Source organism: Phaeovulum sp. W22_SRMD_FR3, assembly GCF_052113705.1.
Taxonomy (GTDB): Bacteria; Pseudomonadota; Alphaproteobacteria; order Rhodobacterales; family Rhodobacteraceae; genus JBGQOG01.
Genome location: NZ_JBGQOG010000012.1, coordinates 1 through 57467, shown reverse-complemented (window position 1 = coordinate 57467; position 57467 = coordinate 1). Strand labels below are relative to the sequence as shown.

The following is a 57467-nucleotide window of genomic DNA, read 5'->3' as shown; positions in this document are numbered from 1 at the left end:
CGTTCTCCACCTGATCGCGCGCCACCACGAGGGCGGCGGCATAATCGCCATTGGTGATCAGCTTGCGGAATTTGGCCGAGCCGGTGACATTCGTGCGCTCGCCCACGTTCACAAAGGGGATCTCGGGCGTCAGGGTGAAGGGTTCGAGCCCCGACAGACGCATCTGTTTCGGCAGTTCCGGGATCGGGCGCGGCGGATATTTCGCCACCGCCTTCGCAATCGCGCGGATATGGTCGGGGGTCGAGCCGCAGCAACCGCCGACCACATTCACCAGACCTTCGCGGGCGAATTCCTCGATCTGCTCGGCCATGAACTCGGGACTTTCGTCATATTGCCCGAATTCATTCGGCAGCCCGGCATTCGGATAGGCGCAGATCAGCGTCTCGGCGACGCCGGAGAGTTCCGCCAGATGCGCGCGCATCGCATTGGCCCCGAGCGCGCAGTTCAGCCCGATGGTCACCGGGTTCGCATGGCGCAGCGAATACCAAAACGCGGTCGGGGTCTGCCCCGAGAGGGTGCGGCCCGAGAGATCGGTGATCGTGCCCGAGATCATCACCGGCATGCGGATGCCGGTACGCTCAAACGCCTCTTCGCAGGCGAAAATCGCCGCTTTCGCGTTCAGCGTGTCGAAGATCGTCTCGATCAGGATGATGTCGGCGCCGCCGTCGATCAGCCCGCGCAACTGCTCGCCATAGGCAATGCGCAGATCGTCAAAGCTGACGGCGCGGTAGCCGGGGTTGTTCACATCCGGGCTGATCGAGGCGGTGCGGTTGGTCGGCCCCAGCGCGCCCGCGACAAAACGCGGGCGGCCATCCTCGGCGGTGGCACGGTCGAGCGCCTGGCGCACAAGGCGCGCGCCGTGGAAGTTCAGGTCATAGACCTTGTCCTCCATGCCGTAATCGGCCTGGGCGATCGAGGTGGAGGAGAAAGTGTTGGTCTCGACGATATCCGCCCCCGCTATGGCATAGCGGTAGTGGATGTCTTCGATGGCCTCGGGCTGGGTCAGGATCAGCAGGTCATTATTGCCCTGCTGCGGATGCTCGGAATGGATGTGACAGCCGCAACCGCCGCCCTGCGCATGGCCATGGCTGTGTCCGGTAAAGTCATCCTCGGTCAGGGTGAGCGCCTGAATCTGCGTGCCCATCGCGCCATCCAGGATCAGGATCCGCTCGGCGGCGGCGGCCTTCAGCCGCTCGAACACCTCGGAAGGCACCAGTTTCGCGCGTTGTTCCACTGTCATCTCTCGGCTCTCCGGATCCGGTATGGCAAAGGCCCCGGCGCCCTGCCCGGCATCCCGATACCATTGCGGGGCGTCAGGTAAAACCCGTTCTGCCCGCTAAAACGCCGGAATTTCGCAGAGCAGCATTGGAAATGCTGCAACTGCATCTTGCACTATTGCGGCGGGGGCGTAGGCTGGGGTGAATCGTTTGCACAACGAGGTCAGTATGCCGCGCGACATCCATCGCAAGATTTATCTGACAGGCGCTGCCGGGGCGGGTGTGACCACCCTCGGCGCAGAGATTGCCCGCCACTATGGGCTGACCCACATCGATTGTGACACCTATTACTGGCAGCCAACGGACCCGCCCTATACCCATAAACGCCCGGTGGCCGAACGCTGCGCGCTGATTTCCGCGCGTCAGGCGCAGGGCGGATGGGTGCTCAGCGGGGCCTTTGATGGCTGGGGCGATCCGCTGATCGGGGATGTCGATCTGGTGGTTTATCTGCAAACGCCCACCCCGCTCCGCATCGCCCGCATCCGCGCCCGCGAGGCCGAGCGCTATGGCGCGCGCATCGAGCCTGGCGGCGATATGCACGGCATCCACCGCGCCTTTATCGCCTGGGCGGCCGAATACGACAATCCGCGCTTTGCCGGGCGCAACCGGCGGCGGCATGAGGAGTGGCTGGCGGTGCAACAGGCGCCTGTGCTGCGGCTGGAGGGTGACAGCCCATTGCCCGCACTCTTGTGGCAAGTGACGCAATCCATGATGACCGAGCTGCGCCCCGCCACCGGCTTTGGCGCGACGGCTGCGCGGCGCGTGGCGACCTCGCAGGCATAGGGGCAACAGGCACCGCGCAACGCTCTGCCCGCCCGGACCTGACCCCCAAAGCGGCGGCAATCCGCCGCCGCAATTTTGGTGCCGGAACCTTTGGAACTCCCCTGCATTACGCCCCTATGCAATTCGGAGGACAGTTCATGCCCGCATCGTCGGTTCCGTCGCCGTCTCATCCCCGCAACGATCTGCAGCCAGCCCCTAGCCGGGCATCGAGGGCGCGCGGCCGGCCGGAGGGCCAGCCCGCGCCCGTGGCCCTGATCGCAGGTGCAGGAGACACCGGTCTGGGCATCGCCCGCGTGCTGTTGCGGGCGGGCATGCGGGTGCAGCTGACCGACAACAGTGTGCTGCGTCTGAGCCACGCGGCGCGAAGCTTGCCCGGTCCCGTGGGCTGTCACCTCGCGGATTTGCGGCGCAATGCGCAGGTTGAATGCCTGGCCGAAGAGATTGTCGCGCAGGGCGGATGCGATCTGCTCATCCACACGCCCGCCAAAAGTCATGCCCCGCCGCGCAGCGGTTCCCGCGATCCGTTGCAACTCAGCGATGCCGATTGGCAGGAACCGTGGGAAAGCACCTTCATGTCGGCGATGCGGACGGCCCGGGCGCTGGTGCCGCACATGGTGCGCAATGGCGGCGGTCAGGTGGTTTTCATCACCGCGCCCGCAAGCAGCGCGCCCGTAAGTCCCATGTCCGAAGGAGCCGTGTCCGATGACAATCGCGCGGCGGACCGCACTGTCGAGAGCCAGACCGCGCAGGCCGCCGCCGGGGCGGCCCTGACGCATTTCAGTCAGGCCATCGCCGCGCATTACCTTGCGCGGGGCGTCCAGTTTTCCACCCTTGCGGGTCCCGAAGCTGGCGATGGTGACGGCTTTGCCGCCCTCGGCGCACAGATCCTTGCGCAAGGCGCCGCCCAGAATGCCGCCGCGACGGCGGTTCTCCGCCCAGTTTTGGGTTCCGGCGCAGGCCCGGACGAGAAACCTAATTTTTAGCGGAACTCTCCTGCCGGTTGCGGGTTGACTGACCAGCTGCGGCACACACACCGCGATTACCACTAACGGAGGATAATACCATGAAAAAGCTTATGATTTCTACCGCCATTCTCGGTGCTACCGCGTTCATGGCGCAGGCCCAGGCCGCGCCGGAACTGTTCCGCACCACCACGGATGCGACGGAGATTCATGCGTCGGATTTCATCGGTAAACGCGTCTATGCAAGCGATGCAGAGATGGCGAGCGCCGAGGTTGACGGCCAGCAAGACGGTTGGAACGACGTCGGTGAAATCAACGATGTCCTGCTGTCGCGCAATGGCACCGTTGACGCGGTCCTGGTCGACATCGGCGGTTTCCTCGGGATGGGCGAACATCAGGTTGCCGTGAACATGGGTTCGATCAAATTCGTGGCCGATGCCAGCACCCCGGATGATGCCAACGACTACTTCCTGGTGATGACCGCCAATGAGGAGGCACTGAAAGCCGCCCCGGCCTATGACGACAAGATGGCGGACGCAGCCGCGACCGACGCGCCGATGACGGATGCCGCGACGACCGACATGGCCCAAACCGATGCGCCGATGGCCACCGATCCGGCGGCAGAAGCGCCGGTTCCGGGGGACATGGCCAACGACAACGCGGCGACCACGATGCCGGACGCTTCGGCAACCACCACCGCGGATGCGACGGCCTCGACCGACATGACCGCGCCGGCAGCGGATGCGACCGGTTCGACGATGGCAATGACCCCGCCTGAGGGTTATGTGGCTGCAGCTCCGGAAGAAATGACCGCCGAGAACCTGACCGGCACCGCTGTTTACGGCAGCGACAATGCGAAAATCGGTGAGGTTGGCAAGCTCTTGCTGGATGGCAACGGTCAGATCACCGAAGCCGTGATCGACGTGGGTGGTTTCCTTGGCCTGGGCGAAAAGCCGGTGGCCCTGCCGATCGGTGACATCAACATCGTGAAAGCTGCCGAAGGTGACGAGCTGCGCGTCTATGTTGGTGACACCAAAGACCAGCTGAAAGCCATGCCGGAATACGAAGGCTGATACATTAAACCCGTGGCACGCAACTGACAGTGCCACATGAGAAGAGATCACCGGCCCCGCGCAGTGTCGCGGGGCCGGTTTTTCACGTTGCGCCATTGGGGCGCCTCTGGGCGCTTGCGGGGCGTCTCCGGGGGGCGCGGCGCCGACGCTTGTGGCTCCCCCGGCCTGTCGTTGCGGTGCCGTAAATTCCGCAACCGGCGTGGAACCCCGCGCGCCAGCATCGCGTTCTTTCGCTGACAGCTATGCAAAGGATAAAAAGATGCAGTTCAATATGTTCGGACTTTCGGGGCTTTGGGGCCTGCTCATCCTGGCACTCGACATTTGGGCGATCGTTTCGGTCGTCAATTCTTCGGCAAGCACCGGCGCGAAGGTCGGCTGGTCCCTGCTGATCCTGATCCTGCCGGTTCTGGGTCTGGTGATCTGGCTGATCGCAGGCCCGCGCGGAGCGGCCCGGCTGAACTGAATGCAGCCGGTGCTCACCTCAGGGCTTGGGCGACCAGCCGCGCAAAAGTTGCGCGGTGGTCTCGGCGATCTGGCGGCGTTGCGACATGATCAGCCGCTCGGCGCGTTGGTCCATCTCGTCCAGCGCCGTCAGAAACAAGCTCAGATGGCGTTCGGCGCGGCCGGTGACGTCAGGCGATTGCCGCATCGCGAACTGGGTGCCCAGCATATGCGGGGTGCCCGGTCCGCTGCCGCCGACCGGATGCAGAATCAACAGATTGTCAAATCTGGAACCGTCCTTGCGGTAGTTCCTGAGCACGACCTGCACCTCCTGTCCCGCATGCGTGGCGGCACGCAGTTCGGCGCGGCTATTGAAATTTTCGTCCGGCCGCCCCAAAAAGCGACAGTTGCGGCCGATAATCTCGCTGGCCTCATAGCCGGTCAAGGCGGTGAAAGCCGCATTGATCAGGATCAGCGGCTGGTCGGCGGCCTGTAAATCGACAAGGCTCAACGCGATGGGGGAGCGGCGGAAAATGGATCGGATCTTCTCTGATGGCATGGTGATGCTTTTCTTGCTTTTGCGCCGACAGGCCGATGATAGCGAACTGCACAGACTTCCGAAAGATTGACACATGGCTGACCCGACCTCCCCCATGGCCCCCGATACCGACCCCAAAGGCGACGGCGCGTTTGTCCTGCTGGGCGTGGGTGCTTCTGCGGGCGGGCTGGAGGCCTTCCAGACGCTGTTGGCGAGCCTGAATCCGGCCGATGATTTTGCGCTGATCCTGGTGCAGCACCTCGATCCTGACCATCAAAGCCTGTTGCCGGAGCTGCTGGGCCGTCACAGTTCCCTGCCCGTGCAGGTGATCACCGATGGCATGCGGGTCGAAAAAGGTCAGGTCTATCTGATCCCCCCCGCCTATGGTCTCGACCTTGAGGGGCTGCAGCTGCGCCTTGTGCCGTTTGAGGAGCCGCGGGGCCTGCGCCGCCCCATTGATGATTTTCTCGAAGCTTTGGCCCGCGAACACGGGCCCCGCTCGGCGGCAATCATCCTGTCGGGCACCGGCAGTGACGGCAGCCTCGGCGTGCGCTCGATCAAGGCGGCAGGTGGTCTGGTCTTCGCGCAAGAGCCTCGCGACGCCAAATATGACGGCATGCCCCGTGCCGCCCTCGCGGCGGGCGCGGTGGATATGGTGCTCCCGGCTGCCGAGATGATGCCGGTGCTGCGCGATTTTCACGACCGCTCGCAAAGTGTCGCGCCGGTCCTCGCCGAAGATCCGACCTTTGTCACCAAACTCGCCCGCACTCTGCGCCATCGTCTGGGACATGATTTCTCGGGCTACAAACCCGGAACCATCCGCCGCCGGGTGGCGCTGCGGATGTCGGTGCTGGGGATTGGCGATCCGCAGGAATATCTGCGGCTGTTGGTGCAGGATCAGGGCGAGGCGGAAAAGCTGCTCAACAACCTGCTGATCAACGTCACCCGCTTCTTCCGCGACCCCGGCGCCTTTGAAAGCCTGCGGCGCGAGGTGGTGCCCGCCATGCTGGAGGGGCGCGATCCAGAGGATGAATTGCGCATCTGGGTGGCAGGCTGCTCGACCGGGCAAGAGGCCTATTCGCTGGCGATGCTGTTTGATCAGGAGATGACCCGGCAGAATCTGCATTGCAAAATGGCGATTTTCGGCACCGATATTGACGAAGATGCCCTCGCCGTGGCGCGCCGCGGTCTCTATCCCAACACCATTGCCAGCGAAATCCCGGCGGACCTGCTCGAGCGGTATTTCAGCCCCACGACCCAGGGCTATGAGGTGCGCGCTGAACTGCGGGACGCGGTGCGCTTTTCCAACCAGAGCCTGATCAAGGATCCGCCCTTCGCAAAGCTTGACCTGATCAGTTGTCGGAATTTGCTGATCTATTTTGATGAAGCCCTTCAGGATCAGGCGTTGGGGATTTTCCACTATGCGCTGCGGCCGGGTGGCTGGCTCTTGCTGGGGCCATCGGAATCCGCCCGGATGGAAGGCGATCCGTTCCGCCCGATCAATGCCGAAAACCGGCTGTTTCAGCGCGACCGGGCCAGCGCGCGGGCCTTGTCCTTGCCGCGTGGCGGCCTGACCGCGGGCAGTTTCACCCGCGATCCGGCGCCGCAATCGCTGCCGGTGCCGCTTGATGTTTCCTTGCCGGTGGCGGCGGTGCTGCTCGCGCATCACACGCAGCCCTACCTCCTGCTCACCGAAAGCGAAACGGTGATGCATGTGGGTCCGGGCGCGGAAACCTATCTGCAACCGCAGCGGGGCCAGACAAGCCTGCATGTGCGCGACATGATCCTGCCGGACCTCAGCGCGCCGCTGCGCCGCCTGCTGACCGGGCTGGCGCTGTCTGACGGCAGTCTGCGCCGTCTCGAGGTGCAATCCCCGGCCGGCGCTGACCTGCCGGCCCGGCTGATGCTGGCGGGGGAATGTTTGCCTGACGGGCAACGGGTGATCACATTCTCGCCGCTCGACCGCGCCGCGGGGCCGGAAGCGCCGCTGTTGACCAAGCAGGATGAGGCCTATGTCGCACATTTGGAAACCGAGCTGGATCAGGCGCGCCAGACCATCCGCTCGACCGTCGAAGAGCTGGAAACCTCGAATGAAGAGCTGAAAAGCTCGAACGAGGAAATGATGTCGATGAACGAGGAGCTGCAATCGGCGAATGAAGAGCTCTCGACCACGAATGAGGAATTACAGGGCAAGCTGCGCGAATTGGCGGAAGTGAATGCCGATCTGGAAAACTTCATGGATTCGACGCAGATCGCCACGGTCTTCCTCGATCTCGATCTGAAGGTGCGCAATTTCACCACCGAATGCGTCAACTGGTTCCGCTTTATCGATCAGGACCGGGGTCGAAATCTGGCCGATATCGGCTCGCGGCTGGACATGGCGACGCTGATCAAGGCCTGCGAGCGGGTGATCCAGACCGGCACATCCGAAGAGATGACGCTGAAGGCCATTGATGGCAGCAGCGCCGAAGTCATGGTGCGCTTTGCGGTCTACCGCACGGCGAACCGCGCTGCGGCGGGCGTGGTGTTTTCGATCTTTGACGTCAGCGCGGTGGCCAATTACGCGCGGGCGGCCGAAGTGGCCCTGAGCGACGCGCGGGCCAATGCGGCCGAAATCGAAGAGATTTACCGCGGCAGCCCGGTCGCGATGGGTTTGCTGGACGCAAACGGGCGCTTCCTGCGGGTGAATGCCCGTCTGGCCGAACTGAGCGGTTTGGCACCCGAAGCCGTGCTCGGGCGGCGTCTGGAGGAGGCGCTTCCGGGGCTTGGCGTCGCGGCGACCCAATCGGTGCAATCGGTGCTCGAAAGCGGTCAGCCGCTCCTGCATCAGCGCATTCGCAGCATCGACCGCGAAGACCCCGACAAGGCGCAGATCTGGGACATCGACTGGTATCCGGTGCGCCATGACGGTGGCGTCAGCGCCGTGGGCTTCAACGTGGTCGATGTGACGCGTTTGCTCGGGCTGCAGGCGGATCTGCGGCGCATCATGCGCGAGCTGCAGCACCGTGTGAAGAACATGCTCTCGAATGTGATTGCCCTGGTGAACCGGGCGCAGCGCGACAAGGGGGACAGCTCCGAAATCCTGAACACGCTGGCGCAGCGGATCCGCGCGCTCGCCCATACGCACAACCTCCTGACGGCGGAAAACTGGTCCTCAACGGCATTGATCGACGTGCTGCAGCCCGAGCTCTCGGGCATCTACGGCGAGGACCGTGTGGCGCTGCGGGGCCCTGCCCTGCGGCTGAACGCGCGCTCGACCTTGGCAATCGGGATGGCGGTGCATGAGCTGGCGACCAATGCCGCAAAATACGGCGCCTTTTCGGTGCCCGATGGCCATGTTTCGGTGCGCTGGTCGCGCATCGACGAAGGCGACGGCGAGCAGTTTGTGCTGCGCTGGAAAGAGACCGGCGGCCCCGCCACCACCCCGCCCACCCACGAAGGTTTTGGCACGCAGTTGATCGGATCGATGATTGAGGGCACGCTGGAGGGGGAATTTGAATCTTTTTGGGAACCAGAAGGTCTGAGTGTCGTTATCACCTTACCTTGGAATACAGCGACCGAAGTGGATTACGATAGTGACGTGGACCCCCTCAGACATGCGGATCCTCTACCTTGAAGATGAGGCCATCATTGCGATGGAAACCGTAGAAGTTCTGAAAGACTTAGGATTCTCCAATATTTCAATGGCTTACTCATTGAAAATGGCAGAGCGGAAACTGGCGGACGGCGTGCCCGACCTCGCCTTGCTTGACATCAACGTCAGTCATGGCCGGACGTCCTTTGGTCTGGGCAAGGATTTGATCGCCCAAGGGGTGCCGATTGTCTTTGCCACGGGCTATCACAGTGCCTCGCTGCCGCAGGACATGCCCGCCGTGATCATCGAAAAGCCGTTCACTGCGCAGGTGCTGGAAAAAGCGCTTCGCCAGGCGATCAGCCGGCACGAGGATCCTGCGGCACAATCTGCGGGAATCTAGGCGTTTTTTCGGGCGCCGGATAAGCCACTCAGGCCGTAGAGTAGATTGCGTCGGGCGTGTTAATTTCTCTGGCCCGCTCCCCGATTTGATGGCAGCTATACGGAATGAATATCGGTCACGGGCTGCTGCTTGGCGGAGCCCAAGAGGGACGAAAAGATGTCCGACGGGGCGCATCGTTTTTTGGAGGGTGGCGGTCAGATGGGCGCTGCCATTGCTGCATTCGACTGGGGCAAAACATCTCTCGGGCCGATTGAAGGCTGGGGTGCCGCGCTGAAAATCACCGTCAGCACGATCATAAATTCAGCCTTTCCCAAATGTCTGTGCTGGGGAGAGGATCTGATCAGCATCTATAATGATGCTTTCGTGCCCATTCTGGGCAACAAGCATTTTTGTCTGGGCCAGAGCTTTCAAACCATCTGGGCAGAAGCCTGGAGCGAAATTGGCCCGATCAGCGCGCGGGCGATGGCGGGCGAGGCCACCTTTATCGAGGATTTCCCGCTGCGGCTGGAACGACACGGCCATGCGGAACTGGCGCATTTCACCTTTTGCTACAGCCCCGTACGGGACGAGACCGGCAAAGTCGTGGGCATGATCGACACGGTGATTGAGACCACCAATACCGTTAAGGCCAAGGAAGCCATTGATTTGCGCAACCATGAGCTGATGCATCGCTCGCGCAATACTTTCGCGCTGATTTCCGCATTGGTCAGCCAGACCCACCGCAATGCGGCCTCGCTGGAAGAGGCGCATATCAAGATCCAGAGCCGTCTCTCCTCGCTGAACAAGGCGCAAAACATCCTCGCCAGCAGTTTTGACGTTTCCGCCAGCATCGGGCAGGTGGTTGAAGGCGCGCTGGAGCCGTTTCGCCAAAACGTCGGGGCCATCCGCAGCGGCGGGCCCGAGATTGCGCTGGGGCGCGGACAGGTGGTTTCGCTGGCGATGGCGGTACATGAACTGGCGACCAATGCCGCGAAATACGGGGCGTTGAGCGTGCCGGGGGGAGAGCTGGAGGTGCGCTGGAGTCTCTGTCCGGCGGAGGCGGATTTCAAGCTTCATTGGTCAGAGCGTGGCGGACCGACCGTGCATGCGCCCGAACGGCGTGGGTTTGGCAGCTTCCTGATCGAGGAGGCATTGCCCGCTGAATTTGAGGGCGAGGTCACGCTGCAATATCTGCCCGAAGGTTTTCAGATGCAGCTGATTGCCCCGCTGGCCGAGATAGAGCGCGGGCAGGCGGCACTCTGAGCGCTGGTGCCCGAGCCGGAACCTGTTCCCGGACAGGGTAGCCTTCAGCGGGCTTCCCGACCTTATCCCCCGGCCAGAGCGCGTGCCTGTGCCACAGCGCCATCAAGAGCGCTGCCCTGTGATGGCAAGATCTGCCATGTCTCCTTCAGCAGTGCCGGAAAGATCGGTGCCAGCCCTCCGGTAAGGACCACGGGCAGCGGGACAGGTCCGGTCTGCAACAGACCGATGCTCGTCGACACTTCGGCCGCCGCCGCCATGAGGATCTTTCCGGCCGCCGGGTCATCTTCCGCATGTGCCGCGCAAATCTGCGGCACAAGGGCTGCAATCGCGGCGGGCGCGGCATGGCGGGCAAATTCCACGATGCCCGCGCCCCCCTGAAAATCGTGCAGCAACCGCTGCAACAGCGGCGTCTGCGGCGTATGGCCATCAAGGGCGCGCAGCGCTTGCATCAACGCAAGACGGCCCATCCAGGCGCCCGACCCCTCATCGCCCAGCAAAAAGCCCCAGCCTCCGATCTGCCGCACCCGGCCCGCGCGCTGACTGGCAAAGACCGACCCGGTTCCTAGCGCCGCCAGAATGCCGTCGCGCATGCCCAAGGCGCCGGTGAGCGCGGTAGAGACATCCGAAACCACCGCGAGGCGGGCGAAGGGCAGCGCCGCCGACAGGGCCGCGTGGGTGGCTTCTGCGGCGCCCGGAATATTGGCCCCGGCGACGCCGAAAACGGCGCAGACCTCGTGCGGCGGACAGTGCCCCGACAGGGCCGCCTGGGCGACCCTGGTCAGATTTTCCTGGGCACCGGCGGGATGGCTTGCGATATTGGCGGGGCCTGCCTCTGCCTGGCCCAGCGGCCGCCCGGTGGCATCCGTCAGGCAGGCCCGGCAGCCGCTGCCGCCGCCGTCAATTCCCAGATAATACATGCCGAATCCTTTGCCCTGCGCGCGGCCAGTTTGCGCCGAAACCGCAGCGGATGAGAAGAGCTGCACCAGTCCCCCCTGCTCAGGTCATGGGGCCGGCCGACACCGGGGGCGGGTTCCACGGGGCGGGAGGGGCAAAGGCCGCCGGGGTGCAAAGGGTTCAAGTCGGGCGCGCATCGCCGCCCGCAGGCCCAAGGCTCCAGGCCCGCGTCAGGCATGGATTTCAGCGATGCCGACAGCTTCGGCGGATGCTTCATTTTACAGCATTGACCGTAGGTCGGCAGGTGGGAACACAAGATATTGATCAAGACGTGTCATATTGGCGTCACCGCCCAGAAGGTTTTGCCATAGACGCGGCGTTTGTCATTTGAACTGACGGGTCAACACTATATCCTCTGATCAGGATGCAGGAAAAAATATGTCATTGCCACGCACTCACTTTCTTCATGCGTTTGGCGCCAGATTGCGCCTGCTGGGACTGTTGATCTCGGTTATCACCGTTTCTGCCTGCGAACTGGTGCCGGCTCCGCTGATGCGCGCGGCCCTTGAAACCGATCAGGTGACCCCGTTCACCGCGGTCGCCGTGTCGCAGGCCTGGGTGCCGGTGCGGCATCCGACGCTGGTGGTGGAGCGGCAGCTGAGCCAGTCGGTCGAACAACGGATCGGCCTGCGCAATGAAACGGCGATGGCAGGTGACAATTTCATGGCCTTGCGCGCCGAAGCCTTTGATGGCCGCTCCGCGGGGCGGCTGCGCTATGAGGATTTCATCGCGGCCGTGGGCGGGTTGCCTGCGCCGTTTGAGCAGCTCCGTCCCGGCGATCTGCTGAGTGGCGAGGATGACATCGGCACCTATCTGTGGGCCGAGGAACGCCGGGGGGACAGCCGCGTCTGTGTGCTGGCGCTGCGGCGGCTCGATGACGGGGTGCGGCAATTGCCCCGGGGGGCCTCGGCGCTGGACATCCTGTTGCGCAACTGCGTGAACGGCACCGCGGAAATGGCCCTGAGGCCGATCATGGCCGAGACGCTGCTCAGCGATGCCGCCATCGGGGCGTCGCCGTTGCGGGGAACGATCCAGATGTTGTCCCCGCTTGCGGGACCAACCCCGTAGAACGTATTTTCCGCGCCCGCATCCTGCGGTCGTGCCGGACGGGTGGTAAAAGGTGACTGTATGAAAAGGGAACATTTCGGCGGATATGGGCTGCTGTTGGCGTGGTTCGTGCTGATGGCGCCGATCTTGCTGGTGGCATCCGTGCCGTCGTCCACGGCGGCACAGGGGACATTGGGTCTGGCCGCCGTGGTGCTGGTCATCCTTCTCAAACCCTTTGCGCAGAACACCGTCGCCCGCTTCACGCTGATGTCGATCGGCAGCGTCATTGTCCTGCGGTACTGGATCTGGCGCCTGACCGAGACCTTGCCGCCGCCGGGGCTGACGCCTTCCTATGCCATGGGCCTGTTTCTGTTCCTGGTCGAAACCTATTCGATCATGGTCTTTTTCCTGAATGCGGTGATCACCGCAGACCCGACCGCACGGACCATGCCGCCGCGGGTGGATACCGATGACCTGCCCAGTGTCGATGTGCTTGTGCCCTCCTATAACGAGCCGATCGACATGCTGACCGTAACGCTGACCGCCGCGAAAAACATGGTTTATCCGGCGGATAAGCGCACGATCGTGCTCTGCGATGACGGCGGCACCGATCAGCGCTGCAATGCCGCGGATCCGCAACTGGCCGCGCAGGCGCGGGCGCGGCGGGCGGCCCTGCAGCAGCTTTGTGCCGAGCTGGGGGTGGTCTATTCGACCCGGGCCCGCAACGAGCACGCCAAAGCGGGCAACATGAGCGCCGCGCTGAAGTTGGTCAAAGGCGATCTGGTGGCGGTCTTTGACGCGGACCACGTCCCCACCCCGGATTTTCTGGTGCGGACCGTTGGCTATTTCGTGCAGGACCCCAAGCTTTTCCTGGTGCAAACGCCGCATTTTTTCATCAACCGCGATCCGATCGAGCGCAACCTGGGACTGACCTGCCCCCCCGAGAACGAGATGTTCTACAGCATGATCCACCGCGGGCTGGACCGCTGGGGCGGCGCCTTCTTTTGCGGCTCGGCGGCGGTGCTGCGGCGCAAGGCGCTCGACAGTGTTGGCGGTTTCGCGGGGGAGACCATCACCGAGGATGCCGAGACCGCGCTCGAGATCCACTCTCAGGGCTGGCGCAGCCTCTATCTGGACCGCGCGATGGTCGCCGGGCTGCAGCCGGAGACATTCGCCTCGTTCATCCAGCAGCGGGGCCGCTGGGCGTCGGGGATGATGCAGATGATGATGCTGAAGAACCCCCTGTTCCGCTCGGGGCTGACGCTGTTGCAGCGGCTGTGCTACTTCAATTCGATGTCCTTCTGGCTGTTTCCGCTGGTGCGGCTGACCTATCTGATCGCGCCGCTCAGCTATTTGTTCTTTGGTGTCGAAATCTTCGTCTCCACCCTGCGCGATGCCTGGGTCTATACGCTGAGCTATATGATGGTCAGCTTCCTGATCCAGAACGCGCTGTTTGCCCGCTACCGATGGCCGCTGATTTCAGAAGTCTATGAAGTTGCGCAGGCGCCCTATTTGCTCACCGCGATCATCCGCACCGTGTTCCGGCCGCGGGGGGCCACGTTCAATGTGACGGCCAAGGATGAGAACCTGACCGAAAACTTCATGTCGCCCATCTACAAGCCGTTGTTCTTCCTGTTCTTGCTCATGCTGGCGGGTGTTGCGGCGCTGATCATCCGCTGGTTTGCCTTTCCGGGGGACCGCAGCGTTCTGGGCGTGGTCGGGATTTGGTCGGTGTTGAACCTCTTGCTGACCTCGCTGTCGTTCAGCGCGGTGTTTGAGCGCCAGCAACGCCGCCTCTATCCGCGCGCGGACATGCAGGTTGCCACCACGCTGACCCTGGCCAATCAGCCCAACATGCCCCTGCGCGGCGAGGTGTTGAATGCCTCGGTCAAGGGCGCGCGGATCTGCATTGTCGATGAGCTGGCCGGGGCCTCGGTGTTGCAACGCTTTACCGAAGGTCAGGAGATCGCGCTGCGTCCGATTTTCCCGACAGCCCCGCATCTGGAGCGGCCGATCAAGGCAGTGGTGCGCACGGTGGCAGACAGCACCGAAGGGCCGGTCATGCGGTTGAGTTTCATGGCGGAGCAATCCCGCGAGGCGCGCGAGGCGATGGTCTATCTGATCTTTGGCTCGAGTGACATCTGGCAAAACCACCGGCAGCGGACGCATGTGAAGAAAGGTCTCGTGGCCGGGCTCGGGTATGTTTTCTGGCTCAGCCTTACCTCCTTGCCGTCGAATGTGCTCAGTCTGATGCGCGAACCGGGCCGCCGTTACCGGCTGGCACTGCGGGACAATCAGGCGGGCAAACTCGAAAGCATGATGGCCTTTGAGGCGCATTTTGAGGAAGATCCGCACGTGGCCGAGGTTGCCCTGCGCGCGGGTGCCGCTTTGCCGACGGGGGATGTGCGATGAACCGTTTGCGCTGTGCCGTTTCGCTTGTGCTGATGCTGGGCAGTGCGACACCATTGGTGGCGCAAACCCCGGGCGACGCACCGCAGATCGAGATCGAGCTGCCCCCCGCGCTTGGAACACCGCAGTTCCCCGCCGACAGCGCGATGCCCGTCCCGGCAACGCCCGTCCCAGCACCGGCCTCTCCCGGGGCATCGGCCGCAGCGCCTGAGGCGAATGTGCCGCAGATCGAGATTCCCGCGACGCCCTCCGGGGCTTCTGAGGCGGAGACCGGATTTTCCTATCGGGTGCATGGTGATACGCCGGTCACAGAAGCCGCCGACCCGAGGCAGGAATGGCTGATGACCTTGGTGCCCGCCGCGCGGCCGGTGCCGAGCACGGTGCAAATCGGCGGCAGCATGCCCGAGCCCGGGCATTTCCGTCTGAGCGGTGAGAATGCCAGCGCTGATTTTGTGCTGACCATTCCCGGAACGGCCGCCCTGCCCGACAATCTGCTGCTGTCCTTGCGCTCGAGCGTCAATGTCTTGCCGGACAATGCCGCGTTGCGGGTCTCGATCAATGGCATCGACGCGCCGGGGATCCGACTGGACAATTTCGGTGATTTCGCCCGGAAAACCATTCCCGGCCTCGGGTTGCGGCATGGCGACAACCTTGTCAGCATCACCGTCACCCAGCCCCACCGCATTTACTGTGGCCCGGAAGCCTCCTTTGCGGTCTGGACCGAGATTGACCTGCGCAACAGCGGCATCATGACCGATCCGGCGCAAATGCCGCTGAACGCCGAGTCCTTCATGGCGGCGATGCAGTCGCAAGTCGCGGAAACCGGCAGTCTTGACCTGCTGACCGATGGCAGCGCCGGTACCGAAACCATCCGCGATGTCGCGCATTGGATGATTGGCGCGCTGGGGGGGCTGCCAAAGATCCGGGAAGTGCCGTTTTATCAGATGCGCCGGGGCCCCGCGCCGAAGGCGCAGATCGCGCTGGTGGCCTCGGACAGCCCGATGGCGAGTTTTCGCCGCGGCGCCGAGGGCACGATCACCCTGCAAATCGAATATGCCGGTGCACGGTTGCCCGATCTGACCAAGCTCTTGCCGCAGCAGGCCGACGGTTGGGGCATCCCGCGGGTGGTTCCTGGCCAGCAAATCTCGCAAGAGCAATTGGGCTTCAAGCTGATCCGCGGCAACACGCATTATTTCCGCCAGGATGTGAGTTTCCTGTTGCCCGAAGACTGGCTGCTGCTGGCGTCGCAAAAGGTGAGGTTCACGCTGCATTATGGCCATTCGGCGGATCTGCCGAAAGGCGCGTTGCTGCTCTTCAAGGTGAACGGGCAGACGGTGCGCTTGCTGCCGCTGGACCGGGATGGCGGCAAGGTGCTGCCGCCGCTGGACATCACCTTCCGCGCCAATCGCCTGAACCCCGGCATCAACACGCTGACCTATGAGATGTCGATCCCCGGAGATCCGGCCGATCTGCCCTGCACACCGCGGAACACCGATATGCTGGTGGTGCTGGGCGATACGAATATGACGGTGCCGCCCTCGCCCAAGATGATCCAAACCGACATGTGGCGCAGCCTGGCGCGGCTCGGTGGCGATGACGTGGAGATCCCTGCGGAGATTGCAAGTCCCGGCAATGGCGACGATGCTCTCATCGCTTTTGGGGCATTGCTGCGCCCGCTGATTACCGATGGCGCGCCGTCAAAGCTGCATGTGGTCGGGCTGGATGGCGTTGGGCTGGTGCCAACCGGCGGCACCGGTGTGTCCCGCCGCATGCTGCAAAATGCCGTCTATCCGGCCGCTCAGTTTCCCGTTGTCCTGCCCGCTGAACCCGAGATGCCCGAGGCGACGGCCTTTGCGCTGGCGGATGCGACCGGCGCGGATCTGCCAAGCCCCAGCAAACCCACGCCAACATTGTGGGACAATCTGCGCGGATTTTTTGCCAAGGACGGCGTGGTGTTCAACTCGGTTGGCGGTGTCCGCGACATTGCCTTTCCGGCCACCGTCAGCCTGCCGGGCTGGCTCGTGGGCAAAACCGGCTCGGCAATGCTCTTGCAACTCGACCCCACGGACCCTGATGACATCTGGCTGATCGCCGGGCCGGATATTTCGATGACCGATCTGGCCCTGCAGGTTGACAAGTTCCGCCGCACCGGGCGCGGCGAGGTGCATGGGCAGGCCGCGATCCTGCAAGCGGACGGCGAATGGGTCACCTGGTCAGCGCGGCGGCGCCCGCAGCTGTTGGAACCGCTTTCGATCAGCAATATTCGCGCCGTTCTTGGCAATTACGCCTCATGGTCGCCCGTGATTTTTGCCAACCTCACCTTGTTCTTCGCGCTGCTTTCCGTGATCCCGGCGCTTTTGTTTGTGCTCGGCACCCGCCGTGCAGGGAGCCGTTCATGAACCGACGCCGTTTCCTGACCTCGATTGGTGCGGGCTGTGCCTTCGCCGCCAACGGATTGCCCGCCTTTGGCAAGGTCGGCCGGGGTCTGGCGGCCTCGATCCCGGCGGATCATCCGCTGCAAGCCGCCTGGCAGGCCTGGAAAGGCCTGTGCCTGATGCCTGAGGGCCGGGTGGTGGATGCTTTGCAAAACGCGGACAGCCATTCCGAGGGGCAGGGATATGGTCTCTGTCTTGCCGCCGCCTTTGACGACCTGGCGGCATTTGAGCTGATTTTTCAATGGAGCGAGGAAAATCTGGCCCTGCGGCCCGATGCCCTGCTGGCCTGGCGGTGGCGTCACGACCAGATGCCGCGGGTGCCCGACCGCAACAATGCCAGCGACGGGGATTTGTTCTACGCCTGGGCGCTCTCCGCGATGGCGGTGCGCCATGACCGGCCGGACTGGGGCAGACGCGCGCGGCTGATCGCCACCGATCTGGCATCGGTCTGCATTGTGGCACACCCTGATGGCAGCGGCAGAAAGTTGTTCCTGCCCGGGGCCAAGGGCTTTGAAATCGCCGGGGGGTATGTCATCAACCCCTCGTATTACATGCCGCGGGCGATGGAAGAACTGGCGGCCGCCAGCAGCGTTGATGCGCTGAGCCGTGCCGCCGAGGATGGGCGGGCGCTGATGGCCGCCATCGCCGAGACCGAACTTGTGCCCGACTGGATCATGGTCGATGCGGCGGGATGGCAGCCTGCGCCGCAGGGCTTTTCGGTCAATGCCGGGTATGAGTCGCTGCGCGTACCCCTGTTTGCGGCCTGGTCCGCCGATCCGCAGTTTCCGCCCGCACGCCGCTATGTTGCCGCGCTGGACGCCGCCCCCGGCGCCGGTGCCGTCACGGTTTTTGATCCACAATCGGGCGCGCCGCTGGAACGGAGCCCGCATCCGGGCTACCGGGCCCTGTCGGCTCTGGTGTCTTGTGCACAATCGGGTAGCGCTGCGGCGGCAATTCCGGCATTTTCCATTGACCAGCCCTATTACCCGGCAACGCTGCATCTGATGGCACTTGTCGCCCAAGCTGAAAATTATCCCCAATGCGTGCCACTATGAAACATCTGCTTGTGTCCGCCCTCCTGACCTCTGTCGCCCTGGCTGTGCCCGCGGGCGTCCGGGCGCAATCCGAGATCACCACCACGGCCGGGGCACCTTCGGCCACCGATCTGCAGGCGCTCAACTTCTATCTGCAACAGCAGGATCAGGATTCCGCCGATGCCGAGATGCGGCGCCTGCGTGCCAAATTTCCGGGCTGGACCCCGCCCACGGACCTGCGCAAGCTCAGCATCACCCAGCCCTCGACCGAAATTGATGCGATTTACCGGCAGATCGCCGCGGGACAGTTACAAGAGGCGCGCGGCAGCATCACCAGTACACAGGCGGAGTATCCGGGCTGGACGCCGCCTGCGGAAATGCTGCGCTTGCTGGAAACTGCCGAGGGGCAGCTGAAACTGGATTCCGCGCTCGATGCCGGGAATGCCAGCGAAGCGTTGCAAATCGCCAGTGCGACCGACGGGCTGTTGCGCTGCGACCGGGTGAACAACGCCTGGCGGATCGCCAAAGCGCAAGAAGCGCAGCAGGCGACGGCGGCGGCACTGGGCACCTACTCTGCCGTGATCGAGGCCTGCACCAACTTCCCCGACATCATCGCCACGCTGGAGAAATCGGACACCGTCACCTCGGTTGATGAGATGGCGGGGCTGTTTGCCCGGGCCGAGGCGCGGTTCCCCGATCAAACGGCGGATCTTGCCGCCTTGCAGGCCCGGCTGATGGCGGGCCGCGGGGCCGCTCCCGCGGCGATTGCCGTGGCGCCGCCGCAGGCGGATGAGCGCCCCCTGCCCCGCCCCGTGGCGCGTCCGGATGTGACGGCACGCGCGCCTGCTGCGGCCGGGCCGGCGCCCGCCTCTGCCCCGGCGTCTGGCTCTGCTCCGGCACCGGCGTCTGCGCCGGCTGCGGCAGCGCCGTCGCGTGCTGCCCGCGGGTCCGTGCCCCGGGATCCGGTGCAATGCCTGAGCGCGACCGAGGGCACCCAAGCTCCGGAACGTCTGGCCCAGCGGGGCTGGTGCGCCTATGATCTTGAGCGGCCGATGGAGGCGCTTGCGGCGTTTCAGCAGGCGCAAGCACGTTTGTCCGGTGCCAGCCGCCGCGATGCGCGCTTTGGTATGGCGCTGTCTTATCTGAAAATGAACATGACCGAGGAGGCGGCGCAATTGGCCGCCACCACCGACTTCACCCCGAAACAGCGGCTGGACAGCGAGAGCATCATCCTCGATCAGCGCGGTGTGCTGGCCTTTAAAAAGCGGCAGTACCGCAAGGCCATCGGCTATTTTGATGCGCTCGAGAGCATATCCGGCCATTTGCGCCGGGATCTGGCCATGTTGCGCGGCTATTCCTATCTGAACAGCGGCGACCGGGCACGGGCACGGGCACAGTTTGAACTGTTGAATGATCAATTGGCGACGGATGAAAGCCGCGCGGGGCTGGAGGCAAGCTATTAGGCGTTACCAGCGCTTTGCATCATAGTGAACGGAAAGGCTCACGTCATCATAGCTGAAAAAGCTGGCGGTGGAGCGGTTGCGCATCGCCCCCAGTTGCACCGTCAGCAGCGGATTGACCTCGTAGGAGAGATCAATGCCTTGGGCGCGGTCCGCGCGCGGCATGCCCAGGAAACGGCCGCCCGCCGCCCGCTGGTGCCACAGGGTCACCCCGATCAGCCGCTGATGCCAGAGCCATTGGACCCCCGCATTCACCCGATAATTCAACGCGATCTCATCGTCGATCGGCGCCGCTTTGGTCAGCGAAAGCCGCGTCACGCTGCGATCCCATACCGCAGCCCAGCTGAGGGTCAGCGAGGTCTGCCGCCCGCTCTCCCCTCGGGCAGAGGCCAGGGCAGCACCGATTTCGTGATTGGCGGTGGCGGTCGCAAAGATCTGGCTCAGGGCGGCGGAGGTCTGCGCGGAGTGCCGGCTTCCCAAGTCGCGTTCCTCGGCGGTCCCGCTCTGGCAGAGGTCAAAGAACTGCCATCCTGTCAGGTGGTTACGGGTGCACAGGCTGTAGTCAATGCTGCTGTGGGCGATCTGATGCTGCGGCGACCACGCCAGCGCCGCCTCGGCCCGCGCCTCGAGATAGCGCCCGTTGTCCCAGGCGTAGCGGGCGAGGCCACCCGCGGTCAGCCCGACGACCACACCGGCTTTGGCGCGGTAGGCGGGATCGGTTTCAAATACCAGACCACCGAAGTTGAAACGATCATGTAGTGAGCCGCCGTTGATGTTGCCATCATAGCCAAACAGGCCGTTGGCCCAGCCCTGTGCCGCGATCAGGCCCCCTTGCGGCGCATCGGTGTAATAGCCCTGCCGCATCAGATCTTGCTTCATCTGCACCACAGCACCCCGCGGCGCCGCGCCGGTATCGAGCAGTTTGCCCAGCGAGAAAAGGCGCAAACGCTCGGATCCCGCGCGCGCCGCCATTTCGGCGCGCGCGGCGGGATCTGCCTGCGCAATGCCGCCCGACAGACAGGCGAATCCCAGCGCCAGTGCCAGGCCGCGAATGTTACGGAAGGACATTGGGGTCGGTGCCGAAGAACACGCCATCCACCGAAATGGCACTGCCGCCGCCGGTTCCGGTGGCGGTGTAGAGGCCCGATGTCGTCATCCCGTGATGATTGTCGGCATAGGTCGGAGACCCGCCGACATTGCCGCGCAGGCTGCCATCGGCGCCAAAAATGGCGTTGCTGTTCGGGTCCCAGACCTGCACGGTGATGTCACCGCCATAGGCGCCGGTGCGGATGTTGAACGGCAGATTTTCGGCAGAAATCTCGGTCCGGACATCCGAAGCACCGCTGACACCGGTACGCAAATTGATGCTGGCAGTCTCTGCGCCAAAATCCAGCACCATATCGACGAGGCCGTTGCTGTCAGAGCCGCTTAGCAAGGGATTGCCATCGATCCCGACCCAGACAAAATTCTGCCCGCGAAAGTGAAAAGTGCCGTCCGCCGTGACCAAAGCCCCGCCGCTGACATTTTCAAACGGGTTTTGGTCGGCCGTCAGCCGCAAGAGCCGCGTCACCTTTTCGCCCGACCCGGAACCAGCGACCTGCGCCAGCACTTCAATGGTCATTTTTCCCGCATAGGCGGCATCGGAGAGCGCAATCAAATTGCGGTAGCCCGCGGGATCGGCGGGATTGCTGTCTTCGAATTGCGCAATAACCCCGGCATCGGCGCTGGTGGATTTGTCCAGCCGCACCCGGCTATAGCCGTTGTGATTGGTCGTGTAGCTCTCGATGGGCTTTGTGGTCTCGATATCCTTGCCGTCCGGCAAATTGGCAGGTCCACCGCCGCCACCGCACCCGGCCAGAAGGCCCAAGGCAATCCACAGTCCTGCGCCAGAAAGGGAAGGTCGCATCAAGGTCTCCGCCGGGTGAGTCTATTGGCTTTCAGACTATGCCCATGCACCGCAGGGCCACCAGAGGTTGCATCTATTGTGGTGGCGAACGGCCTCAGTATTTTCCGGACTGTGCGTGAATGATCACGGCGGAACAGGAGTCGCTTGTGTCCTGCACTGAAGCGCCTGACGCAGGGGAAATATGCCTGCGGCCTCGGGGCAGCCGTGAAATACGCCGGCATTGCGTCCCGGTGGCGCGCGCGGGCAAGAGGCCAAAACGTACCGTGGCACGGAGGCTTTGCTGCATGTTCGGCACCACCCTTTTGCCATTATGCTTGGCCCTTCCCCCCCCCTGCCCCGCGCACCAAAAAAGGCGGGCCCTAACGGACCCGCCTTTTCTGATTTTCAGTGATTTTCGGAAGCGATTACTTCGAGGCTTCCATGATTTCGTTGACCAGCGTGTCGCCGTTGGTTGCGATGAACGCGTCCCAGACCGGTTTGACGGCAGCCTGGAAGGCAGCGCTGTCGACATCCTGGTTGATTTCCATGCCCTCAGCTTCCAGCGCCGCCAGCATTTCTTCTTCCTTCGCGACGCTCAGCTGACGTTGCATCGCCACGGCCTCGGCGGAAACGTCCAGAATGATCTGCTGCTCTTCCGCGGTCAGGCTGTTGAATTTGTCGAGGTTCATCGCCAGTGCCAGCGTCGCATAGGCATGCTGGCTCAGCGACAGGTACTTTTGCACTTCGTAGAATTTGAACGACAGCACAACGCCGATCGGGTGATCCTGCGCGTCGACAACGCCGGTTTCGAGCGCGCTGTAAAGCTCTGCCACCGGGATCTGCTGCGGGTTGGCACCGAGCAACGCGAACATGTCGTTCAGCGCCTTCGAGTTGTTCACCCGCATCTGCAGACCGGCGAGATCCGACGGCTCTTTGATGGGGCCACGGTTGTTGGTGATGTTGCGGTAGCCGTTTTCCGGATAGCCGAGGCCCTTCAGACCAAAACCTTCCAGATCTTTCAGGATGCTCTGACCCGGCGCGCCGTCCAGCACCTTATAGGCGGTTTCGCGGTTGGGGAACATGAAGGGCAGCTCAAACGCGCCCGCCTGCGGCACGAGGCCGGTGAAGTTGTTCAGACCCGACATCACGATGTCGACGATGCCCGAGCGCGCGCCGTCAATCATTTGCCCGTCATTGCCGAGCTGCCCCTGCGGGAAGATATTGACCTTCACCTCGCCATTGGTGCGGGCTTCGACTTCTTTCTTGAAGAACAGCGCCAGCGTCTGCTGCAGGTCGCTGTCCGGTGCCGCATGGGCAAGTTTCAGCGTGGTTTCCGCCAGCGCGCCATGTGCGCCAAGCGCCAGCGCCGAGGCCAGGCCGAGGGCTTTCAGGAACATTTTCATAGAGACTCCTCCCAGAGATAACGTATGTTTTTAGAGGGTTAGCCGATCAGGAATTGCATCGGCGCGATGATGATGTCGGGGAACACCACGAAGAGGGCGAGCAGGAAGATGTAGACGCAGATGAAAGGCAAAACCCCTTTCACCGCCACGCTCATCGGGACGCGGCCGACGCCACAGACCACGTTCAGCACCGTGCCAACAGGCGGGGTGATCAGGCCGATGGAACAGTTGATCACGAACATCAGCCCGAAATAGACCGGGTCGATCCCCGCCAGTTTCACCACCGGCATGAACAGCGGCACCAGGATCAGAATGGTCGGGCTGAGGTCCATCACCATGCCGACCATCAGCACGATCAGCATGATGACGGCCATCAGCAGTTTCGGGCTGTCGACCAGTCCGCCCAGCATTTCAGCCAGTTGTTGCGGCAGTTGCGCCACGGTGATCAGCCAGGCCGCCACCATGGCGCAGCCGACAAGGAACATCACCATCGCGGTCGAGCGGGCCGAAACGATCAGCGTCCGCACCAGCTTTTGAAACGAGAGTTCGCGGTAAATCACGGTCGAGACAAAGATCGCATAGACCGCCGCCACCACCGCGGCCTCGGTCGGGGTGAACACGCCGAACCGGATACCGCCGATGATGATAACCGGCAACAAAAGCGCCCAGAACCCGTCCTTCAGCGCGGCCATACGCTCGGACATCGGTGCTTTCGGATGCACCTCGAGGTCTTCGCCTTTCACCAGCCAGGACCAGACCACAATCAGGCCCACACCCATCAGCAGCCCCGGCACGATGCCGCCGATGAAGAGTTTGGCGATGGAAATATTCCCCGCAACCCCCATCAGGATCAGCGCCAGCGACGGCGGGATGACCGGCGCGATGATGCCGCCTGCGGCCAGAAGGCCCATGGAATGGCCCTCGGGATAGCCGCCCTTTTTCATCATCGGATAGAGGATACTGACCAGCGCTGCTGCATCCGCCACGGCCGAGCCGGACAGCCCCGCCAGAAGCACGGAGGTGAAGATCGCCACATAGCCCAGCCCGCCCTTGCGGTGCCCGACCAGGCTGATTGCCAGACGCACGATGCGTTTCGACAGGCCCCCCGCAGACATCACTTCGCCCGCCACGAGGAAGAAGGGAATGGCCAGAAGCGGGAAACTGTCGACGCCGTTGATCAGCGATTGCGCCAGAATATCCGCGCTGAACATGTCCATCTGCAGCATGAGCGCCATGGCGCTGAGCAAGAGCGCAAAGGCCACCGGCAGGCCCAGAAGGATGCTGACCAGAAGCACCCCAAGAAAAAGAAACAGCGTCATTCTGTATCATCCAGTCCCAGATCGAGGCCCGTCGGGTTGACGATCCGCACCACGGCCACAAAGGCCATCATCGCGCCCGAGACCGCCCCGGCGAGGTACAAAAGCCCCGTCGGCAGTCCGGTCAGCGCGGAAATATTGTGCCAATTGGCAAGGGTTTGCTTGGCCGCGCCCCAAAACAGCATCAGCACCGAAACGAGGATGATGCCCCAGATCACGCGGCGCAGCACCGGCAGGGCCCGCGGAAAGAACACTTCGGAAAACTCAGAGACCGCCAGATGTTCACCGCGCCGCAGCGTGGTCACCGCGCCCAGCATCACCACCCAGACAAGGCCGAGCCGCGACAATTCAACCGCCGGGCGCAGGCCCGAGGAAAAGCCATAGCGCAGCGCCACATTGACAAAAACCAGCATGATCATCGCCGCCATCAACAATGCCATCAGCACGTCGATGAGGTCCCAGATCTTTTGCGTCAGCTTGCCCAAAAGTCTCCCCTCCCTTGGTCACTCCCCCCACGGGCATCACAGGGATGCGGATTTGACGCGGCGAGAGGTTAGCGATAACCTTCAATAGTGGTAACGATAACATTTCCAGACGTCAACCGTCTTTAGCCAGACGGACGGCGCATCTGAGGGGGGAATGCCGTGACGGATGCGGCGGGCGAAAAGGAGGGGGGCATGGGCGGGACCCGCATGCCAACCCTGAGCGATGTGGCACGGGCGGCGGGGGTCAGCCCGATGACCGTATCCAAGGTTTTGCGAAATACCGGAAGCATTTCAACGGCTACGCAGGACAGGGTCCGCGCCGCGGCCGAGCGTCTGGGCTATGTGCCGAACACGTTGGCGGGGGCGCTCAGTTCGCAGGTCAGCCGGATGGTGGGGGTGGTGATCCCCTCGCTGAAGGATGCGGTCTTTGCCGAAGTGCTCAGCGGGATTGCGGGCGTCTTGCGGCCTCGCGGGTTTCACACATTCATCGGCGAATCGTCCTTTGATGTGGCGATTGAAGCGGATTTGCTGCGCACGATGCTGTCGATCCAGCCCGCGGGCCTGATCCTGACCGGCGGCATTCCCCGTGGGCCCGCCTTGCCGCAACTGATCGCGCAGCGGGGCTGCCCTGTCGTGCAGATCTGGGATGCCGAAGACCCTGCCTTTGCGCTCTCGATCGGCCCGTCCCACCGTGAGGCAGGCGCAATGGTGGCCACACATTTCCGCAGCCGGGGCCGGGTCCGCATCGGCTATATCGGGGCGGAACTCAATCGCGACCTGTGCGCCGCCCGTCGCTACCGGGGCTTTGCAGCGGCGTTGGCGCTTGCGGGTATCGCAGTGGAGGCGGAGCTGGACGATGATCTGCCGCGTCAGGGCGAAACCGGGCGCCTGTTGACCGCGCGGCTTTTGGCCCGCAGGCCGGATCTGCAGGCGATCTATTACCTGAATGACGCGATGGCGCTGGGGGGGCTGCAATATCTGCATGCCGCCGGAATCGCGGTGCCGGATCAGATTGCCGTGGCCGGATACAATGGCACGGGGCTGCAGCAGACCGTGCGGACCCGGCTCACCACCGTTGATGTGCCCCGGCGCAGGATCGGCGAAGAGGCCGCGCGGGTGCTCCTGGCGCGCATTGATGGCACCGACCCCGCACCGCTCTGGCAGCCGCCGCTCGAACTGTTGATCGGCAACACGGGCTAGCTGGTCTCGCGGGCGAGGATCCGGGGGGTGATGACATGGCGCATCGGCACGGCCTCAGGCCCGCGCAGCAGCAATGCCTCGATCATCTGCGCGGTCTGCACGCCGATTTCGGCAGCCGAAACATCGACCGTGGTGATCCGGGGCAGCGATTGTTCGGAAATATCATAGGCCCCAAAGCCGCCGATCGCCATCTGCTGCGGCACCGAAAGGCCGCGCCGCTGGCATTCGGTCAGCGCGCCAAAGGCCACCGGGTCCGAGACGCACATCACTGCCTGCGTATCCGGCCAGCGCTCCAGCATTTCCGCCATGCAGGTCGCGCCTTCGCGCATGGTGATCGGCGGCGGGCCGGAGGCCACATGCCGCGCCGTGTCCAGCCCCAGCTTGGCCAGCTCGTCAAAGAAACCCTGACGGCGGTCAAGGCCCCGGGTGTCGCGGCTGGCGTCGCCGCCGATGAACCCAAGGCGGGTAAAACCCTGCGCCACGAAATGCCGCACCATCATCCGCGCGGCCTCGGCATTGGAAAAGCCCACCACATGGCCAATGGGATGCGTGGGCAGATCCCAGGTTTCGATCACCGGAATCCCTGCGTTTTCAAGGAGCTTGCGCGTGCGCGGCGTATGCGTGCCGCCGGTGACCACAATCGCCTCGGGGCGGCGGCCCAGAAGCTGCGCGATCAGCCGCTCCTCCTCATCCACATCGTAATTCGTATAGCCCAGCAACACCTGCAACCCGGTGTCGCGCAGCGCTGCGGTCATCGCGCCCACGGTCTCGGCAAAGTTGGCATTGTTGATCGAGGGGATGGTCACCGCCAGAAACCCGGTCTTTTGCGAGCGCAGGTTCGAGGCGGTGCTGTCGAGAATATAGCCCAGATCCTCGGCGGCTTCGAGTATCCGCGCCCGGGTTTCGGCATTGACCGAGGCATCGCTCTTGAATGCCCGCGACACGGTCATCGGCGAGACTCCGGCACGCTTGGCCACATCGCTCATCGTGGCTGACTTGCCTGTCTTGACCATGACGTGCCGCCTCCCCTTTGGTATCGTTATCAGGCGCGGAGTATCACCCTGCCCCACGCCGGAATGCAAGTGGCCCGCGCTGCGGGCAACGGCGGGGCAGCGCACTGCCCCGCCCCAGGCATCGCGTCAGAGAACCACCTCGTTCGCCTGGGTGACGTGGTGATGGATCCGCCCGGTGAAATAGCGCGCGAGCACGGATTCCGTGGCTTCCTTGCTTTCGGCGCGCACCGGGCTGGCCAGCGCGGTATTGACCGCCGCCAGATCCGGATAGCTGATGGCGAGGATCAGCGGAAATTCCGGCGCGCCCTCGTCGCGGAACTCGGCAAAGTTCACGCGGACGGCCAGAACGCCCGGGAAAGCCTGCCATTTCGGCAGAACCTCTTCCAGAATGGCCTTGCGGAAGGCCTCGGTCTGGCCCTCGTGGATCTTGCCTTCGAACAAAGCAAAACGGGTAATCATTGGAACAGCTCCTTGTTGGGTCCCTTGAAATATTCCATCAGCGCCGCCTGATCCTCGCCGCCCAATCCGGCGGCGGTCAGCATACGGTGCACTTCGGCGCAGACCGCGGTCAGCGGCATCGGCGTATGGGTCAGCCGCGCCAGATCCTGCGCGCCGTTCAGATCCTTGACCATATTGTCGATGCGGCCCGTGCGGCGGTAATCCTTGGTCACATAGCGCGGCATATATTCCTGCAAGATTGCGCTGTCGGCCCGCCCGCCTTTGAGGGCGAGCGGAATTTTCGCCGCATCCACCCCGGCATCAAGTGCCAGTTGCGTGGCCTCAGCCACCGCCAGAAAGTTCAGCCCGCAGAGCACCTGATTGATCAGTTTGGTGGTCTGCCCGGCGCCGCTCGGCCCCATATGGGTGTAGTTGCTGGCGACATGTTGCAGCACTTCATGCGCATCTGCGACATCCTGTGCCGCGCCCCCTGCCATCAGCGTCAGCTGTCCGATCAGCGCCTTCGGCGCACCGCCGGAGAGCGGGCTGTCAACCCAACGCAACCCCTTGGCCGCCGCATCTGCCGCCAGCGCCTTGGTTGATTCCGGGTCGATCGACGACATGTCGATGATCAGCGTGCCAGGCTTTGCCCCTTCGGCAACACCACCCGGGCCAAAGACCGCGATCTGCACCACTTTGGGGGAATTCAGGCTGGTGATCACATAATCCGCCTCTGCGGCAGCGGCCGCCGCCGTTTCCGCCGCATGGGCACCAAGCGCCACCAGTTCGGCCACCTTGGCTTTGTCGAGGTCAAACACCGTCAGATGCTGGCCGGTTTCCACCAGACGGGCGCCAATGGCCCCGCCCATCGCACCGGCGCCGATCAGGGCGACTTTCAGGCTCATGGCAATTCCTCCAATTGCGCGACCAGCGAGGCGACGACATCCGCCATCGGCTGATCAATATTGACACTCAGGGCCCGCTCCTCCGGCCCCGGCACCTCCAGCGTGGCAAACTGGCTGTCCAAGAGCGCAACGGGCATGAAATGCCCCTGCCGCGCTGACATCCGCGCCTCGATCACCGCGCGGCTGCCCGCCAGGTGTAAAAATGTGACCGGCGCGCCTGCCGCCGCCGTGATCCGTTCACGGTAGACCCGGCGCAGGGCCGAACACCCGATGATCAAGACCCTCTCGGGTGCTGCCAAAGCCGCGCCGACCAGATCGAGCCAGGGCCAGCGGTCGGCATCGGTCAGCGGCTCGCCCCGGCTCATCTTGTCGATATTGGCCTGCGGGTGCAGATCGTCGCCGTCGCGGTAGCGGCCGCCGATCCGGGCCGCCAAAGCCGCCCCGACCGAGGATTTGCCGCAGCCCGCAACCCCCATCAGGACCATACGGCGCGGGATCATAGCGAAGCCGTGATGCCGCCATCCACGTAAAGCGTGTGGCCGTTGACGAAACTTGAAGCTGCCGAGGAGAGGAAGATGCAGGCCCCCACCAGCTCCTCGACATTGCCCCAGCGCCCGGCGGGGGTGCGTTTTTCCAGCCATGCCGAGAAATCGGCATCGGCCACCAGCGCCGCGTTCAGCGGCGTGTCGAAATAGCCCGGCGCGATGGCATTGCACTGCAGCCCGTATTTCGCCCAATCGGTCGCCATGCCTTTGGTCAGATTGCCCACAGCGCCTTTGGTGGCGGTGTAGGGCGCGATTCCCGGCCGCGCGAGCGCGGTCTGCACCGAGGCGATGTTGATGATCTTGCCTGCGTGGCGCGCAATCATATGCCGCGCGACCGCCTGCCCCACGTTGAACACGCTGGAGATATTGGTGCGCAAGAGGCGCTCAAACGCTTCCGCCGGGAAATCCTCGAGCGGGGTGCGGTGCTGCATCCCGGCATTGTTCACCAGAATGTCGATGGCGCCGGTTTCGGCCTCAAACCCGTCCACCGCCGCCCGCACCGCCGCGTGATCGGTGGCGTCAAAGGCCAAAGTATAGACCGTGGCCCCCTCACCGCGCAGCACATCCGCCGCCGCCGCGAGTTTCGCCAGATCGCGCCCGTTCAGCACAATCTCGGCGCCCGCCGCCGCCAGACCCCGCGCCAAAGCAAAGCCGATGCCCTGCGACGAGCCGGTCACCAGCGCGCGCTTTCCGGTCAGCTTGAACAGTTCGATTCCATCCGCCACGGCAATTCTTCCTTTTGCATCTCGACATCTTCCGTCACCTCCGTTTATGTTATCGATAACATCCGCAGTCAAGGGACGGAATCACGTCAGATGAGCAAAGTTGAAATTCTTCAGGTCGGCCCCTACCCCGAATGGGACCAAGTGCCGCTCGATGCCGCTTTTACCATGCACCGCTATTTTGAAGCAGCGGATAAAGCGGCGTTTCTGGCGGAGGTTGGCGGCAATATCCGCGGCATCGCCACCCGGGGCGAGCTGGGCGCCAACCGCGCGATGATCGAGGCTTTGCCGAAGCTTGAGGTGATCTCGGTGTACGGCGTGGGCTATGACGCGGTGGATCTGGCCGCCTGCCGCGAGCGCGGGATTCGCGTCACCAACACGCCGGACGTGCTGACCGCCGATGTCGCGGATCTGGGCGTCGCGATGATGCTCTGCCTTTCGCGTGGGATGATCGGTGCCGAAGCCTGGGTGAAAGACGGCTCCTGGGCCGCCAAGGGTCTTTACCCGCTGAAAAACCGCGTGCATGGCCGCCGGGCCGGTGTGCTGGGTCTGGGCCGGATCGGCTTTGAGGTCGCCAAACGTCTGGCGGGCTTTGACATGCAGATCTCTTATTCCGATGTCTCTGCCAAAGACTATGCGCCGGACTGGACCTTTGTCGCCGATGCGGTCGAGCTTGCCCGCAATGTCGATTTCCTGTTCGTGACGCTGGCGGCCTCCGCCGCCACCCGGCACATCGTGGGCCGCGAGGTCATCGAAGCGCTTGGGCCGGAGGGGATGGTGATCAACATCTCGCGCGCCTCCAACATCGATGAAGAGGCGCTGCTGGCCGCGCTTGAGGCGAAAACGCTGGGCTCCGCCGCGCTCGACGTGTTTGAGGGGGAACCGGCGCTGAACCCGCGCTTCCTGAAGCTCGACAATGTGCTGCTGCAACCGCACCACGCCTCGGGCACCTTCGAGACCCGCAAGGCGATGGGGAAACTGGTGCGCGACAATCTGACCGCGCATTTTGCCGGTCAGCCGCTGCTGACCCCGGTGCTGTGAGGGAATGACCCGATGACCGAGATGATGAAAGCCATCGTGATCCATGCCGCGAAAGACCTGCGGATCGAGGATCAGCCGGTGGAAGAACCCGGCGCCGGACAGGTGCAGATCCGCATGGCCACCGGCGGTGTCTGCGGCTCGGATTTGCACTATTACAACCATGGCGGTTTTGGCGCGGTGCGGCTGAAACAGCCGATGGTTCTGGGCCATGAGGTCGCAGGCTATGTGACAAAATTGGGTGCAGGCGTCGAAAACCTCAAGGTTGGTCAACTGGTTGCCGTGTCACCTTCGCGTCCTTGCAATGCCTGCAAATACTGCCTGCAAGGGCTGCAGAACGAATGCCTGAACATGCGCTTCTATGGCTCGGCCATGCCTTTTCCCCACATTCAGGGCGCGTTCCGGGAAGTGCTGGTGGTCGAGGACAGCCAATGCGTGGTGGCCGATGGTTTGACCCCCGGCGAAGCCGCGATGGCAGAGCCGCTCTCGGTCTGTCTGCACGCCACCCGCCGCGCGGGTGAGATGCTCGGCAAACGGGTGCTGATCACCGGGGCGGGTCCGATCGGCACGCTCTGCCTGCTGGCCGCACGGCGTGCGGGCGCGGCCGAGATCGTCATGGTCGACATTGCGGATTCGGTCTTGGAATTTGCCAAAAGCCTCGGTGCCGACCGGGTGATCAACTCGATGACGCATCCCGAGGAACTGGCGGCTTATGGCGCGGACAAGGGCACGTTTGATGTGCTTTATGAATGCTCGGGCGCGGCCCCGGCGCTGAACGCGGGCATCACCGCCCTGCGTCCGCGCGGGGTGATCGTGCAGCTTGGCCTCGGGGGCGACATGTCGCTGCCGATGATGGCGATCACCTCCAAAGAGTTGGAGTTGCGCGGTTCTTTCCGTTTTCATCAGGAATTCGCCATGGCGGTGGAGCTGATGAAATCCGGCCTGATCGATGTGAAACCGCTGATCACCCACACGCTGCCGCTCGCGCAGGCGGAAGAGGCATTCAAGATCGCCTCGGACCGCAGCACGCTCAGCATGAAGGCACAGATCACCTTCAGCTAAGGCATTGGCGCCGAAAACAAACGGCCCGGCGCAAGCCGGGCCATTCCCTCACGTCGGCATATCGGCGCCAACCGCGCGCAGCGCGGCCTCGGCCACCTGCGCATCCTGCGCGCCGCTGCCCGAGCCGACACCGATCCCGCCCAGCAGCATGCCGCCAATGCGGATCGGCAAGCCACCCTGCAGCCCTGTCACCGCGCCGCCGCTTGCCGCCGCGATCGCCGGGCGTACCGCCTCGGGAATGTTCTGCGACGGCGCCCCGATAGAGGCCGCGGTCAAGGCCTTGGCCCGCGCCGACTTCCGGCTCAGAAACCTTGCGCCAGTCATGCGGATCTCACCCAGCAGCTCGCCGCTCGCGTCGACAATCACCACGCATTGCGGCTGCCCCATCGCCTCGGCCTCGGCCACCGCCGCATTCAGCATGGCCAGCACCGCCCGATGTGTCAGGATGGCCTGGGTTTGCACGAAGTCCATGTCACTTGTCCTTTCAAATTGACCGGCGCATGTGTTATCGATAACAAAAATCGGGGAGGAACACCAATGACCTTTTTCGAGAGCTATGATCCGGCCTTTGACCGCTTCATTCTGGGCAATGCGCCGGTGAAACGTCTGGCCTCCGGCTTTGACTGGGTGGAGGGGCCGGTCTGGTTTGGCGATGCCGATTGTCTGCTGTTTTCGGACATTCCGAACAACCGCATCCTGCGCTGGCATGCCGAAACCGGGATCAGCACCTACCGCAGCCCGTCAAACTTTGCCAATGGCCATACCCGAGACCGCCAGGGCCGCCTGATCTCCTGCGAGCATGGTCTGCGGCGGGTCACGCGGACCGAGCTGAACGGATCACTGACGGTGATTGCCGACAGCTATCAGGGCAAGCCATTGAATTCCCCCAATGATGTGGTGGTAAAATCCGATGGCAGCATCTGGTTCTCTGACCCGCATTACGGCATCATGAGCGATTATGAGGGCTTCCGCGCGACGCAGGAACTGCCCTGCAATGTTTACCGCGTGGACCCGGCCACCGGGCAGATCACCGCAGTGTTGACCGATTTCAACTGCCCGAACGGATTGGCATTTTCGCCAGACGAAACCCGGCTTTACGTCGCCGATACCGGGCGGATGTATCAGGGTGACCCGACGCATATCCGCATGTTTGAGGTGGGCGCGGCGGGCGGCCTCTCCGGCGGCGCGGTGTTTCACAGCATCAACCCCGGTGTCGCCGATGGCTTCCGCCTCGACCGGCAGGGCAATATCTGGTCTTCGGCCAAGGACGGGGTGCATTGCATCACCCCCGAAGGCCAGCTGATCGGCAAGATCCTCGTTCCCGAGCGGGTCTCGAACCTCTGCTTCGGCGGGCGCGCGAAAACGGTGATGTTCATCACCGCCACCACCAGCCTTTATTCCATCCACCTGAACTGCCAAGGAGTGCAAACCCCGTGACCCAACCTACCATCGGCCTGATCGGCCTTGGCACCATGGGGGCGATGCTCGCCCTGAACATCGCCGAAAAGGGCTTTCCGATCGCGGTTTTCAACCGCACGACGGCCACGACGCAGAAATTCCATGCCGAGGCGGACGATCTGGCCCCGCGCATCACGCCCTGCGACAGCCTGCCCGCGCTGGTCGCGGCGATTGCCAAGCCGCGCGCGATCATCCTGATGGTGCCCGCAGGTGCCGCCGTTGATGAGCAGATCGCCGCGCTGCGCCCGCTGCTCGATGCCGATGACCTGATCATCGACGCGGGCAATGCCAATTTCCACGACACCAACCGTCGCGCGGCCGAAGCTGCCGCGAGCGGCACCCGCTTCCTCGGCATCGGCGTCTCGGGCGGCGAAGAAGGCGCGCGGCATGGCCCTTCGATCATGGGCGGCGGCGAGGCGGCGGATTGGGCGCGGGTCGAGCCGGTGCTCTCGGCGATTTCCGCGAAATATGAAGGCCAGCCCTGCGCCACCTATATGGGTCAGGCCGGGGCCGGGCATTTCGTGAAAACCGTGCACAACGGGATCGAATATGCCGATATGCAAATGATCGCCGAGGCTTATGGCGTCATGCGCGACGGTTTGATGATGAATGCCAGCGATTGCGGCATCACCTTTGACCAGTGGAACGCCGGGCCGTTGCAATCCTATCTGATCGAGATTTCGGCCAAGGTTTCGCTCGCCGAAGACCCGAAAACCGGGGCGGCGATGCTGGATGTGATCCTCGACCGCGCGGGTCAAAAGGGCACCGGTCGCTGGACAGCGATTGAGGCACAGCACCTTTCGGCCCCGATCCCGGTGATCGAGGCCGCCGTGGCCGCGCGCAACATGTCGGCGCAGCTCGACACCCGTAAAGAAGGCGAAGCGATCTTTGGGGCCGCGCCCCAGCACATCGCCCCCGGCGCCATCACCCGAGAGGATCTGGAATCCGCGCTGATCGCCGGGAAAATCCTCTGTTACACGCAGGGTTTTGCGCTGCTGGCCGCGGCCAAACCGGCCTTTGGCTGGGATTTGCCCCTGCCCGCCGTGGCGCATGTCTGGCGCGAGGGCTGCATCATCCGCTCGTCAATGCTGAACGACATGTCGATTGCTTTGGCCGAGGATCCGGCGCGCAATCTGATGTTCGCGCCTTTCTTCACCGAGCTGCTGAAATCCAGCCATGGATCCCTGCGCAAGGTGGTGTCGCTCGCCATGGCTTCGGGTCTGCCGGTGCCGGCACTGGCGGCGGCGCTGTCCTATTTCGACATCATGCGCACCGGGCGTTCCACCGCCAATATGATCCAGGCGCAGCGTGACTTTTTCGGCGCGCATGGGTTTGAGCGGTTCGATGCGCCGGGCGCGCATCATGGCCCCTGGGGCAATCACTAAACCCCGCGCGGGCGCTGCGGCCTCAGGCCGTGGCGCCCGGCACCAACCTTGTGGCAATCAGCGTCACATCGGCGCAAGGCTCGCCCCGCAGCCGTGCCACCAACAATTCGGCGGCGCTTTTCCCCAGATTGATCGTCGGCACCACCGTCGTCGTCAGCCGTTTCGGCAGGATCGAGGCGGCCTCCATCCCCCCCCATCCGGCAATCGCCAGCCGCCCCGGCACATTGATGCCCTTAGCCGCGCAATAGGCCAGCCCGCCGATGGCCATCTCGTCATCATGGAAATAGAGCGCATCGAGATCGGGCCGCCGCGAGAGGATGGTTTCCGTGCCGTAATAGCCCGCGTAAAACCCGGGCCTGTCGTGCAAAATCTCGCTCTCCTCCAATCGCAGCCCGCCCTCGGCCAGGGCCCGGGCGAAACCCTCGCGCCGCGCATGGCCCTGCGTCCCCGCCCCGGCCAACGCCCCGACAAAGCCCATGCGCTGCCGCCCCCGCCCCACCAGAAAGCGCCCCATCTCAAAGCCGCAATCTCCATGGCTGAAGCCGACCGAGAGGTCGATGGGCCGGGTGTTCAGATCCCAGATCTCCACCACCGGCACCGCGGCCGATTGCAACAGCTCCAGCGTCGCCCGGCTGTGCTCGCGCGAGGACAGGATCACCCCAGCGGGCCGCCAGGAGACGAGGCTTTTCAGCCATTCCTCCTCGGCCTCCGGTTTTTGATCGTGGCTGCCGATCATCGTCTGATAGCCCAGCCGCGAGAGGGTGTGGTCGATGGTTTCCAGCACTTCGGCAAACAGCCGCGAGGTCAGGCGCGGCACGCAGACGCCCACCAATGTCGACGCCCCGGTGGTGCCAAAGGCCGCCGCCAGTCGATTCGGCACATAGCGCAGCCGGTCCACTTCGCGCAGCACCTTGTCGCGGGTTTCTTCGGAAAATCCGGTGCCGCCGCGCAGCACCCGGCTGACGGTCATTTTTGAGACCCCGGCGGCGCGGGCAATCTCTTCCAGTCCGGCGGTTGTTTTTTTCGTCATTTCAGAAACTTACCGGAGAGTTCAGGGGATTCAAGCCCGTTTGTGAGGCGTAATGTTATCGATAACTAATATCTTGACTTATGGCCGGACTGGCCTGATTGTCATTCATAACGTTACCGATAACGTAACGAAAAACTACCAAAAACACCACGGGAATCCAGGGGAGGGGAGGAACGATGGCGACCAATGATGGTCTGTTCTTCGACCGCATCGTCAAATCCTTCGGCGGCACACAAGCGCTGCGCGGCGTCTCACTGCGCGTCGAGCGCGGCGAGATTGTGGCGCTGCTTGGCGAAAATGGCGCCGGCAAATCCACGCTGATCAAGACTTTGGGCGGCATCCATCGCCCCGACAGCGGTCAGGTCTGTATTGACGGCGTGCCCTATGCGCATGTCGCGGGCTCGGTCAGCCAAAAGCAATCGGTGGCTTTCATCCACCAGGACCTCGGTCTGGTGGAATGGATGTCGGTGGCCGAAAACATCGCGCTGGCCGTGGGGTATGCCCGCCGCCCCGGCCCCTTTGGCGGGCGGATCGATTGGGAAGCGACGAACGAGCGCGCCCGCGCCGCGCTGGCCTTGGTCGAGGCCGATTTCGCGCCGACCGCCCGCATCTCGAGCCTGACCCGTACCGAGAAATCGCTGGTGGCGATTGCGCGGGCGCTGGCGGTGGAATGTGATTTTCTGGTGCTGGACGAACCGACCGCCAGCCTGCCCGCCGATGAGGTCGAGCGGCTGTTCTCGGCCCTGCGCCCGCTGAAGGCAAAGGGCGTTGGCATGATATATGTTTCGCACCGGCTGGATGAGATCTTTCAGATTGCCGACCGCGTGGCGGTGCTGCGCGACGGACAGATGGTGGGGATGCGCGATGTCAGCCACACCTCGCCCGAGGATCTGGTCAGCCTGATCGTCGGCCGCAAAGCGCGCGAAATTGAACGCCCGGAGGTGCAGACGGGCGGGGACATCCTGACGCTGACCGATCTGAAAACGCCGATGGTCGGGCCGGTCTCGCTCTCGATCCGGCGCGGAGAACTCCTGGGCCTTGTCGGTTTGCGCGGTGCCGGGCATGAGGATGTGGGCCGCAGCCTGTTCGGCCTCGTGCCGCATCAGGGTGAGGTGCGGCTGGAAGGGGCCTGCCCCGATCTGCGCTCGGCGCAAACGGCGATGCAGGCGGGCATCGGTTTCGTCGCCCGCGACCGGGTGGTGGAGAGCATCGCGCCGCAGCTGTCGATCCGGGAAAACGCCTTTCTCAACCCTACCGCCGCCGGGCGGAACCTCTTCAACTTCCGCAGCCGTGCGAGCGAGACCGGTGCCGCTTTGGTGCTCGGCCGCCGCGTCGGCCTCTCGCCGAATGACCCGTCCTTGCCGATCGAGGCCCTCTCGGGGGGCAATCAGCAAAAGGTCGTGGTCGGGCGCTGGCTGGACACGGGGCGCCGCCTGCTGATTGCCGAAGACCCGACGGCGGGGGTGGATGTCGGTGCCAAGGCCGAGATTTATCACTTGCTGTTCAATGCCTTGTCGAGCGGGATGGGGGTGCTGGTCGTCTCCACCGATTTTGAAGAGATTGCCAATATCTGTCACCGCGCGCTGGTGTTCAGCCGGGGCCAGGTGGTGGCCGAGCTGTCGGGCGCGCAACTCTCCACCCAATCCCTCATTCAGGCCGCCTCGGCCTCAGAAGCTGCCTGATCGGAGCCATCATGCCCTCCATTGAATCCAATGCCATCGAGCCGACCCGCGACGAACTCGCCGGTCTCAGCCTGCCCCGCCGTCTGGCCCGCCTTGCCCCCACCTATGGGCTGGTGATCCTGATGTTCGGGCTGATCGTGCTCTTCTCGATCCTCTTGCCCGACACCTTCCCGACCAAGCTGAACCTGCGGGCAATCATTTCGGACAAGGCGATTATCGCCCTCCTGTCCCTCGCCGCGATGATCCCGATGGTGGCCGGACGCATCGACCTGACCGTCGGCTACGGCATTGTTTTGTGGCACGTTTTGGCGATTTCGCTGCAAACGATGTATGGTCTGCCCTGGCCCATTGCGGTGCTGGTGGTGGTGGCGCTCGGTGCCTTTGTCGGCCTGTTGAACGGTATTCTGGTCGAGGTGGCGCGCATCGACAGCTTCATCGCCACGCTGGGCACCGGCACCGTGCTTTATGCGCTGGCGCTGTGGCACACCGGTGGGCGGCAGATTGTCGGCATGTTGCCCGAGGGGTTCTATGCGCTGAATGGCACCTTTGTGTTCGGCCTGCCGATCACCGGGTTTTATGTGCTGGTGATCACCGTGGTGCTCTGGCTGGTACTGGAATACACGCCGATCGGCCGTTTCCTTTACGCCATCGGCGCCAACCAGCGCGCGGCAGAGCTGAACGGCATCCCCACCCGCAAATTCGTGATTGGAGCCTTCATCACCTCGGGCGTGCTGACCGCGGTAACCGGCGTTCTGCTCGCCTCGAAACTCAGGATCGGGCAGGCCTCGGTGGGGCTGGAATACCTCTTGCCCGCGCTGGTCGGCGCCTTTCTCGGCTCGACCACCATCAAACCGGGGCGCGTCAACGTCTGGGGTACCATCGTCGGTGTGGTGATCCTCGCGGTCGGCATCTCCGGCATCCAGCAATCCGGCGGCTCGTTCTGGGTTGAGCCGATGTTCAACGGCGTCACCCTGCTCATTGCCATCGGCATCGCAGGCTATGCCCAACGCAAAAAGGGCGCAGCCAAGCGCTGAGCCCGACCAACAGCAGTTCAGGGAGGAACAACATGCTGAGACGGACCTTTATGGCGACGGTGGTGTCGCTGATCGCGGCGACCCCGCTCTGGGCGGATGCCATTTCCGATGCGATGGCCGATGTGCAGAAATATGCCGGCAAAAAGGCGGTGTGGGACGGCCCGACCAGCGGCCCGAAAGCCGCCGAGGGCAAGACGATCGTCGTCCTCGCTGCCGATATGAAAAACGGCGGTATCCTCGGGGTTACCAATGGTGTTGAGGAAGCGGCGGCGAAAATCGGCTGGACGGTGCGGGTACTCGATGGTGCTGGCTCGATCCAGGGGCGCACGGCGGCCTTTGGTCAGGCGATGGCGCTGAAGCCCGATGGCATCATCATCAATGGCTTTGACTCGGTTGAGCAGCAATCGGCGATGGGCGAAGCCCGTGCCGCCAACATCCCGATGGTCAGCTGGCATGCCTCGCCGGTGATCGGCTCGGATCCGGCCAATGGCATCTTTGCCAATGTCTCGACCGATGCGATGGAAGTGTCGGCGGCGGCGGCGAAATGGGCCTTTGCCGATGCGGGTGGCAAGCCCGGCGTGGTGATCTTTACCGACAGCACCTATGCGATTGCCATCGCCAAAGCCGACAAGATCAAAGAGACGATCGAGAGCCTTGGTGGCACGGTTCTGGAATATGTGGACACGCCGATTGCCGATACATCGAACCGTATGCCCACGCTGACAACTGCACTTTTGCAACGTTATGGCGCGAAATGGACGCATAGTCTGGCCATTAACGACATCTATTTCGACTTTATGGGCCCTTCGCTCGCGGCAGCAGGCATCCCCGGAGACGGCGCCCCGAAATCGGTGGCGGCGGGGGACGGATCGGAGAGCGCCTATCAGCGGATCCGCGCCAGCCAGTATCAGGCGGTAACGGTGGCAGAGCCCCTGAACCTGCAGGGCTGGCAGCTGATTGATGAGCTGAACCGCGCCATTTCGGGCGCGGAATGGTCGGGCTACACCTCGCCGCTGCATGTGGTCACCAAGGAAAACATCAGCTTTGACGGCGGCGACAAGAACATCTTTGACCCCGAGAATGGCTACCGCGAGGAATATGCGAAGATCTGGGGCAAGTGATCTGATCCCCCCGGGCGGGACCCTGATCTGCCCCCCGCCTGGGTCCCCGGACCAACCTCGGGGTCTGATGTTCCCGTGAAATCGGTCAAATCACCCGAAGGGGCCACGTTCCGCGTGGCCCCTTTTGGCAATGGGTTCTGGAACCTCGCCGCGGAATGCGCATTGATGGAGGAGCGTGCGCCGCGCGCTGATCGCCCGACAAAGAAGGGGAACGATATGACCCATGACGCCGAAGCCGCAGCCTCTGATCATGCCGCGGGCACGGCCGAGACGCCCGAAACTGTGGCGCCCCGGCAAGCGGGGGACGCAGCGCGTGAACCTGCCGCCAGCGCGCGTGAAGGCCACGATCAAGAGGGGCATGACCAAACCGGCCACGCGCACATCGGTCACAATCACGCCAACCACGATCATACCGGACACACCCACGACAGCCACGGGCACATCGGTCACGAGCACGCGCACAGTCACGCGGGCGCGCATGCCGGTCATGCGCATGCCCCCGAGGTGACCGGACAGAATGAAAAACTGGTGTTCATCGGGTTTTTGCTGACCTTTGGCTTCATGCTGGCCGAGGCGGTGGGGGGCGTTCTTTCCGGCTCGCTCGCGCTTATTGCGGATGCGGGGCATATGTTGACCGATGCGGCGGCGCTGGCTTTGGCCTGGGCCGGTTTCCGCTTCGGGCGGCGGCAGGGCGACGCACGGCGCACGTTTGGCTATCTGCGTCTCGAAATTCTGGCGGGCTTTGTGAATGCGCTGGCGCTGATCATCCTAATCGGCTGGATCACCTTTGCCGCCGTCGAACGGCTTTTCGATCCGCAGCCGGTGCATTCCGGGCCGATGATGGTGATTGCCGTGCTCGGGCTTTTGGTCAATGCGGGGGTGCTGGCACTGTTGATGCGGGGCGACCGCGGGCATCTGAACATCCGGGGTGCGATGGTGCATGTGATGGGCGATCTGCTCGGCTCGGTCGCGGCGATTGCGGCCGCGGTGGTGATCTATGTCACCGGCTGGACGCCGATTGATCCGATCCTGTCGGTGCTGTTGTCGCTGCTGATCCTGCGCAGCAGCTGGCTTTTGCTGAAGAATGCGCTGCAGATTCTGATGGAGGGCGTGCCGGATGGCATCGCGCTGGACGATATCCGTCAGCATCTGCGCGCGCGCGTGCCGGGGCTCGACGACGTCGCGCATATCCATGTCTGGTCGATCACCTCCGGCAAGCCGGCGGCAACGATGGAAATCCGGCTGACCGCTGGCGCGGACCCCGCCAGCTGCGTCGCCGCCACCAAAGCCGCATTGGCCTTGGGATTTGGCATCGCGCACAGCACGGTTGAAATTGACTGGGCCCGTACCGACCCCGAATGCCCTCTGGCCCCTGCTCCGGCCTGAGCGACTATTTCACACGGGGGGCTTGACCTTCCAGTGACGGGAACCCCTATCTGAGGAAGGAACCCCTGCCAATGGAGGCCCGCCATGACCGATCTGACCGAAACCCGCGTGCATGTCACCGGCATGAGCTGCGCCTCCTGCGTCGGCAGGGTGGAGCGCGCGCTGCGGGCCCTTCCCGGGGTTGAGACGGCAGAGGTCAATCTGGCCTCCGAAACCGCGGCGGTGCGCCATCACGCACCGATGGATGTGGCGGGCATTGTGGCAGGCCTGCAGGCGGCGGGCTATCCGGCGCAGCAAGAGACGTTGACGCTGGAGGTGACGGGGATGACCTGCGCCTCTTGTGTGGGGCGGGTTGAACGGGCGTTGCAGGCGGTGCCGGGGGTGACGGCGGCAGAGGTGAACCTCGCGTCCGAGACCGCGCAGATCACCTATGTCGGGGGCGCCGCCACCGCCCAAAGCCTGATCGCAGCGGTCAAAGGTGCGGGCTATGTGGCGCATGAAAAGGATGACGCCGCGCCGAGGGTGGACCGCAAGGCCGAAGAGGCCGAGGGGCTGCGCCATCAGCTGATCTATGCCGCGGTGTTGGCGGGGCCGGTCTTCGTGCTGGAAATGGGCGGGCATCTCATCCCCGGCTTTCACCATGCGCTGATGGGGCTGGTCAGCAGCCAGACCCTGCGGCTGATCGAGTTTGTGCTGACCACATTGGTCCTTGCAGGCCCGGGGCGCGCCTTCTACCGCCTTGGCTTTCCGGCCCTGTTCAAAGCCGCGCCCGACATGAATTCGCTGGTCGCGCTGGGAACCAGTGCCGCCTATCTTTATTCGGTCACCGTCACTTTTCTGCCCGGCCTTTTGCCCGAGGCCGCCCGCAACGTCTATTTCGAGGCGGCGGCGGTGATCGTGGTGCTGATCCTGCTTGGCCGCTATCTTGAGGCGCGGGCCAAGGGCCGCACCGGTGCCGCCATCCGCAAACTCGCCGGCCTGCAACCGCGCACCGCCCGCATCCTGCGCGACAGGGAAACCGTCGAGGTGCCGATTGCCGAGATCGTCGCCGGAGACCTTGTGGTCCTGCGCCCCGGCGAGCGGATCGCGGTGGATGGCACGGTGACCGAAGGCAGCAGCTATGTGGATGAGAGCATGATCACCGGCGAGCCGGTCCCGGTTGAAAAGATGCCCGGCGCCGAGGTGGTGGGCGGCACGGTGAATGGCACCGGCGCGCTGACCTTTCGCGCGACACGGGTGGGCTCGGCCACAATGTTGGCGCAGATCATCCGTCTGGTGGAAGAGGCGCAGGGCGCGCGCCTGCCGATTCAGGGGCTGGTGAACCGCATCACCCTCTATTTCGTGCCGGGCGTGATGGCGCTGGCGGCGCTGACCGTGGCGCTGTGGCTGGCGTTCGGACCCAGTCCGGTGCTCAGCCATGCGCTGGTGGCAGGCGTGTCGGTGCTGATCATCGCCTGCCCCTGTGCCATGGGCCTTGCCACGCCCACCTCGATCATGGTGGGGACCGGGCGCGCCGCTGAACTGGGGGTGCTCTTTCGCAAGGGCGATGCGCTGCAAAGCCTGCAATCGGTGGGCGTGGTGGCCTTTGACAAGACCGGGACGCTGACGCTCGGCCATCCGGTGCTGACGGATCTGACGCCCGTGGCAGGCCATGACGAAGACATCACCCTCGCCCGGATCGCGGCGGTGGAGGTGCGCTCGGAACATCCCATCGCGCAGGCCATTGTGGCGGCGGCGGCAGAGCGGGGGATCACGCCCGATCCGGTGGAGCACTTCGAGGCGCTGACCGGGCGCGGTGTGCGGGCAGTGGTGGCGGGCGATGCGGTGCTCTTGGGCAATGCCCGGTTGATGCGGGATGAAAACATCGACCCCGCGCCGCTGGAGGCGGAAGCCGCGCGGCTGGGGGCTGAGGGCAAGACGCCGATCTTTGCCGCGTTGAGCGGGCAGCTGGCGGCGGTCCTCGCCGTCTCGGACCCGATCAAGCCGGGCGCTGCCGAGGTGATTGCCGCGCTGCACGGTCAGGGGCTGAAAGTGGCGATGATCACCGGCGACAGCCGCGCCACCGCCGAGGCTGTTGCGCGCAAGCTGGGCATTGACCATCCGGTGGCCGAAGTCTTGCCCGAAGGCAAAGTGGCGGCCCTGAAGGCGTTGCAGGAGGGCGGGACGCCCCTCGCCTTTGTCGGGGACGGGATCAACGACGCGCCCGCGCTGGCCAGTGCCGATGTGGGGATAGCGATCGGCACCGGCACCGATGTGGCGATTGAAAGCGCGGATGTCGTGCTGATGTCGGGCGATCTGGCGGGGGTGGTGAATGCCTTTGCGGTCAGCCATGCGACCATGGCGAACATCCGGCAGAACCTGTTCTGGGCCTTTGGCTATAATGCCGCGCTGATCCCGGTGGCGGCGGGGGTGCTCTACCCCTGGAACGGGGTGTTGCTGTCGCCCATGCTCGCGGCGGGGGCGATGGCGCTCTCCAGCGTCTTTGTCCTCAGCAACGCCCTGCGCCTGCGTTTTGTGGCAGCGCAAATGCCCGAGGCCAAGGCGCCCGCAGGCCCGGGCGTACAGGAGGCCGTTGCATGAACATTGGAGATGTGGCGAAACGGGCGGGCCTGCCCGCCAAGACCATCCGGTATTATGAGGACATCGGACTGATCTCGGCCGCGCGGGGCGCCAACGGCTATCGGCATTTTGCCGAGGCCGATCTGCATAAACTGGCCTTTGTCGGCCGCGCCCGCAGCCTCGGGTTCAGCATCGAGGATTGCCGGGCGCTGCTCGCCCTCTACGAGGACAAGACCCGTGCCAGCCATGATGTCAAAGCGCTGGCCGCGCAGCATCTTGCTCAGATCGGTCAGAAAATTGCCGAGCTGACGGCGATGCGCGACACGCTCAGCGATCTGGTGGCCTGCTGCGGCGGCGATGATCACCCCGACTGCCCGATCCTCAACGATCTGGCGGCGGGCCCTGTCCGGTAAACGCAGCGCGGCAAACGATTTGAGGCGGGAGCGGTCCGCTGCCTCTTGCGGCGCCACCTTCGCGCGCTAGTTCAGGCGAAAGGAGATCCGGATGGCGCAAATTGTACTCTTTCTTTCGACTGCGGTGGTGTTTCTGGCATTGGATGCCGTGATGCTGACCCGGGTGATGCATCCGCTGTTTGCGCGGCATCTGGGCGCGCAGCTGCTGACCGAGATCCGGATGGTGCCGGCGGTGGTGTTCTATCTGGGCTATGTGCTGGGGATATTGGTGCTGGTCAGCTGGCCTGCCCTGCGCGACGGCCTGCCGCTGCGCGCGCTCTGGCGCGGCGCGGTGCTGGGCGCAATGGCCTATGGCACTTATGAACTCACCAGCTACACGATCATGCGCGATTGGCAGCCGAGCATGGTGGCGGTCGATCTGATCTGGGGCAGCGTGCTGACCGGCATCTCTGCTTGGGCCGGGGTGCAGATCACCCGCGCCCTGATCGGCTGAGCGCCGTCCCGCGCAGGTCCTTACCGAGGGGGCTGTGCGCGGGCGCACCTTTCCGTTAAACTCACCCTCCTGCTTGTGGGGCAACCTGGTTGTGCGCCCCCTTTGCTGTGGCTGACATGGGGAGGAATGCGCCGGATGCCGCCGTGCGATGTCGAAAAATTCTGGTTACGTCTTGATCCCCGGCGAGAAAGCCCTGTCTTGCGGGGGAAAAGTCGCGCGTCGTTCAGATTATCGAAATCTTGTTCTGCGCAACTCAGGATGACATTCACCACGGACCGGTTCTGAACAAGATGATCTGTAAAGAGTTGCACCAAGCCCTTGAAACTGCACAATCCGCCTATCAGGCGCTGTCCCGTGATGGTGCCTTACGTGACTGCGGCACCGATGACGGCGACCGTTTTCTGGCCCGTTCGGCCGAATACGCGCGACTTTTGGCCGCGGGGCGCACGATCGCGACGCTGGGCGGGCTGAACATGCTGCGCCATGCGCGCACCCGGCTTTTCCCGAATGACGACAGCCTGTCGCATGCTGCCGCGCGCGATCTGGCGCATTTGTGGCAAGGGCTTGAGATGTATGACTGCGCGCTGCCGCCCCGCCGGGTGCATTGACCCAAAGGATGATATGCCGGGGCTGGGCCACGGCGCTCCCGCATGCCGCGCTCGCGACCGTGTCGTTCCAAACGCAGTGAAGAGCTGCTGCGCCTCAGCGGGCGAAGCACTGTGAGCGACGGCCGAAGCCCGCGGGCGAGCACACATAGGCACCGCGCGCCACCACCTGCGTCGGCTTCAGGTTTTGCTCCAGCTGCGCCACGTTGAGCGTTGCGGCAGGGGCCTTCAGCCAATCGAACTTGACCGTCTTGGTGACCACGAGGCCACGCTGCACAGCACCCTTACCCGATGTGCTGTCCTTTGCCCCGGCCGGTCCCGCCAATGCCAATGCCAGCATGCCGAGACACATGACTTTACCCAAAGCGCCTGCGGCGCCTGAAAGCGTTTTGTCCATTCAGATCTCCTGCCTCACTCTGCGCGGAGCCCCCGACAGGACCCGCGTCACGTTTATTTGCAGCCATGTACGTTTAAAGAATCCTAAAGGTCAAATACGCCTAAAACATGAAAAATGGGCGGCCCTTTCGGACCGCCCCGTCGCGTTAAAATAATCTTGCGTTCGGGCATACTTATCAGGAACCACCAGATCGGCGGAATTTTGCCCCTATCCTTTTGCGCGGCGAGTCCGCACGCTCAGTTGGTCAGGCCATCGACGATATTGTGGTCAAAGCGCCAGTCCGGTTTGCCGAATCCATCCGGCCAGGGGTAGACCTCGGCCTGATTGAAGTAAGACACCCCGACCAGATTGGGGTAGCGCGGGTCAAGCTGGCGCACCCGGTTCTCCCAGGCCTGCACATAGGCCGCATCGCCGCTGAAGCCCAGCTCGGCCACCACGACCGGCTTGCCAAAGGCCGCGGCGCGGGCGTAGCGCTCGGCGAAGATATCGTCAAAACTGCGGTCACGGCCAAATTTGGCCTGATCATAGGCCTGCAACCCAAAGACCGTCAGCCCCACCAGATCCACGTAATCGTCGCCGGGATAATAGGCCGCCATGCCCGCCTCGCCCAGCGGCGACCAGAGCACATTGATGTTGGGTGCCGCGGCACGGCAGAGGTCGATCATCCGCCGATAGGCCGAGATGTAGTCCTCGGGCCGCCAGTTTGACCAGATGAACTGACCGCTTTTGTCATCCATCTCATGGCCCCAGCGCAGGGTGACCGGGCTTTTCAGCGTCCCCAGCACCTTGCAGACCGCAATCATGTTGCCGTCGTAATCGCCATTGGCGATGCCCGCCCGCAAGTACCCGGCTGTGTTGCGTTCGCTCCGCGACCATGTCCAGGGCTCCAGCGTCACCAGCAAGGCGCGGTTGCGCGCATGGGCATAGGCATCGGCATTGACCAGCGATTGCAGCGACACATCCTCCCAGGGCAGGAACAGATGTTCGATCGTCACTTCGCCATCCTGCGAAAAAGCCCCGTCGGGGTCATAGACCCCGAATGGCAGCGCCCCCGGCGGGGCCGCATTCGCGACCGGCCCCCCGGCCAGCCATGCTGCAAGCATCAGCGCAGCAACAGGCCCCCCGCCCGCTGCACGCCGCTCGGATTTGGTCGGTCTCATGATCTTGCCTCCTCTCGTGCCCCTGAGGGCGTTCAGTTCCAGCCGGGCGCAAAGCGGAAATCCATCTGCCCTGGCCCCCCCTGCCCCGCGCCTGCCACCACGAATTCGACCCGGGTCAGGTGAAAAGGCTCCATGCCCGCGGAAAGCGCATGCAGGCTTTGCACCGCGCGCAAATCCAGCGACACCGCAAACAGGGCGATGATTGTCGCCATGGTTCCCGCTTGCAGCAGCAGATCTCCGCGCTGCGTGCGCCAGTCGATCCGGTTTTCCCGGAAGTGGTGAAACACAATCACAATGACATTCGTGCCATAGAGCACGGCATTCGCCAGCAGCAGAAGATAAAACCCCCGCGCCTCGTGCAGAGTCCCGATCACCATCACCGGAATGATGCACCCCAGCGCCAGCGCGGCATAAAGCGCCACGATTTTTTTAGGAAGGCGGGTTTGCACGGCATCTCCCTTGGGGGTAATCCGGAAATCAACAAACTTGCCGGTGATTTTATCCCGCAGCGCCATCAGGCATCCCCAAAGCACCCAGGGCCATTGCAGGCAAACGAACAAGGCCCGCTCCCACGAGATTACTTTGGCGTCGAACGGCCTGAAGAAACCATCCCGTTTCATCTCATAAGCAAACACCAGCATGATGATAGCGGAAGGCAGCATATGGCCGAGGAAGGCCGGAAAGGTCACATCCGCAAAGCGCATGTCGAGGCAAAGCGCCAACAGCGGCACCAGATACATGATGACCATATTAACGGCAAAGATCGGATACCAAAGCTGACACAGAACAAACAGAAACTTCAACCGCCACGGCAGATGCGGCAATGACTGTCCGCTGTGGCTGAGCAGCAAGGTCAACAGGCTGCGCGACCATTGAAACTCCTGCGTCACCATATCGGGAAGGCTGGCAGGGCCGTCGCCATAGGCAATGGCATCAATCGCATGGACGCCGCGCCAGCCGCCCGCATTCATCCGCATCGAGGTGGAATGGTCCTCGGCCAGTTCGGGTCCCAAACCGCCAATATCGCGCAGGGCCGCCGTGCGCACCGCGTAATGCGAACCAATGCACATCGGCGCCAGCATGCCGGCATATCCGGCCTGGAAAATCCCGTGAAAAGCGGCTTCGGCAAACAGCCTTGTCCGCGCCGCCCAACTCTCCTTGGCATTGGCCGAGCAAATGCTGGGTGCCGAGACATAACCGACGCCGGGATCGGCAAAGGGCCGCAGCATCTCGCGCAGATAGCCCGGCTGCGGGACGTGATCGGCGTCAAGCTGCACCACGAGGTCGTAGTCGTCATACCCCCAATGGTCGTAGAAATAGGCCAGATTGCCCTCTTTGCAGCGGGTGCGGCGGGGCCAGACCGGTTGGTGATAGGCGGCCACCCCCTTGCGCGACGAAATCCGCACCCCCCGCGCCGCGCACCAGGCGATGGTCGCGGGCTGCGGATCTTCGTCGGCCAACCAGGTGTCATGAGGATAATCCTGCGCCAGCATCGCCTCCAGCGTCCGGGTCAGCAGCGCGAGCGGTTCCGACGGGGTTTTGGTCACGATCATCGCGACCCGTGCCTGCCCCGGCACCGGATCCGGCGCCACCGATCGGCGGGAGGCCAGAAACACCCGGACGAAATAGGCTTGCGTCAGGTAGATCCAGAGCATCGGCGCCGTGACCAGCAGAAACGCCCAGAGCGACAGCACATGCGCGGGCGTGAGCCACCAGAGCCAAAGATAACCGACACTGACCAGCCATATCAGGCTAAGGGCGCGATATTTGGTGCGTTTTACGCCCGAGAGCACGGGCTCCAGGAACAATGGCTCAGAGACTTTGCGCATGGCGGATCTCCGACAGGAACCAGGGAGCGGCGGTTTCCACAATCGTGTCGAGGTCGGACAATGCTGTGCGAAACTGCAAAAGCGCGGCGGCCGCAGCAGGGTCGGCCGTCAGCACCGGCGGGTCACCCGCCCGGCGCGGCATGTCGATCATCGGCACCGGACGCCCGGTCACGCGAAAGATGGCATCCGCCAGATCCCGCACCGAATGCCCCTGCCCGCTGCCGAGGTTCAGGGCCAGATTCTCACCGCCGCCCCGCAGATGGTGCAGTGCCAGCACATGCGCCCGGGCCAGATCGCTGACATGAATATAGTCCCGGATGCAGGTGCCGTCTGGGGTGTCATAATCGGTGCCATAAACCTCAAGTGCGGGCCGTTTCCCCGCCGCCGCCATCAGCGCCAGCGGCAGCACATGGGTTTCCGGCTCGTGCCACTCGCCCAAAGCGCCGGAGGGATCCGCCCCCGCCGCATTGAAATAGCGCATGCTGATGTGGTGCAGCCCATAGGCTGCCCCGAAATCTCGCAGCATCTGTTCGCACATCAGCTTGCTGCGGCCATAGGGGCTGATCGGGTGCTGCGGGCTGGCCTCGGTGATCGGCAGCACAGCGGGAATGCCATAGGTGGCGCAAGATGATGAAAAGACGATCTTATCCACCTCGGCCTGCCGCATCGCCGCCAACAAGCTCTGCATGCCGCCGACATTGTTGTCGTAGTATTTGGCCGGATCCACCATCGACTCGCCGACATAGGCACAGGCGGCAAAATGCATCACCGCCCCGATGCGATGATGCCGCATGGCCTGCACCAGAGCCGCCGTGTCGCGGACATCGCCGCGCACCAGCGGGCCAAAGCGCACCGCTTCGGCATGGCCGGTGGCAAAGCTGTCATAGGTGACGGGAAGAAATCCCCCCGCCGCCAGAGCTTTGCACGCATGTGAGCCGATGAACCCGGCCCCGCCTGTGACCAAGACATGCATGACCCATCCCCCGTCACGAGACCCGCTGATGGGCAAGACCGCCCTGCGACAGCTCGGTGGCAAAATAGGCGATCGTGTGCTCCAGCCCCTCGCGCAGCGAAACACGGGGGCTCCAACCCAGCCAGTTTTGCGCACGGGTGATGTCGGGGCGGCGCTGGCGCGGATCATCGACCGGCAGATCGCAATACACCAGCGACGAGCGCGACCCGGTTTTTTCCAGCACGAGTTTCACCAGCTCCAGCATGGTGAACTCGCCCGGGTTGCCCAGATTGACGGGCGCCGCGCATTCCGACGGCGATGCCATCAGCGCCTGCAAGCCGGCAACCAGATCATCGACATAGCAGAACGAGCGCGTCTGCTGGCCGGTGCCATAGATCGTCATATCCGAGCCGGAGAGCGCCTGAACCACGAAATTCGACACAACACGGCCGTCATCGGCACACATCCGGGGGCCATAGGTGTTGAAGATCCGCGCGATGCGGGTGTCGACGCCATGGCATTCCGCATAGTCGTGAAACAGCGTTTCTGCAGCGCGTTTGCCTTCGTCATAACAGGCGCGCGGTCCATAGGTATTGACCGATCCCCGATAATTCTCGGGCTGCGGCGAAATTTCCGGATCGCCGTAGACTTCGGACGTCGAGGCTTGCAAGATCCGCGCCGATTTCTCCCGCGCAATGTTCAGCAGATTGATCGCACCAATCACCGAAGTGCGGAATGTACGCACCGGGTCGATCTGGTATTTCGGTGGCGATGCCGGGCAGGCCAGATTGTAAATCTCATGCAGGACACCCGGAATCCGCAGCGGCAAGGTGACATCATGGCTGCGGAATGAGAAATTCGGATGGCCCAGCAAATGCTCGATATTCTCGATGCGGCCGGTTTCGAGATTATCAACACAAATGACCCTGTGCCCTTTTTCGATCAAGGCATCACACAGATGAGATCCGACGAATCCGGAGCCACCGGCCACCAGAATACGCCGTGGCCGACGCCGCAGAATTGTTGCTGCTGAAGACATGCGAAGAGTGCCGTTTGTCACGGTCGCGTTCATTTTTAACCCCCCCAAAACTTTTAAGGAGCGCCCACTGTTTGCCATAGTGAATGTGCACGCCTACCCGATAGCCGTTCCCTTCTGGAACACGGCGGCATGTCTTTTTGCTCGATCTTGTACAGATGGGTGCTGCTGCACCATGCGGGGAATTCCATTCCCACTGCATTGTTACATGGTCAATCGGCGTTAAGGTTCTGTCAATTTATTTATGATTGCCGCACCCATAGCTCCGGCGCCGCGCACCGTTTGGATCAAGAATTCCATAATCCAGAGAATAATCGCAACCGCAGATTGAATTATGGAATTTTAAATCCATTTCTTGCAGCGCTAATTTCTTGGGGCAATGTCCGGATAGACAGTGAAAATAGAATCACTTGACCCGGGCTAGTTAAAAAGAACTAGATCGTTGGGCATAATGCAAGACCTTTGGATCCGGACTTTGGTCTGAAAGCGCGCTATCCCAAATTTTTGGCGAAATGCCGCCGCTTCGCTCAATAGATCCGCAAAAATAAGCCGCCAGTCCTTCTGCGATGATCCCGGCGCGCCCTGGCCCCTCGCTATTTCCCGATAATCCCCTTGGCGCCCCCGGCGATCAGCAGCGCCACATCCTTCATTGCCACCAGCGGCGAGAGATTGCCGGGGATGGCAATGAACCGCGGCTCCCACCGGGGCTGGAATTTCTGCTTGAAGGCCCGCAGCCCGGCGAAATTGTAGAAGGCCCCGCCGTGGCGAAAGATCAGCACCCCGAAACGGTTCCACAGCCGCGCACCGCGCCGTGCCTCGATGCCCGCGAGAGGCGCCATGCCCAGACTGAAAGACGCAGCACCCGCATCGCGCGCGTGACCGATCAGGGCGATGAACAGGAATTCCATCATGCCACTCGCCGCCTCGGGCCGATAGCGCATCAGATCAATCGAAACGCGGCGGCTGTCGGCGGGCCACAGGATATTTGCGAAGGCCAGAACGCGCCCGTCCCGGCGGACGATGCCCAGCGAAAACCGGTTGAGATACTCCGCATCAAAGCGCCCGACGGAAAAGCCTTTTTCCCGCCCGGCCTTGCTGCCCAGCCAGGCGTCGGAAATCTCGCGCAATTCTGCGATCAGCTCAGGCGCATGCGGCGGCGCGAGGACGGAAAAATCCAGCCCTTCCTTTTGCGCCTTGTTATGCGCGGCCCGCATCGTCTTGAATTTCGATCCTGCGAGCGAGAACTCGGCCAGGTCGACCACCGCCTCTTCGCCGATCTTGTGCAGCGAATAGCCCATCTCGATCCAGAGCGGCAGATAGCGGTTGCTCACCTCGTAAAACACCGGGCGGCAATTGGCGGTATAGGCCTCATCGGCAAAGGCCCAGGCCAGCGCCGGGATTGCCGCAGCGGGGCCGACCGGGTCGGTATAGGCCACCCAGCTTTTGCCCTGCGCGGCATACATGATGAAGGCCTGTCCCTGATCGTCCAGATACAACGCCTTGTCCCCCGTCAGCGCGAGGCAGGCCAGCGGATCCTCTTGCGCATCCACGATCAGGGCGGCGGTGGCCAGGCCTTCGGCATCGGGCACATGGCTGTGCGCCTGCGCCGGTTGCAGCGCGAGATAGAGGGTGAAGAACACCAGCAGCGCCGAGGCCAAGAGCCCCGCCCGCAGCGCGCGCGGCGTGTTTTCGGCACCCGAGAACCCCGTCCACAGCCCCTCGGAATAGGGGGTGGCGGCATGCATGAAGAAAAAGAACGCGGTGACCGCCAGCAAGATGGCCACCACCAGCGCGATCCAGCTGGGCGTCAGCACCGCATGGGTGAGCTTGGCCGAGCGGTAGAAATCGCGCCGGAAGGGCCAGAGGATCAGCGCGGCGGTCAGCAAAAGCAGCGCGCTTTCCACATCGAGGTGATTGAGCAGCGAGGCGACAACGGCCGAAAGCAGCGCCACTTCGGTCAGCCAGAAGGCCCCGGAGATCCGCCGCGCCAGCCCCTGCGACAGGATCAACAGCACCGTTCCCAGCGCGGCGGAGAGGATGGTCCCCCCCTCGAGCAGGATCGCCGCCAAAAGGTCATTCGGGTCGATCTCGTCGGGCCGCACCGAGGGGATCAGCGACATCAGGATCAGATAGACCCCCACCCCGAAGGCGAGGATCGCCACCAGCCCCGGCACCGAGACGAGCACCGAACGGAAAAGGGGCTGCAACTGCTCGGGCACGTCGCCCAGGAGGCGCGCGGCCGCACCCCCCGCCAGCCGCGCCTCGTTCAGTGCGACGATGGCCAGCGAGATCAGGAAGGGCAGCAGGTAATAGATGACCCGGTAGAGGACAAGCGCCGCCGCCACCTGATGCAGCGGCACGCCCGGCGGCATCCCCGCCAGAAACACCGTCTCGAAAACGCCAACGCCGCCCGGCACATGGCTGAGCACCCCTGCCGCCAGCGCCACCGAAAAGAGGGCCAGCACGCTGATGTAGTCCGGTCCGCCCGCGGGCAGCAGAATATAAAGCGTCAGCGCCGCCATGGCCGTATCCACCAGCGTCAGCGCCAATTGGCCAAAGACGATGGCGGGGCGCGGTGCCGAAATCTCATAACGGCGGATCCGCAGGACTTTGCCGGTGAACGACAGCCAGAGCATCAGCGCCAGCAGCGCCAGCAACACCACCGTTGCCCAAAGCCGGATCTGCCCCGGCGGCAGCGGCGAGATCGGGGCCAATGCGCCGGGATGCAGGATCATCGCCCCAAGGCCCACGACCGTGATGCCAAAGCCAAAGGCCAAAGCCACAAAGGTGGAGACGGCGGCAACTTCAAAGGCGTTCAGCCCGAAGGCGGAATAGATGCGGTAGCGCACCGCCCCGCCCGAAATCACACTGACGCCGACGGTGTTGCCGAAGGAATAGCCGAGAAAGCCGCCAATCGCCACGATGCGCAGCGGCACCTGTTTGCCGAGATAGCGCAAAGCCGACCAGTCATAGCCGATCAGCGCGACATAACCGAGCGCCGTTGCCGCCACCGCTTTGGCAAAGACCGGCCAGGGCATCGCCTTGACCTGCGCCAGCACATCATGCGGATCGACCGGCTTCAGCAAACGGTAGAGTGCGAAAACCCCCATCCCGAACAGCGCCAGCCCCAGAATGACCGGGCCAAGATTGCGCATCCAGCGCGCGAAAGCGCTGGTCGTCGCCGGTGTGGAGGAAGTCTCGGTCATCTACCGTCCTGTGCGCCGTTTCCGCTGCCCGTTCCAACCCTGTTGGCGCGCGAAATGCAAGCCCCGCGCGAGATGCGGACCGCAGATTGACGGACGTGCCCGGCAGAGAGACCGCCGGGCAGGCGCGCGATGGCGAGGGGTCAGGCGCCGCGCAGCTCTTTCACGCGGGCGACCGCGGCCTTGGCATTGGCGGTAATCTTCGCCCAATTGCCCTCGGCAATATCCTTGCGGGTGGCGATCCAGGTGCCGCCCACGGCGCGCACTTCCGGCAGCGCCAGCCAATCGCCCAGATTGTCGAGCGTGACGCCGCCGGTCGGGTTGAAGCCGATGCCGGTGTGCAGATAGGGCGCGGCGATGTTTTTCAGCATGTTCGGCCCGCCCGCGGGCATTGCCGGGAAGAACTTGACCATGCCACAGCCCAGACGCAAGGCCACCTGCAGATCCGAGGGTGTCATGATGCCCGGCGCGAAGGGCAGGCCCTTTTCCATCGCATGGGCCACAACGGCCGCGTCAATCCCCGGTGCCAGCGCGAATTTCGCGCCAATCTCCAGACATTGATCCACCTGCGCCTCGGTCAGGACGGTGCCCGCCCCCACCAAGAGCTCGGGCCGCTCTGCGGCAATCGCGGCAATCGTGTCGCGTGCGGCTTCGGTCCGAAAGGTGATCTCGGCCACCGGCAGGCCGCCCTCGAGCAAGGCATCCGCCAGCGGCAGCGCCGCCGCGGCATCATCCAGTGCAATCACCGGGACCACGGCAAAACGGGAAATCTGATCGAAAATGGACATGGCAAAGCCCCCTTTAGCGCTAACGGGGCCCCGCGCCCCGCCCCCGTCATAGGGCGGAACATCGCCCGACACAACGAAAGCGGTGGCCTCGGGTCAAATTTCCGCCGTCACTGCGCGCGGGCCGGGCGGAGTGCCGGTTTTGGCGCCGCACGGCGGGCCTCATAGCGGCCATAGCCCAGATCGGCCGTCTCGATCTCGGTCGCGCGGCCCGACATCACATCTGCCAGAACCCGGCCCGAGCCCGCCGCCATCGTCCAGCCCAGCGTGCCATGCCCGGTGTTGAAAAAGAGGTTGCCGATCGGCGAGCGCCCCACGACCGGGGTGCCATCGGGCGTCATCGGCCGCAGACCGCACCAGAACTGCGCCTGCGACTGATCGCCCGCACCGCCGAACAGATCCTCGACCGAATGCTCCAGCGTCGCGCGGCGCTTGGGCGAGAGGGACATGTCAAAGCCGCGCAGCTCTGCCATGCCGCCCACCCGGATCCGGTCGCCCAGACGGGTGATCGCGATCTTGTGGGTTTCATCCATCACGGTGGATTCGGGGGCTTTTGAGGCATCCACCACCGGCACGGTGATCGAATAGCCCTTCACCGGATAGACCGGCAGTTTCATCCCGAGCGGCGCCACCAGCTGCGGCGAATAGCTGCCCAGAGCCACGACAAAGGCATCGGCCGACAGCGCGCCAATATCCGTCTCGACCGAGGTGATGCGCCCCGCATCGCCGTTCAGGCGGCGGATCTGCGTGCCATAGCGGAAGACCACCCCGGCCGCGCGGCATTTCGCCTCCAGCCCTTGGGTGAATTTGAAGCAATCGCCGGTTTCATCCTTCGGCAGCCGCAGCCCGCCCGCAATCTTGCCCCGCGCGGCGGCCAGGCCCGGCTCAACCGCGATGCAGCCGTCGGTGTCGAGCACTTCAAACGGCACGCCACCCTCGCGCAGCACGGCAATATCCTTGGCCGCGGCCTCGACCTGATGGGCATCGCGGAACAGCTGCAAGGTGCCCTGCATCCGCTCGTCATAGGCCACCCCGGTGCTGCTGCGCAGGTCGGTCAGGCAATCGCGGCTGTACTCGGCCAGCCGCACCATCCGCGCCTTGTTAACCGCATAGGCGGCGGAATTGCAGTTCATCAGCATCTGCGCCATCCAGCGCAGTTTCACCGCATCCGGCTTCAGCCCGACGATCAGCGGCGCATGTTTCATGAACATCCATTTGATCGCCTTCAGCGGAATGCCGGGCGCGGCCCAGGGCGCGGAATAGCCGGGGCTGACCTCGCCCGCATTGGCAAAGCTGGTCTCGAGCGCCGGAGCCGGCTGCCGGTCGATCACGGTCACTTCATGACCGGCCTGCGCCAGATACCACGCCGAAGTGACACCGATAACCCCTGCCCCCAAGACGATAATCTTCATTCCGGCCGCTCCGCGCTGAACTGTTCTGTGATGCAAAACAGTGTAGCGCAGATGTCAGAAATGAATGGGCAATTTGCCCCGCCGGATGCAGTGTTGACGCAAGATATCATCTCAAAATTGGGGTTTTCGCGAAGAAAATTCAACCCCAGCTCGCATCAGCCGCAGCCTGTCCCGCCAGATTGCCGACTCAGGCCAGAAACCCCCGCAAGGTCTCCACGATCAGCGCGTGATCCTCGATCTGCGGCAGGCCGGAGACGGTGATCGCCCCCAGCACCGGCCCCTTGGTCAGACGAATGGGAAAGCTGCCGCCATGCGCGGAATAGACCAGAGGATCCAGCCCCCGGCCCAGTCCGAAACTGTCCGGGTCCTGCCCTTTGGCCCGCATCGCCGCGCCCACGGCCAGCGACGCCCGGTGCAGATGCAATGTCGTGTTGGATTTGCGCTGCGCCCAGAGGTCATTGTCCGGCGTTGCGCCCGGCAATGCGAGATGGAAATAGGTGCGGTCACTGCTGCGGATGTTCAGCACCACCGGCGCGCGCCGCTCTTGCGCCCGTCGCGCCAAAGCCTGCCCGAGCGCCCATGCGGTGTCCTCGTCAAAGCTGACAAAACGCAATTCAAGCTCTTCCCGCGCGATTTGCGCCAGCATCCCCGTGATGTCCTCCAACCCTGCCTCCCGTTGCGATCAACCATGAACCCTGTGCGGCGATATCGCCGATCCGCCAAAGCTTAAGGCGCTGCAGGACGCGGGGCAATTTATTCAGGCGGTGCGCGGTGCGGCACAGGCGTTTGCCCGCAGCGACCCGGCCCCGCCCGGACCGGGCCACGCACATAACACCCCCCACCTGCCCTTCGCGCCAGCCATCGGCGGGTTTTTGCTCTGCCTGCGGGGTTTAGTCCGGATGGGCAGGGCTGGGCGGGGTGAGCACTTCCTCCACCGTCGCCTCAATCAACGCCAGGCAGTCCGGGCTCGAGAAGCGGTGGTCGGCGCCTTTGACCAGCGTCAGCCGCAGATCCGGGCCGGTGGCATGCGCGAGCAGCCGTAGTGCAACCTCTTGCGGCACGTCCACATCCGCCGTGCCCTGCAGACAGCGCACCGGAAACGGCAGCGCCAGCGGCTGGCGCAGCACCAGCCGGTTGCGCCCCTCATGGATCAGGCGGCGGGTGATGATATAGGGGCCATCGTCATAGTCCGAGGGCACGGCAATCTGCCCCTCCGCCACCAGCCGGTCGCGTGTGGCCGCGTCCATCGCCGCCCACATGCTGTCCTCGGTGAAATCGGGCGCGGCGGCAATCGTCACCAGACCCGCCACCTTTTCCGGCCATTCCCGGCAGAGCAGCAGCGCGATCCACCCCCCCATCGACGATCCCACCAGCACCTGCGGCCCCTCGGTCAGCGCGGCCAGCGCATAACGGGCATCCTCGTACCAATCGCCGATGGCCCCGTCCAGAAATGCGCCCGAGGATTGCCCGTGCCCGGAATAGTCAAAGCGCAAGAACGCCCGCCCCGTCGCCCGCGCCCAGGCCTCCAATGCCAGCGCCTTGGTGCCCTGCATGTCCGAGCGGAAGCCGCCCAGAAACACCACGCCCGGGCCCTGGCCTTCGGTGCGGGCATAAGCGATGCGGCGGCCTTCGGGGGTCTCAAGATAGTCGGTCATGCGGTTCTCCTTTCGCGCCAGTCTAGCGGCGCGTGGGCGCTGAGGCCAGAACGCTCCGCGGGGGATATTTTAGATCAGGCAAAGCGGCGGGGCGGTCGCAGACGGGTCAGGTTCGTCTCAGGACAGGCGGGGGTCGCACAGTACCGGTGCGCGGGCCGGGGGGAGGCGATTGGCTAGAGGCGCGCCGGAGACCGGGCGGTGGGGCAAGGGGCGGCGCGCGCCCACCTTGCT

At 63.8% G+C, this 57467-nt stretch carries 50 protein-coding genes (1 of these 50 running past the window's edge); 25 read left to right on the top strand and 25 right to left on the bottom strand.

What is annotated here, in order from left to right:
• On the bottom strand, positions 1-1240 hold the 5' end (the start) of the coding sequence (metH, locus tag ACEN2S_RS15125; protein WP_441867275.1) for a methionine synthase. It extends 2540 nt beyond the left edge of the window; only the first 1240 of its 3780 coding nucleotides appear in the window; the start codon lies at positions 1238-1240; its stop codon lies beyond the left edge, outside the window.
• Positions 1241-1445: 205 nt separating this feature from the next.
• Between metH and ACEN2S_RS15120 the strand changes: the two genes are divergently transcribed.
• The 4 genes from ACEN2S_RS15120 (at position 1446) to ACEN2S_RS15105 (ending at position 4558) form a co-directional block, all read left to right on the top strand.
• Positions 1446-2060, top strand: a complete 615-nt coding sequence (locus ACEN2S_RS15120) for an adenylate kinase (RefSeq protein ID WP_441867272.1) — start codon at positions 1446-1448, stop codon at positions 2058-2060.
• Between the two features lie 245 nt (positions 2061-2305).
• Positions 2306-3043, top strand: coding sequence for an SDR family NAD(P)-dependent oxidoreductase (locus ACEN2S_RS15115; RefSeq protein ID WP_441867269.1), 738 nt, complete (start codon positions 2306-2308; stop codon positions 3041-3043).
• An 80-nt stretch (positions 3044-3123) separates the two neighbouring features.
• A complete protein-coding gene (locus ACEN2S_RS15110; RefSeq protein WP_441867266.1) occupies positions 3124-4095 on the top strand; it encodes a PRC-barrel domain-containing protein in 972 nt (323 codons plus the stop codon).
• A gap of 259 nt (positions 4096-4354) precedes the next feature.
• Entirely contained in the window at positions 4355-4558 is a 204-nt protein-coding gene (locus ACEN2S_RS15105) for a PLD nuclease N-terminal domain-containing protein (RefSeq protein WP_441867263.1), read from the top strand.
• A gap of 18 nt (positions 4559-4576) precedes the next feature.
• Here the strand turns inward: ACEN2S_RS15105 and ACEN2S_RS15100 are convergent, their stop codons facing one another.
• The gene (locus ACEN2S_RS15100) at positions 4577-5191 is read right to left on the bottom strand and encodes a PAS domain-containing protein (protein WP_441867260.1); all 615 of its coding nucleotides are present in this window, start codon (positions 5189-5191) and stop codon (positions 4577-4579) included.
• Here ACEN2S_RS15100 and ACEN2S_RS15095 point away from each other — a divergent pair.
• The 3 genes from ACEN2S_RS15095 to ACEN2S_RS15085 all read left to right on the top strand — a co-directional run bounded on the left by ACEN2S_RS15095 (position 5169) and on the right by ACEN2S_RS15085 (position 10290).
• Entirely contained in the window at positions 5169-8690 is a 3522-nt protein-coding gene (locus tag ACEN2S_RS15095) for a CheR family methyltransferase (protein WP_441867257.1), read from the top strand. The genes ACEN2S_RS15100 and ACEN2S_RS15095 overlap by 23 nt on opposite strands.
• A complete protein-coding gene (locus ACEN2S_RS15090; RefSeq protein ID WP_441867254.1) occupies positions 8671-9048 on the top strand; it encodes a response regulator in 378 nt (125 codons plus the stop codon). Before ACEN2S_RS15095 ends, ACEN2S_RS15090 begins: the two co-directional genes overlap by 20 nt.
• A 198-nt stretch (positions 9049-9246) precedes the next feature.
• On the top strand, positions 9247-10290 hold the full coding sequence (locus ACEN2S_RS15085) for an HWE histidine kinase domain-containing protein (protein ID WP_441867251.1): 1044 nt from the start codon (positions 9247-9249) through the stop codon (positions 10288-10290).
• 62 nt (positions 10291-10352) lie between these two features.
• On the opposite strand, the gene ACEN2S_RS15080 is transcribed toward ACEN2S_RS15085, so the two are convergent.
• Complete coding sequence (locus ACEN2S_RS15080; RefSeq protein ID WP_441867248.1) at positions 10353-11207, bottom strand: BadF/BadG/BcrA/BcrD ATPase family protein; 855 nt, start codon at positions 11205-11207, stop codon at positions 10353-10355.
• A gap of 529 nt (positions 11208-11736) precedes the next feature.
• Between ACEN2S_RS15080 and ACEN2S_RS15075 the strand changes: the two genes are divergently transcribed.
• Genes ACEN2S_RS15075 through ACEN2S_RS15055 form a run of 5 tightly spaced genes read left to right on the top strand, consistent with a single transcriptional unit; the run spans position 11737 to position 19632 of the window.
• Positions 11737-12312 (top strand): hypothetical protein, encoded by a 576-nt coding sequence (locus tag ACEN2S_RS15075; protein ID WP_441867246.1) that lies wholly within the window; start codon positions 11737-11739, stop codon positions 12310-12312.
• Between the two features lie 60 nt (positions 12313-12372).
• The gene (gene bcsA / locus ACEN2S_RS15070) at positions 12373-14703 is read left to right on the top strand and encodes a UDP-forming cellulose synthase catalytic subunit (protein ID WP_441867243.1); all 2331 of its coding nucleotides are present in this window, start codon (positions 12373-12375) and stop codon (positions 14701-14703) included.
• Positions 14700-17099, top strand: coding sequence for a hypothetical protein (locus ACEN2S_RS15065; protein WP_441867240.1), 2400 nt, complete (start codon positions 14700-14702; stop codon positions 17097-17099). Before bcsA ends, ACEN2S_RS15065 begins: the two co-directional genes overlap by 4 nt.
• Positions 17096-18190 (top strand): glycosyl hydrolase family 8, encoded by a 1095-nt coding sequence (locus ACEN2S_RS15060; RefSeq protein WP_441867237.1) that lies wholly within the window; start codon positions 17096-17098, stop codon positions 18188-18190. Before ACEN2S_RS15065 ends, ACEN2S_RS15060 begins: the two co-directional genes overlap by 4 nt.
• Positions 18187-19632, top strand: a complete 1446-nt coding sequence (locus ACEN2S_RS15055) for a tetratricopeptide repeat protein (protein WP_441867234.1) — start codon at positions 18187-18189, stop codon at positions 19630-19632. The genes ACEN2S_RS15060 and ACEN2S_RS15055 overlap by 4 nt, the downstream gene beginning before the upstream one ends.
• A 3-nt stretch (positions 19633-19635) precedes the next feature.
• Here ACEN2S_RS15055 and ACEN2S_RS15050 read toward each other — a convergent pair whose 3' ends face one another.
• From ACEN2S_RS15050 to ACEN2S_RS15030, 5 genes are all read right to left on the bottom strand, one after another.
• The gene (locus ACEN2S_RS15050; RefSeq protein WP_441867231.1) at positions 19636-20697 is read right to left on the bottom strand and encodes a hypothetical protein; all 1062 of its coding nucleotides are present in this window, start codon (positions 20695-20697) and stop codon (positions 19636-19638) included.
• On the bottom strand, positions 20684-21535 hold the full coding sequence (locus ACEN2S_RS15045; RefSeq protein WP_441867228.1) for a viral aspartic protease: 852 nt from the start codon (positions 21533-21535) through the stop codon (positions 20684-20686). Before ACEN2S_RS15045 ends, ACEN2S_RS15050 begins: the two co-directional genes overlap by 14 nt.
• Positions 21536-21939: 404 nt before the next feature.
• Entirely contained in the window at positions 21940-22917 is a 978-nt protein-coding gene (locus ACEN2S_RS15040) for a TRAP transporter substrate-binding protein (RefSeq protein ID WP_441867225.1), read from the bottom strand.
• A gap of 38 nt (positions 22918-22955) precedes the next feature.
• Entirely contained in the window at positions 22956-24236 is a 1281-nt protein-coding gene (locus tag ACEN2S_RS15035) for a TRAP transporter large permease (protein ID WP_441867222.1), read from the bottom strand.
• On the bottom strand, positions 24233-24718 hold the full coding sequence (locus ACEN2S_RS15030) for a TRAP transporter small permease (RefSeq protein WP_441867219.1): 486 nt from the start codon (positions 24716-24718) through the stop codon (positions 24233-24235). The genes ACEN2S_RS15035 and ACEN2S_RS15030 overlap by 4 nt, the downstream gene beginning before the upstream one ends.
• 192 nt (positions 24719-24910) lie before the next feature.
• On the opposite strand from ACEN2S_RS15030, the gene ACEN2S_RS15025 reads away from it, so the two are divergent.
• Positions 24911-25918 carry a LacI family DNA-binding transcriptional regulator gene (locus ACEN2S_RS15025; RefSeq protein WP_441867216.1) on the top strand — a complete coding sequence of 336 codons (1008 nt, stop codon included), beginning with the start codon at positions 24911-24913 and terminating at the stop codon, positions 25916-25918.
• Here ACEN2S_RS15025 and ACEN2S_RS15020 read toward each other — a convergent pair.
• From ACEN2S_RS15020 to ACEN2S_RS15000, 5 genes are all read right to left on the bottom strand, one after another.
• Entirely contained in the window at positions 25915-26931 is a 1017-nt protein-coding gene (locus ACEN2S_RS15020; RefSeq protein WP_441867213.1) for a LacI family DNA-binding transcriptional regulator, read from the bottom strand. The two genes, ACEN2S_RS15025 and ACEN2S_RS15020, sit on opposite strands and share 4 nt — an antisense overlap.
• Positions 26932-27057: 126 nt before the next feature.
• Positions 27058-27390 carry a hypothetical protein gene (locus tag ACEN2S_RS15015; RefSeq protein WP_441867210.1) on the bottom strand — a complete coding sequence of 111 codons (333 nt, stop codon included), beginning with the start codon at positions 27388-27390 and terminating at the stop codon, positions 27058-27060.
• Positions 27387-28274 carry an NAD(P)-dependent oxidoreductase gene (locus ACEN2S_RS15010; RefSeq protein WP_441867207.1) on the bottom strand — a complete coding sequence of 296 codons (888 nt, stop codon included), beginning with the start codon at positions 28272-28274 and terminating at the stop codon, positions 27387-27389. The genes ACEN2S_RS15015 and ACEN2S_RS15010 overlap by 4 nt, the downstream gene beginning before the upstream one ends.
• The gene (locus ACEN2S_RS15005; RefSeq protein WP_441867205.1) at positions 28271-28774 is read right to left on the bottom strand and encodes a gluconokinase; all 504 of its coding nucleotides are present in this window, start codon (positions 28772-28774) and stop codon (positions 28271-28273) included. Before ACEN2S_RS15005 ends, ACEN2S_RS15010 begins: the two co-directional genes overlap by 4 nt.
• Positions 28771-29532: an SDR family oxidoreductase gene (locus tag ACEN2S_RS15000; protein WP_441867457.1), complete on the bottom strand. Its 762-nt coding sequence runs from the start codon at positions 29530-29532 to the stop codon at positions 28771-28773. The genes ACEN2S_RS15005 and ACEN2S_RS15000 overlap by 4 nt, the downstream gene beginning before the upstream one ends.
• A 102-nt stretch (positions 29533-29634) precedes the next feature.
• Here ACEN2S_RS15000 and ACEN2S_RS14995 point away from each other — a divergent pair, with 102 nt between their 5' ends.
• On the top strand, positions 29635-30582 hold the full coding sequence (locus tag ACEN2S_RS14995; protein ID WP_441867202.1) for a 2-hydroxyacid dehydrogenase: 948 nt from the start codon (positions 29635-29637) through the stop codon (positions 30580-30582).
• Between the two features lie 24 nt (positions 30583-30606).
• Positions 30607-31641 (top strand): L-idonate 5-dehydrogenase, encoded by a 1035-nt coding sequence (locus tag ACEN2S_RS14990; protein ID WP_441867454.1) that lies wholly within the window; start codon positions 30607-30609, stop codon positions 31639-31641.
• A 48-nt stretch (positions 31642-31689) separates the two neighbouring features.
• Here ACEN2S_RS14990 and ACEN2S_RS14985 read toward each other — a convergent pair whose 3' ends face one another.
• Positions 31690-32112 (bottom strand): GlcG/HbpS family heme-binding protein, encoded by a 423-nt coding sequence (locus ACEN2S_RS14985; RefSeq protein WP_441867199.1) that lies wholly within the window; start codon positions 32110-32112, stop codon positions 31690-31692.
• A gap of 66 nt (positions 32113-32178) precedes the next feature.
• Here ACEN2S_RS14985 and ACEN2S_RS14980 point away from each other — a divergent pair, with 66 nt between their 5' ends.
• Positions 32179-33078, top strand: a complete 900-nt coding sequence (locus tag ACEN2S_RS14980) for an SMP-30/gluconolactonase/LRE family protein (protein WP_441867196.1) — start codon at positions 32179-32181, stop codon at positions 33076-33078.
• Positions 33075-34484 (top strand): NADP-dependent phosphogluconate dehydrogenase, encoded by a 1410-nt coding sequence (gndA, locus tag ACEN2S_RS14975; protein WP_441867193.1) that lies wholly within the window; start codon positions 33075-33077, stop codon positions 34482-34484. The genes ACEN2S_RS14980 and gndA overlap by 4 nt, the downstream gene beginning before the upstream one ends.
• Positions 34485-34506: 22 nt before the next feature.
• Here gndA and ACEN2S_RS14970 read toward each other — a convergent pair whose 3' ends face one another.
• A complete protein-coding gene (locus ACEN2S_RS14970; protein WP_441867190.1) occupies positions 34507-35514 on the bottom strand; it encodes a LacI family DNA-binding transcriptional regulator in 1008 nt (335 codons plus the stop codon).
• 176 nt (positions 35515-35690) lie between these two features.
• Here ACEN2S_RS14970 and ACEN2S_RS14965 point away from each other — a divergent pair, with 176 nt between their 5' ends.
• From ACEN2S_RS14965 to ACEN2S_RS14930, 8 genes are all read left to right on the top strand, one after another.
• Positions 35691-37196 carry a sugar ABC transporter ATP-binding protein gene (locus tag ACEN2S_RS14965; protein ID WP_441867187.1) on the top strand — a complete coding sequence of 502 codons (1506 nt, stop codon included), beginning with the start codon at positions 35691-35693 and terminating at the stop codon, positions 37194-37196.
• 11 nt (positions 37197-37207) lie between these two features.
• Positions 37208-38230: an ABC transporter permease gene (locus ACEN2S_RS14960; protein WP_441867185.1), complete on the top strand. Its 1023-nt coding sequence runs from the start codon at positions 37208-37210 to the stop codon at positions 38228-38230.
• 32 nt (positions 38231-38262) lie between these two features.
• Positions 38263-39351 carry a substrate-binding domain-containing protein gene (locus ACEN2S_RS14955; protein ID WP_441867182.1) on the top strand — a complete coding sequence of 363 codons (1089 nt, stop codon included), beginning with the start codon at positions 38263-38265 and terminating at the stop codon, positions 39349-39351.
• 216 nt (positions 39352-39567) lie between these two features.
• Complete coding sequence (locus ACEN2S_RS14950; RefSeq protein WP_441867179.1) at positions 39568-40737, top strand: cation diffusion facilitator family transporter; 1170 nt, start codon at positions 39568-39570, stop codon at positions 40735-40737.
• Positions 40738-40821: 84 nt separating this feature from the next.
• The gene (locus ACEN2S_RS14945; protein ID WP_441867176.1) at positions 40822-43317 is read left to right on the top strand and encodes a heavy metal translocating P-type ATPase; all 2496 of its coding nucleotides are present in this window, start codon (positions 40822-40824) and stop codon (positions 43315-43317) included.
• The gene (gene cueR / locus ACEN2S_RS14940) at positions 43314-43709 is read left to right on the top strand and encodes a Cu(I)-responsive transcriptional regulator (protein WP_441867173.1); all 396 of its coding nucleotides are present in this window, start codon (positions 43314-43316) and stop codon (positions 43707-43709) included. The genes ACEN2S_RS14945 and cueR overlap by 4 nt, the downstream gene beginning before the upstream one ends.
• Before the next feature lie 91 nt (positions 43710-43800).
• A complete protein-coding gene (locus tag ACEN2S_RS14935; RefSeq protein ID WP_441867170.1) occupies positions 43801-44202 on the top strand; it encodes a DUF2177 family protein in 402 nt (133 codons plus the stop codon).
• Positions 44203-44507: 305 nt separating this feature from the next.
• Positions 44508-44810, top strand: a complete 303-nt coding sequence (locus ACEN2S_RS14930; protein WP_441867167.1) for a hypothetical protein — start codon at positions 44508-44510, stop codon at positions 44808-44810.
• Positions 44811-44904: 94 nt separating this feature from the next.
• On the opposite strand, the gene ACEN2S_RS14925 is transcribed toward ACEN2S_RS14930, so the two are convergent.
• The 10 genes from ACEN2S_RS14925 to ACEN2S_RS14880 form a co-directional block, all read right to left on the bottom strand.
• A complete protein-coding gene (locus tag ACEN2S_RS14925; protein WP_441867164.1) occupies positions 44905-45204 on the bottom strand; it encodes a hypothetical protein in 300 nt (99 codons plus the stop codon).
• Between the two features lie 236 nt (positions 45205-45440).
• Complete coding sequence (locus tag ACEN2S_RS14920) at positions 45441-46364, bottom strand: glycoside hydrolase family 26 protein (protein WP_441867161.1); 924 nt, start codon at positions 46362-46364, stop codon at positions 45441-45443.
• A gap of 32 nt (positions 46365-46396) precedes the next feature.
• A complete protein-coding gene (locus ACEN2S_RS14915) occupies positions 46397-48193 on the bottom strand; it encodes a glycosyltransferase family 2 protein (protein WP_441867159.1) in 1797 nt (598 codons plus the stop codon).
• On the bottom strand, positions 48177-49166 hold the full coding sequence (galE, locus tag ACEN2S_RS14910; protein WP_441867156.1) for a UDP-glucose 4-epimerase GalE: 990 nt from the start codon (positions 49164-49166) through the stop codon (positions 48177-48179). The genes ACEN2S_RS14915 and galE overlap by 17 nt, the downstream gene beginning before the upstream one ends.
• Positions 49167-49179: 13 nt before the next feature.
• Positions 49180-50184: a UDP-glucuronic acid decarboxylase family protein gene (locus ACEN2S_RS14905; protein ID WP_441867451.1), complete on the bottom strand. Its 1005-nt coding sequence runs from the start codon at positions 50182-50184 to the stop codon at positions 49180-49182.
• Positions 50185-50774: 590 nt separating this feature from the next.
• Positions 50775-53387, bottom strand: a complete 2613-nt coding sequence (gene mprF / locus ACEN2S_RS14900; RefSeq protein WP_441867153.1) for a bifunctional lysylphosphatidylglycerol flippase/synthetase MprF — start codon at positions 53385-53387, stop codon at positions 50775-50777.
• Between the two features lie 140 nt (positions 53388-53527).
• Entirely contained in the window at positions 53528-54172 is a 645-nt protein-coding gene (eda, locus tag ACEN2S_RS14895; protein WP_441867151.1) for a bifunctional 4-hydroxy-2-oxoglutarate aldolase/2-dehydro-3-deoxy-phosphogluconate aldolase, read from the bottom strand.
• Positions 54173-54279: 107 nt separating this feature from the next.
• Positions 54280-55581: a D-amino acid dehydrogenase gene (locus ACEN2S_RS14890; protein WP_441867148.1), complete on the bottom strand. Its 1302-nt coding sequence runs from the start codon at positions 55579-55581 to the stop codon at positions 54280-54282.
• 187 nt (positions 55582-55768) lie between these two features.
• Complete coding sequence (locus tag ACEN2S_RS14885; RefSeq protein WP_441867145.1) at positions 55769-56245, bottom strand: heme-degrading domain-containing protein; 477 nt, start codon at positions 56243-56245, stop codon at positions 55769-55771.
• A 226-nt stretch (positions 56246-56471) separates the two neighbouring features.
• Entirely contained in the window at positions 56472-57236 is a 765-nt protein-coding gene (locus tag ACEN2S_RS14880) for an alpha/beta hydrolase (RefSeq protein ID WP_441867142.1), read from the bottom strand.
• Positions 57237-57467 lie beyond the last annotated feature (231 nt).

Bases quoted from the DNA above. Each gene is read 5' to 3' on its own strand.
- ACEN2S_RS14950 (WP_441867179.1), top strand. From the start codon at position 39,568: ATGACCCATGACGCCGAAGCCGCAGCCTCTGATCATGCCGCGGGCACG.
- ACEN2S_RS15025 (WP_441867216.1), top strand. From the start codon at position 24,911: ATGGGCGGGACCCGCATGCCAACCCTGAGCGATGTGGCACGGGCGGCG.
- ACEN2S_RS15080 (WP_441867248.1), bottom strand. From the start codon at position 11,207: ATGTATTATCTGGGAATTGACGGCGGCGGCAGCGGCTGCCGGGCCTGC.
- ACEN2S_RS14880 (WP_441867142.1), bottom strand. From the start codon at position 57,236: ATGACCGACTATCTTGAGACCCCCGAAGGCCGCCGCATCGCTTATGCC.
- ACEN2S_RS14955 (WP_441867182.1), top strand. From the start codon at position 38,263: ATGCTGAGACGGACCTTTATGGCGACGGTGGTGTCGCTGATCGCGGCG.
- ACEN2S_RS15005 (WP_441867205.1), bottom strand. From the start codon at position 28,774: ATGATCCCGCGCCGTATGGTCCTGATGGGGGTTGCGGGCTGCGGCAAA.
- ACEN2S_RS14970 (WP_441867190.1), bottom strand. From the start codon at position 35,514: ATGACGAAAAAAACAACCGCCGGACTGGAAGAGATTGCCCGCGCCGCC.
- ACEN2S_RS15045 (WP_441867228.1), bottom strand. From the start codon at position 21,535: ATGCGACCTTCCCTTTCTGGCGCAGGACTGTGGATTGCCTTGGGCCTT.
- ACEN2S_RS15090 (WP_441867254.1), top strand. From the start codon at position 8,671: ATGCGGATCCTCTACCTTGAAGATGAGGCCATCATTGCGATGGAAACC.
- ACEN2S_RS15085 (WP_441867251.1), top strand. From the start codon at position 9,247: ATGGGCGCTGCCATTGCTGCATTCGACTGGGGCAAAACATCTCTCGGG.
- ACEN2S_RS14915 (WP_441867159.1), bottom strand. From the start codon at position 48,193: ATGCGCAAAGTCTCTGAGCCATTGTTCCTGGAGCCCGTGCTCTCGGGC.
- ACEN2S_RS14925 (WP_441867164.1), bottom strand. From the start codon at position 45,204: ATGGACAAAACGCTTTCAGGCGCCGCAGGCGCTTTGGGTAAAGTCATG.
- ACEN2S_RS15010 (WP_441867207.1), bottom strand. From the start codon at position 28,274: ATGAGCCTGAAAGTCGCCCTGATCGGCGCCGGTGCGATGGGCGGGGCC.
- ACEN2S_RS15065 (WP_441867240.1), top strand. From the start codon at position 14,700: ATGAACCGTTTGCGCTGTGCCGTTTCGCTTGTGCTGATGCTGGGCAGT.
- ACEN2S_RS15105 (WP_441867263.1), top strand. From the start codon at position 4,355: ATGCAGTTCAATATGTTCGGACTTTCGGGGCTTTGGGGCCTGCTCATC.
- ACEN2S_RS14935 (WP_441867170.1), top strand. From the start codon at position 43,801: ATGGCGCAAATTGTACTCTTTCTTTCGACTGCGGTGGTGTTTCTGGCA.
- galE (WP_441867156.1), bottom strand. From the start codon at position 49,166: ATGCATGTCTTGGTCACAGGCGGGGCCGGGTTCATCGGCTCACATGCG.
- ACEN2S_RS15110 (WP_441867266.1), top strand. From the start codon at position 3,124: ATGAAAAAGCTTATGATTTCTACCGCCATTCTCGGTGCTACCGCGTTC.
- ACEN2S_RS15020 (WP_441867213.1), bottom strand. From the start codon at position 26,931: ATGGTCAAGACAGGCAAGTCAGCCACGATGAGCGATGTGGCCAAGCGT.
- eda (WP_441867151.1), bottom strand. From the start codon at position 54,172: ATGTCCATTTTCGATCAGATTTCCCGTTTTGCCGTGGTCCCGGTGATT.
- ACEN2S_RS14965 (WP_441867187.1), top strand. From the start codon at position 35,691: ATGGCGACCAATGATGGTCTGTTCTTCGACCGCATCGTCAAATCCTTC.
- ACEN2S_RS14990 (WP_441867454.1), top strand. From the start codon at position 30,607: ATGAAAGCCATCGTGATCCATGCCGCGAAAGACCTGCGGATCGAGGAT.
- ACEN2S_RS14980 (WP_441867196.1), top strand. From the start codon at position 32,179: ATGACCTTTTTCGAGAGCTATGATCCGGCCTTTGACCGCTTCATTCTG.
- ACEN2S_RS14920 (WP_441867161.1), bottom strand. From the start codon at position 46,364: ATGAGACCGACCAAATCCGAGCGGCGTGCAGCGGGCGGGGGGCCTGTT.
- ACEN2S_RS14890 (WP_441867148.1), bottom strand. From the start codon at position 55,581: ATGAAGATTATCGTCTTGGGGGCAGGGGTTATCGGTGTCACTTCGGCG.
- ACEN2S_RS15035 (WP_441867222.1), bottom strand. From the start codon at position 24,236: ATGACGCTGTTTCTTTTTCTTGGGGTGCTTCTGGTCAGCATCCTTCTG.
- ACEN2S_RS15040 (WP_441867225.1), bottom strand. From the start codon at position 22,917: ATGAAAATGTTCCTGAAAGCCCTCGGCCTGGCCTCGGCGCTGGCGCTT.
- ACEN2S_RS14995 (WP_441867202.1), top strand. From the start codon at position 29,635: ATGAGCAAAGTTGAAATTCTTCAGGTCGGCCCCTACCCCGAATGGGAC.
- ACEN2S_RS15095 (WP_441867257.1), top strand. From the start codon at position 5,169: ATGGCTGACCCGACCTCCCCCATGGCCCCCGATACCGACCCCAAAGGC.
- ACEN2S_RS15075 (WP_441867246.1), top strand. From the start codon at position 11,737: ATGCGCGCGGCCCTTGAAACCGATCAGGTGACCCCGTTCACCGCGGTC.
- mprF (WP_441867153.1), bottom strand. From the start codon at position 53,387: ATGACCGAGACTTCCTCCACACCGGCGACGACCAGCGCTTTCGCGCGC.
- ACEN2S_RS14945 (WP_441867176.1), top strand. From the start codon at position 40,822: ATGACCGATCTGACCGAAACCCGCGTGCATGTCACCGGCATGAGCTGC.
- ACEN2S_RS15015 (WP_441867210.1), bottom strand. From the start codon at position 27,390: ATGATTACCCGTTTTGCTTTGTTCGAAGGCAAGATCCACGAGGGCCAG.
- ACEN2S_RS15060 (WP_441867237.1), top strand. From the start codon at position 17,096: ATGAACCGACGCCGTTTCCTGACCTCGATTGGTGCGGGCTGTGCCTTC.
- cueR (WP_441867173.1), top strand. From the start codon at position 43,314: ATGAACATTGGAGATGTGGCGAAACGGGCGGGCCTGCCCGCCAAGACC.
- ACEN2S_RS14960 (WP_441867185.1), top strand. From the start codon at position 37,208: ATGCCCTCCATTGAATCCAATGCCATCGAGCCGACCCGCGACGAACTC.
- ACEN2S_RS14905 (WP_441867451.1), bottom strand. From the start codon at position 50,184: ATGTCTTCAGCAGCAACAATTCTGCGGCGTCGGCCACGGCGTATTCTG.
- ACEN2S_RS15050 (WP_441867231.1), bottom strand. From the start codon at position 20,697: ATGTCCTTCCGTAACATTCGCGGCCTGGCACTGGCGCTGGGATTCGCC.
- ACEN2S_RS15100 (WP_441867260.1), bottom strand. From the start codon at position 5,191: ATGGGGGAGGTCGGGTCAGCCATGTGTCAATCTTTCGGAAGTCTGTGC.
- ACEN2S_RS15055 (WP_441867234.1), top strand. From the start codon at position 18,187: ATGAAACATCTGCTTGTGTCCGCCCTCCTGACCTCTGTCGCCCTGGCT.
- bcsA (WP_441867243.1), top strand. From the start codon at position 12,373: ATGAAAAGGGAACATTTCGGCGGATATGGGCTGCTGTTGGCGTGGTTC.
- ACEN2S_RS15120 (WP_441867272.1), top strand. From the start codon at position 1,446: ATGCCGCGCGACATCCATCGCAAGATTTATCTGACAGGCGCTGCCGGG.
- ACEN2S_RS14985 (WP_441867199.1), bottom strand. From the start codon at position 32,112: ATGGACTTCGTGCAAACCCAGGCCATCCTGACACATCGGGCGGTGCTG.